Annotated in this window: 56 protein-coding genes and 1 tRNA gene (2 of these 57 only partly in view); 14 read left to right on the top strand and 43 right to left on the bottom strand. The window is 52.1% G+C overall.

Annotated elements, in window-relative coordinates; genetic code table 11:
* From rpsI to zapE, 3 genes are all read right to left on the bottom strand, one after another.
* Window positions 1–383 carry the 5' portion of a 30S ribosomal protein S9 gene (gene rpsI, locus E0E17_RS09070; protein WP_130833586.1) on the bottom strand. Its footprint begins 10 nt before the window's first position, so 383 of the gene's 393 nt are visible here — the first part of the coding sequence; it begins with the start codon at window positions 381–383; the stop codon falls past the left edge of the window.
* Between the two features lie 15 nt (window positions 384–398).
* Window positions 399–827, bottom strand: coding sequence for a 50S ribosomal protein L13 (gene rplM, locus E0E17_RS09065; RefSeq protein WP_130833584.1), 429 nt, complete (start codon window positions 825–827; stop codon window positions 399–401).
* A gap of 240 nt (window positions 828–1067) precedes the next feature.
* Window positions 1068–2195 carry a cell division protein ZapE gene (gene zapE, locus E0E17_RS09060; protein WP_130833582.1) on the bottom strand — a complete coding sequence of 376 codons (1128 nt, stop codon included), beginning with the start codon at window positions 2193–2195 and terminating at the stop codon, window positions 1068–1070.
* Window positions 2196–2427: 232 nt separating this feature from the next.
* On the opposite strand from zapE, the gene zapG reads away from it, so the two are divergent.
* The 3 genes from zapG (at window position 2428) to degS (ending at window position 5473) form a co-directional block, all read left to right on the top strand.
* The gene (zapG, locus tag E0E17_RS09055; RefSeq protein ID WP_130833580.1) at window positions 2428–2829 is read left to right on the top strand and encodes a Z-ring associated protein ZapG; all 402 of its coding nucleotides are present in this window, start codon (window positions 2428–2430) and stop codon (window positions 2827–2829) included.
* A gap of 108 nt (window positions 2830–2937) precedes the next feature.
* On the top strand, window positions 2938–4305 hold the full coding sequence (gene degQ, locus E0E17_RS09050; protein WP_130833578.1) for a serine endoprotease DegQ: 1368 nt from the start codon (window positions 2938–2940) through the stop codon (window positions 4303–4305).
* A 106-nt stretch (window positions 4306–4411) separates the two neighbouring features.
* Window positions 4412–5473, top strand: coding sequence for an outer membrane-stress sensor serine endopeptidase DegS (degS, locus tag E0E17_RS09045; RefSeq protein ID WP_130833576.1), 1062 nt, complete (start codon window positions 4412–4414; stop codon window positions 5471–5473).
* Window positions 5474–5516: 43 nt separating this feature from the next.
* On the opposite strand, the gene epmA is transcribed toward degS, so the two are convergent.
* Complete coding sequence (gene epmA / locus E0E17_RS09040; RefSeq protein WP_130833573.1) at window positions 5517–6494, bottom strand: elongation factor P--(R)-beta-lysine ligase; 978 nt, start codon at window positions 6492–6494, stop codon at window positions 5517–5519.
* Window positions 6495–6658: 164 nt separating this feature from the next.
* Here epmA and E0E17_RS09035 point away from each other — a divergent pair, with 164 nt between their 5' ends.
* Window positions 6659–7183: a lipocalin family protein gene (locus tag E0E17_RS09035; protein WP_130833571.1), complete on the top strand. Its 525-nt coding sequence runs from the start codon at window positions 6659–6661 to the stop codon at window positions 7181–7183.
* 50 nt (window positions 7184–7233) lie between these two features.
* On the opposite strand, the gene E0E17_RS09030 is transcribed toward E0E17_RS09035, so the two are convergent.
* From E0E17_RS09030 to efp, 3 genes are all read right to left on the bottom strand, one after another.
* Window positions 7234–7368 (bottom strand): entericidin A/B family lipoprotein, encoded by a 135-nt coding sequence (locus tag E0E17_RS09030; RefSeq protein ID WP_130833569.1) that lies wholly within the window; start codon window positions 7366–7368, stop codon window positions 7234–7236.
* 144 nt (window positions 7369–7512) lie between these two features.
* The gene (locus E0E17_RS09025; protein ID WP_130833566.1) at window positions 7513–7644 is read right to left on the bottom strand and encodes an entericidin A/B family lipoprotein; all 132 of its coding nucleotides are present in this window, start codon (window positions 7642–7644) and stop codon (window positions 7513–7515) included.
* Between the two features lie 53 nt (window positions 7645–7697).
* A complete protein-coding gene (gene efp, locus E0E17_RS09020) occupies window positions 7698–8264 on the bottom strand; it encodes an elongation factor P (RefSeq protein WP_130833564.1) in 567 nt (188 codons plus the stop codon).
* A gap of 41 nt (window positions 8265–8305) precedes the next feature.
* On the opposite strand from efp, the gene epmB reads away from it, so the two are divergent.
* On the top strand, window positions 8306–9334 hold the full coding sequence (gene epmB / locus E0E17_RS09015) for an EF-P beta-lysylation protein EpmB (RefSeq protein ID WP_130833562.1): 1029 nt from the start codon (window positions 8306–8308) through the stop codon (window positions 9332–9334).
* A gap of 69 nt (window positions 9335–9403) precedes the next feature.
* Here the strand turns inward: epmB and E0E17_RS09010 are convergent, their stop codons facing one another.
* From E0E17_RS09010 to E0E17_RS08995, 4 genes are all read right to left on the bottom strand, one after another.
* The gene (locus tag E0E17_RS09010; RefSeq protein ID WP_130833560.1) at window positions 9404–9751 is read right to left on the bottom strand and encodes a DUF4156 domain-containing protein; all 348 of its coding nucleotides are present in this window, start codon (window positions 9749–9751) and stop codon (window positions 9404–9406) included.
* A gap of 192 nt (window positions 9752–9943) precedes the next feature.
* Complete coding sequence (groL, locus tag E0E17_RS09005; protein ID WP_130833558.1) at window positions 9944–11593, bottom strand: chaperonin GroEL; 1650 nt, start codon at window positions 11591–11593, stop codon at window positions 9944–9946.
* A gap of 46 nt (window positions 11594–11639) precedes the next feature.
* Entirely contained in the window at window positions 11640–11933 is a 294-nt protein-coding gene (locus tag E0E17_RS09000; RefSeq protein ID WP_130833556.1) for a co-chaperone GroES, read from the bottom strand.
* Between the two features lie 203 nt (window positions 11934–12136).
* A complete protein-coding gene (locus E0E17_RS08995) occupies window positions 12137–12595 on the bottom strand; it encodes an FxsA family protein (RefSeq protein WP_130833554.1) in 459 nt (152 codons plus the stop codon).
* A 395-nt stretch (window positions 12596–12990) separates the two neighbouring features.
* Here E0E17_RS08995 and aspA point away from each other — a divergent pair, with 395 nt between their 5' ends.
* The 5 genes from aspA (at window position 12991) to E0E17_RS08970 (ending at window position 17425) form a co-directional block, all read left to right on the top strand.
* Entirely contained in the window at window positions 12991–14427 is a 1437-nt protein-coding gene (gene aspA, locus E0E17_RS08990; RefSeq protein WP_130833551.1) for an aspartate ammonia-lyase, read from the top strand.
* A 157-nt stretch (window positions 14428–14584) separates the two neighbouring features.
* The gene (gene cutA / locus E0E17_RS08985) at window positions 14585–14908 is read left to right on the top strand and encodes a divalent cation tolerance protein CutA (protein ID WP_130833549.1); all 324 of its coding nucleotides are present in this window, start codon (window positions 14585–14587) and stop codon (window positions 14906–14908) included.
* Window positions 14884–16593: a protein-disulfide reductase DsbD gene (locus E0E17_RS08980; RefSeq protein ID WP_130833547.1), complete on the top strand. Its 1710-nt coding sequence runs from the start codon at window positions 14884–14886 to the stop codon at window positions 16591–16593. Before cutA ends, E0E17_RS08980 begins: the two co-directional genes overlap by 25 nt.
* Window positions 16594–16664: 71 nt before the next feature.
* Window positions 16665–17240 carry a division control transcriptional repressor DicD gene (gene dicD, locus E0E17_RS08975; RefSeq protein WP_130833545.1) on the top strand — a complete coding sequence of 192 codons (576 nt, stop codon included), beginning with the start codon at window positions 16665–16667 and terminating at the stop codon, window positions 17238–17240.
* 109 nt (window positions 17241–17349) lie between these two features.
* Window positions 17350–17425 (top strand) — tRNA-Phe (locus tag E0E17_RS08970).
* Between the two features lie 106 nt (window positions 17426–17531).
* Here E0E17_RS08970 and E0E17_RS08965 read toward each other — a convergent pair.
* Window positions 17532–20663 (bottom strand): dermonecrotic toxin domain-containing protein, encoded by a 3132-nt coding sequence (locus tag E0E17_RS08965; protein WP_130833543.1) that lies wholly within the window; start codon window positions 20661–20663, stop codon window positions 17532–17534.
* Window positions 20664–21066: 403 nt separating this feature from the next.
* The gene (locus E0E17_RS08960) at window positions 21067–22512 is read right to left on the bottom strand and encodes an ADP-ribosyltransferase (protein WP_130833541.1); all 1446 of its coding nucleotides are present in this window, start codon (window positions 22510–22512) and stop codon (window positions 21067–21069) included.
* Window positions 22513–22639: 127 nt separating this feature from the next.
* Between E0E17_RS08960 and E0E17_RS20605 the strand changes: the two genes are divergently transcribed.
* Window positions 22640–23337, top strand: a protein-coding gene (locus tag E0E17_RS20605; protein WP_103215986.1) for an IS1-like element IS1A family transposase whose coding sequence is annotated in 2 segments (ribosomal slippage) — window positions 22640–22889 and window positions 22889–23337 — 699 coding nt in all. Because the reading frame shifts where the segments join, the coding sequence is not laid out codon by codon here.
* On the opposite strand, the gene E0E17_RS08950 is transcribed toward E0E17_RS20605, so the two are convergent.
* The 10 genes from E0E17_RS08950 to E0E17_RS08905 all read right to left on the bottom strand — a co-directional run bounded on the left by E0E17_RS08950 (window position 23272) and on the right by E0E17_RS08905 (window position 32054).
* Entirely contained in the window at window positions 23272–25599 is a 2328-nt protein-coding gene (locus E0E17_RS08950; protein WP_130833537.1) for a dermonecrotic toxin domain-containing protein, read from the bottom strand. The genes E0E17_RS20605 and E0E17_RS08950 overlap by 66 nt on opposite strands.
* 847 nt (window positions 25600–26446) lie before the next feature.
* On the bottom strand, window positions 26447–27127 hold the full coding sequence (locus E0E17_RS08945; protein ID WP_130833535.1) for a hypothetical protein: 681 nt from the start codon (window positions 27125–27127) through the stop codon (window positions 26447–26449).
* A gap of 389 nt (window positions 27128–27516) precedes the next feature.
* The gene (locus E0E17_RS08940; RefSeq protein ID WP_130833533.1) at window positions 27517–28029 is read right to left on the bottom strand and encodes a hypothetical protein; all 513 of its coding nucleotides are present in this window, start codon (window positions 28027–28029) and stop codon (window positions 27517–27519) included.
* Window positions 28030–28040: 11 nt separating this feature from the next.
* Window positions 28041–28256, bottom strand: a complete 216-nt coding sequence (locus E0E17_RS08935; RefSeq protein ID WP_130833531.1) for a hypothetical protein — start codon at window positions 28254–28256, stop codon at window positions 28041–28043.
* Window positions 28249–28971 (bottom strand): HrpE/YscL family type III secretion apparatus protein, encoded by a 723-nt coding sequence (locus E0E17_RS08930; protein ID WP_130833529.1) that lies wholly within the window; start codon window positions 28969–28971, stop codon window positions 28249–28251. The genes E0E17_RS08935 and E0E17_RS08930 overlap by 8 nt, the downstream gene beginning before the upstream one ends.
* A complete protein-coding gene (locus E0E17_RS08925) occupies window positions 28937–29503 on the bottom strand; it encodes an OrgA/MxiK family T3SS sorting platform protein (protein WP_130833527.1) in 567 nt (188 codons plus the stop codon). The genes E0E17_RS08930 and E0E17_RS08925 overlap by 35 nt, the downstream gene beginning before the upstream one ends.
* Window positions 29500–30213 (bottom strand): type III secretion system inner membrane ring lipoprotein SctJ, encoded by a 714-nt coding sequence (gene sctJ / locus E0E17_RS08920; protein ID WP_130833525.1) that lies wholly within the window; start codon window positions 30211–30213, stop codon window positions 29500–29502. Before sctJ ends, E0E17_RS08925 begins: the two co-directional genes overlap by 4 nt.
* 2 nt (window positions 30214–30215) lie before the next feature.
* On the bottom strand, window positions 30216–30515 hold the full coding sequence (gene sctI / locus E0E17_RS08915) for a type III secretion system inner rod subunit SctI (RefSeq protein ID WP_272940792.1): 300 nt from the start codon (window positions 30513–30515) through the stop codon (window positions 30216–30218).
* A gap of 59 nt (window positions 30516–30574) precedes the next feature.
* The gene (locus E0E17_RS08910; RefSeq protein ID WP_130833521.1) at window positions 30575–30856 is read right to left on the bottom strand and encodes a type III secretion system needle complex protein; all 282 of its coding nucleotides are present in this window, start codon (window positions 30854–30856) and stop codon (window positions 30575–30577) included.
* Window positions 30849–32054: a PrgH/EprH family type III secretion apparatus protein gene (locus E0E17_RS08905; RefSeq protein WP_130833518.1), complete on the bottom strand. Its 1206-nt coding sequence runs from the start codon at window positions 32052–32054 to the stop codon at window positions 30849–30851. The genes E0E17_RS08910 and E0E17_RS08905 overlap by 8 nt, the downstream gene beginning before the upstream one ends.
* A gap of 360 nt (window positions 32055–32414) precedes the next feature.
* Between E0E17_RS08905 and E0E17_RS08900 the strand changes: the two genes are divergently transcribed.
* From E0E17_RS08900 to E0E17_RS08890, 3 genes are all read left to right on the top strand, one after another.
* Window positions 32415–32894 (top strand): winged helix-turn-helix domain-containing protein, encoded by a 480-nt coding sequence (locus tag E0E17_RS08900; RefSeq protein WP_130833516.1) that lies wholly within the window; start codon window positions 32415–32417, stop codon window positions 32892–32894.
* 214 nt (window positions 32895–33108) lie between these two features.
* On the top strand, window positions 33109–33561 hold the full coding sequence (gspG, locus tag E0E17_RS08895; RefSeq protein WP_130833514.1) for a type II secretion system major pseudopilin GspG: 453 nt from the start codon (window positions 33109–33111) through the stop codon (window positions 33559–33561).
* Window positions 33515–34072: a GspH/FimT family pseudopilin gene (locus E0E17_RS08890; RefSeq protein ID WP_130833512.1), complete on the top strand. Its 558-nt coding sequence runs from the start codon at window positions 33515–33517 to the stop codon at window positions 34070–34072. Before gspG ends, E0E17_RS08890 begins: the two co-directional genes overlap by 47 nt.
* Window positions 34073–34406: 334 nt before the next feature.
* Here E0E17_RS08890 and E0E17_RS08885 read toward each other — a convergent pair whose 3' ends face one another.
* From E0E17_RS08885 to E0E17_RS08790, 20 genes are all read right to left on the bottom strand, one after another.
* Complete coding sequence (locus E0E17_RS08885; RefSeq protein WP_130833510.1) at window positions 34407–35210, bottom strand: winged helix-turn-helix domain-containing protein; 804 nt, start codon at window positions 35208–35210, stop codon at window positions 34407–34409.
* 281 nt (window positions 35211–35491) lie between these two features.
* Complete coding sequence (locus tag E0E17_RS08880; protein ID WP_130833508.1) at window positions 35492–36001, bottom strand: cytochrome b; 510 nt, start codon at window positions 35999–36001, stop codon at window positions 35492–35494.
* Window positions 36002–36253: 252 nt separating this feature from the next.
* Window positions 36254–39193 carry an ATP-binding protein gene (locus E0E17_RS08875; protein ID WP_165446218.1) on the bottom strand — a complete coding sequence of 980 codons (2940 nt, stop codon included), beginning with the start codon at window positions 39191–39193 and terminating at the stop codon, window positions 36254–36256.
* Window positions 39194–39218: 25 nt separating this feature from the next.
* Window positions 39219–39848 carry a response regulator transcription factor gene (locus tag E0E17_RS08870; RefSeq protein WP_130833504.1) on the bottom strand — a complete coding sequence of 210 codons (630 nt, stop codon included), beginning with the start codon at window positions 39846–39848 and terminating at the stop codon, window positions 39219–39221.
* A gap of 1009 nt (window positions 39849–40857) precedes the next feature.
* Complete coding sequence (locus tag E0E17_RS08865; RefSeq protein ID WP_130833502.1) at window positions 40858–41112, bottom strand: acyl carrier protein; 255 nt, start codon at window positions 41110–41112, stop codon at window positions 40858–40860.
* Window positions 41113–41212: 100 nt separating this feature from the next.
* Window positions 41213–44419, bottom strand: a complete 3207-nt coding sequence (locus E0E17_RS08860; RefSeq protein ID WP_130833499.1) for a hypothetical protein — start codon at window positions 44417–44419, stop codon at window positions 41213–41215.
* A 10-nt stretch (window positions 44420–44429) separates the two neighbouring features.
* Complete coding sequence (locus E0E17_RS08855) at window positions 44430–45623, bottom strand: IpaD/SipD/SspD family type III secretion system needle tip protein (protein ID WP_130833497.1); 1194 nt, start codon at window positions 45621–45623, stop codon at window positions 44430–44432.
* A gap of 38 nt (window positions 45624–45661) precedes the next feature.
* Entirely contained in the window at window positions 45662–46765 is a 1104-nt protein-coding gene (locus tag E0E17_RS08850; RefSeq protein ID WP_130833493.1) for an IpaC/SipC family type III secretion system effector, read from the bottom strand.
* A 149-nt stretch (window positions 46766–46914) separates the two neighbouring features.
* Window positions 46915–48717, bottom strand: a complete 1803-nt coding sequence (gene sctE, locus E0E17_RS08845) for a type III secretion system translocon subunit SseC family protein (RefSeq protein WP_130833490.1) — start codon at window positions 48715–48717, stop codon at window positions 46915–46917.
* A 9-nt stretch (window positions 48718–48726) separates the two neighbouring features.
* Window positions 48727–49236 (bottom strand): type III secretion system translocator chaperone SicA, encoded by a 510-nt coding sequence (gene sicA / locus E0E17_RS08840; RefSeq protein ID WP_130833488.1) that lies wholly within the window; start codon window positions 49234–49236, stop codon window positions 48727–48729.
* A 47-nt stretch (window positions 49237–49283) separates the two neighbouring features.
* A complete protein-coding gene (locus E0E17_RS08835) occupies window positions 49284–50384 on the bottom strand; it encodes an EscU/YscU/HrcU family type III secretion system export apparatus switch protein (RefSeq protein ID WP_130833486.1) in 1101 nt (366 codons plus the stop codon).
* A gap of 10 nt (window positions 50385–50394) precedes the next feature.
* The gene (sctT, locus tag E0E17_RS08830) at window positions 50395–51156 is read right to left on the bottom strand and encodes a type III secretion system export apparatus subunit SctT (RefSeq protein WP_130833485.1); all 762 of its coding nucleotides are present in this window, start codon (window positions 51154–51156) and stop codon (window positions 50395–50397) included.
* Window positions 51157–51163: 7 nt separating this feature from the next.
* The gene (locus E0E17_RS08825; RefSeq protein ID WP_130833483.1) at window positions 51164–51421 is read right to left on the bottom strand and encodes an EscS/YscS/HrcS family type III secretion system export apparatus protein; all 258 of its coding nucleotides are present in this window, start codon (window positions 51419–51421) and stop codon (window positions 51164–51166) included.
* Window positions 51422–51438: 17 nt separating this feature from the next.
* On the bottom strand, window positions 51439–52098 hold the full coding sequence (locus E0E17_RS08820) for an EscR/YscR/HrcR family type III secretion system export apparatus protein (protein ID WP_130833481.1): 660 nt from the start codon (window positions 52096–52098) through the stop codon (window positions 51439–51441).
* The gene (gene sctQ / locus E0E17_RS08815) at window positions 52088–53041 is read right to left on the bottom strand and encodes a type III secretion system cytoplasmic ring protein SctQ (protein ID WP_130833479.1); all 954 of its coding nucleotides are present in this window, start codon (window positions 53039–53041) and stop codon (window positions 52088–52090) included. Before sctQ ends, E0E17_RS08820 begins: the two co-directional genes overlap by 11 nt.
* Complete coding sequence (locus E0E17_RS08810; RefSeq protein WP_130833477.1) at window positions 53035–54438, bottom strand: SpaN/EivJ family type III secretion system needle length determinant; 1404 nt, start codon at window positions 54436–54438, stop codon at window positions 53035–53037. Before E0E17_RS08810 ends, sctQ begins: the two co-directional genes overlap by 7 nt.
* A 122-nt stretch (window positions 54439–54560) precedes the next feature.
* Window positions 54561–55013, bottom strand: coding sequence for a SpaM family type III secretion system protein (locus E0E17_RS08805; RefSeq protein WP_130833475.1), 453 nt, complete (start codon window positions 55011–55013; stop codon window positions 54561–54563).
* Entirely contained in the window at window positions 54997–56289 is a 1293-nt protein-coding gene (gene sctN / locus E0E17_RS08800; RefSeq protein WP_130833473.1) for a type III secretion system ATPase SctN, read from the bottom strand. The genes E0E17_RS08805 and sctN overlap by 17 nt, the downstream gene beginning before the upstream one ends.
* Entirely contained in the window at window positions 56289–56693 is a 405-nt protein-coding gene (locus tag E0E17_RS08795; RefSeq protein ID WP_130833471.1) for an InvB/SpaK family type III secretion system chaperone, read from the bottom strand. Before E0E17_RS08795 ends, sctN begins: the two co-directional genes overlap by 1 nt.
* Before the next feature lie 16 nt (window positions 56694–56709).
* Window positions 56710–57328: the end of an EscV/YscV/HrcV family type III secretion system export apparatus protein gene (locus tag E0E17_RS08790; RefSeq protein WP_130833469.1), read on the bottom strand. The gene runs 1427 nt beyond the window's last position; only the last 619 of its 2046 coding nucleotides appear in the window; its start codon lies beyond the right edge, outside the window; it ends in the stop codon at window positions 56710–56712.

The following is a 57328-nucleotide window of genomic DNA, read 5'->3' as shown; positions in this document are numbered from 1 at the left end:
GAGAACTGCGGACGACGGCGTGCTTTACGCAGACCGACTTTCTTACGTTCAACTTCACGCGCATCACGGGTAACGAAGCCCGCTTTACGCAGTTCAGAACGCAGAGACTCGTCGTATTCCATCAGAGCGCGGGTGATACCGTGACGGATCGCACCTGCCTGACCAGAAATACCACCACCTTTAACGGTGATGTACAGGTCAAATTTACCAACCATATCAAGCAGTTCCAGCGGCTGACGCACGACCATACGTGCAGTCTCACGACCGAAATATTGCTCCAGAGAGCGCTGGTTGATTACGATGTTACCGCTACCCGGCTTGATGAAGACGCGTGCGGAGGAGCTTTTGCGGCGACCAGTGCCGTAGTTTTGAGTTTCAGCCATTGCCTGTAATCCCGATTAAATGTCCAGAACTTGCGGTTGCTGTGCCGCATGGTTGTGCTCGTTGCCCGCGTAAACTTTCAGTTTACGGAACATAGCACGGCCCAGCGGGCCCTTCGGCAGCATGCCTTTAACCGCGATTTCAATCACACGCTCAGGACGGCGAGCAATCATCTCTTCAAAGGTCGCCTGTTTGATACCACCGATGTGGCCGGTGTGGTGATAGTAAATCTTGTCGCTACGTTTGTTGCCGGTTACGGCAACTTTGTCAGCGTTCAGAACGATGATGTAGTCACCGGTATCAACGTGCGGAGTATATTCCGCTTTATGCTTACCACGCAGACGACGAGCCAGTTCGGTCGCCAGGCGACCCAGGGTTTTGTCTGTCGCGTCAACAACGTACCAGTCGCGTTTTACGGTTTCCGGTTTAGCTGTAAAAGTTTTCATTGAAAAGCTTACCCAAATTAAGTTACACGTTGGTGAAATCCCAAACGCTTAAGTAAACGGTTGAGGCTCACACGACCATATTGACCAGCAAGCCTACCCACCTCGGATAGGTTACCGGAACACAAAGGTTTCTGGGAACGAAAAGCCTTTGCTGTAACGTGGGGTCGGAGGATTATAGAGAAGTCGCCTGCAAATATCGACCGTTTTTTGCGACATTGCTCTTTTTTCCTCCGCTTTTTTTCACGGCAGATGCGGCAGGCGCAGGTACTCTTCGCTTTGCATCTCCTGCAGACGCGACAGACAGCGCTGGTATTCAAATTTCAGGCGCGTGCCCTGATAAATCTCATACAACGAGGTTTCTGCCGAGACCACCAGTTTGACGTGGCGCTCATAAAATTCATCCACCAGCGCCAGAAAACGTCGTGCCTGATCTTCGGTTTTATAAATCATCACCGGCACGTCAAACAGCAGCACGCTGTGGAAACGACGCGACAGTTCAATGTAGTCGTGCTGACTGCGCCCTTCCCCGCACAGGGTGGTAAAATCGATGGCGAGCACTCCTTCGCGCATGCCGAGCGTCGGCAGCCGACGGTGATTGATCTCCAGCGTGGGCGCCTCGTCGCGCGCGCCGCCGGAAAGCGCCTTAAACATCCGCTCCATCTCCTGCGCGCTTTGCGCATTCAGCGGAAAATTCCACAGATGAGCTGAGGTGAGCGTACGCAGACGATAATCGATACCGGCGTCCACATTCATTACGTCGCAGTGACGTTTGATCTGCTCAATGGCAGGCAGAAAACGGGCGCGCTGCAAGCCGTTACGATAAAGCTCATCGGGAGGAATGTTCGACGTGGCCACCAGCGTAATGCCGCGCTCAAACAGAGCAGCCATCAGTGTGCCCAGCAGCATGGCATCCGTGATATCGGAGACAAAAAACTCATCAAAGCAGAGGATATCAGTCTCCGCCTTAAAGCCATCGGCAATGATCAACAGCGGATCGCTCTCGCCCTGCAGACGCGTCAGCTCCTGGTGCACGCGCAACATAAAGCGATGAAAATGCAGGCGTAACTTACGATCGCCAGGAATTGACTGAAAAAAGAGATCCATCACCCAGGTTTTGCCGCGCCCGACACCGCCCCACATATACAGGCCGCGTACCGGGGGCTGCGCAGCGGGCTTTTCATTACCTATCAGTTTCGCCAGACGGCCAAAAAGCCCGCGGCTCCCCGCAGGCGGGGTCTGTTGACGCCCGGCCAGCGCCTGCTGAATGCGGTCTAAACGGGTAATCGCATCGCGCTGCACGTCATCGGGTTGATAATCGCCTTGCGCCAGCGCCTGCTCATAGCGCGCCAGCGGTGATGAAGTTTGCATGGTTCTCTCGGGTCCCTGAATTTTCCGAATCATCTATCGGTTAACAAAAAAAAGGCCGCTCTACACTAAGCGATGCCGCAGCAGGATTCCACTTCCTTAAGATTAACGGGTATAGTGGAGTCTGTGTCCCGTCATCAGACGTTGTGCTGGTATTGACGGTTAATTACGGGGCGCCGCCTGTTAAAAGTGAAGAAATGCCCTACGGAACAACGGAAATTACACGGGAGTCATTATGACCTGGGAATACGGGCTTATTGGTTTAGTGATTGGCATCATTATCGGCGCGGTCGCCATGCGTTTCGGCAATAAGAAACTGCGCGAGCAGCGCAGCATGCAGTATGAACTGGAAAAATCGAAAGCGGAGCTGGCTGATTACCGCGAAGAGCTGACCAACCATTTTGCGCGCAGCGCTGAATTGCTGGATAACATGGCGCGCGATTACCGCCAGCTTTATCAGCATATGGCGAAAGGCTCTAACGATCTGCTGCCCGATCTGCCGGGTGAGAAGAATCCCTTTACTTATCAGCTGACGGAAGCAGAAGCGGATAACGACCAGGCGCCGGTACAGATACCGCGTGACTACTCAGAAGAGGCTTCCGGCCTGCTGCGTGGTGAACGCCCGGCGCGTGACTGATCTTATTGGGCGCAGCGCTTCTGCGCCCTTTTATTTTTGCGAACCCCAGGCCTGAACAGCTGTCACACACTTTTATCTCCCACATTTTGCAGCGAGAGCGTTGTAGCAATGAAAAAACCATCACGACTGTTAAGCGCATTAGCCTTGAGCATTGGGATGAACCTGGTGCTGGCCCCCGCAGCCATGGCTACGCTGCCGGCGCAAATTCAGGGGCAGCCATTGCCCAGCCTGGCGCCTATGCTGGAAAAAGTCCTGCCGGCTGTGGTCAGTGTGCATGTGGAAGGCACACAAACCGCACAGGCGCAGGACATTCCGGAGCCGCTGAAGCGTTTCTTTGGTCAGCTGCCCGGCGATAATCAGCCGCAACCCTTTGAAGGTCTGGGTTCAGGGGTGATTATCGATGCGGCCAAAGGTTATGTCCTGACCAATAACCATGTGGTGAACGGTGCCGATAAGATCAATGTGCAGTTGGGTGACGGCAGCGAATACGCGGCGAAGCTGATTGGCCATGATGAACAAACCGACATTGCGCTGATTCAGATTGAAGGGGCGAAAAATCTGACGCAGGTAAAAATCGCCGACTCGGATCAGCTGAAGGTGGGCGATTTCGCCGTGGCCATCGGCAACCCCTTTGGTCTGGGGCAAACGGCGACCTCAGGCATTATTTCCGCTCTGGGGCGCAGCGGCCTGAATCTGGAAGGGCTGGAAAACTTTATTCAGACCGATGCCGCCATCAACCGCGGCAACTCCGGCGGTGCGCTGATTAACCTGAACGGCGAGCTGATCGGCATCAATACCGCGATTCTCGCCTCCAGCGGTGGCAACATCGGTATCGGCTTCGCCATTCCGAGCAACATGGCCGTCAACCTTGCGCAGCAGCTGATTAAGTTTGGCGAAGTGAAACGCGGCCAGCTCGGCATTAAAGGCACAGAGATGACCGCCGATATGGCAAAAGCCTTTAATGTGGAAGCGCAGCGCGGCGCCTTCGTTTCTGAAGTGCTGCCGAAATCCGCCGCTGAAAAAGCGGGTATCAAAGCGGGCGATATCATCACCGCCATCAATGATAAGCCGATCAGCAGTTTTGCCGAGTTGCGGGTAAAAATTGGCACTACGCCGCCTGGTGAACAGGTCAAGCTGGGCCTGCTGCGTGAAGGTAAACCGCTGGAGGTGAGCGTGACGCTGGAACAGAGTGCGCAAAGCACCGCCAGCGCTCAGCTGCTCTCTCCTGCCCTGCAGGGCGCGACCCTGAGCGACGGCCAGACCAAAGCGGGCGATAAAGGCGTGAAGGTGGATATCATTGAAAAAGGCACGCCTGCCGAGCAGGTCGGTTTGCAAAAAGATGACGTGATTGTCGGCGTGAACCGTACCCGCGTGCAGAGCCTTGCTGAAATGCGCAAAGTGCTGGAGGGTAAACCGCCGGTGCTGGCGCTGAATGTGGTGCGCGGCGAGGAGAGCATCTATCTGCTGCTGAGGTAAGGGCGCTCGCCTTTACCCTTATCACATAAGGCGGACACAACCGCGTGTTTGTCCGCCTTTCTCATGCTATCCTGCCCTGCGATCTTTCCCGGGTTAAGTTAACACCATGTTTCCTAAACTTTTACGTTCAGTGGTCATGGGCCTGATCGTTGCAGCGATATTGCTTGCGGCGGTACCGACGCTCAGAAAGGGCAGTGAAGCCCTGTACAGTACGAACAGCAGCGAAAACGAAACGCCCTTTAGCTTTAATCAGGGGGTGCGTCGCGCTGTGCCTGCCGTGGTAAACGTCTATAACCGCAGCGCGCACGGCAATAATAACCACGGCATCACCACGCTGGGCTCCGGCGTTATCATGAACGCACGCGGCTATATCCTGACAAACAAGCACGTAATAAATAACGCCGATCAGATTATCGTTGCGTTACAGGATGGGCGTTTCTTTGAGGCGACGCTGGTGGGCTCAGATGCCATGACCGATCTGGCGGTCCTGAAGATCACCGCCTCCAGCCTGCCGGTGATCCCGATTAATCCTGCACGCACCCCGCATATTGGCGATGTGGTGATGGCGATTGGCAACCCCTATAACCTCGGTCAGACAGTTACGCAGGGGATTATCAGCGCCACCGGCCGTATCGGCTTAAGCTCATCCGGACGTCAGAACTTCCTGCAGACGGACGCCTCCATCAACCAGGGCAACTCAGGTGGCGCGTTGATTAACTCGCTGGGCGAACTGATGGGCATTAATACCCTCACCTTTGATAAAAGCAGTGATGGCGAGACGCCTGAAGGGATCGGCTTTGCGATTCCTACCGCATTAGCCAGCAAGATTATGGACAAGCTGATCCGCGACGGTCGCGTGATCCGTGGCTTTATCGGCATTACCGGACGCGAGTTGCCGCCGCTGCATAATCAGGGAGGAAATCTCGATCGCGTTCAGGGCATTATTGTCAGTGATGTCGCGCCTGAGGGGCCGGCGGATAAAGCAGGCATTCAGAAAAACGATGTGCTGATCAGCGTAAACGGTAAACCCGCTATCTCTGCCCAGGAGACCATGGATCAGGTGGCGGAGATCCGACCAGGCTCGGTGATCAATGTCGAGGTGTTGCGTAACGATCAGAAACTTACCTTGCCGGTCACCATCCAGGAATTTCCCCGGAGCGATGGCTGACAACACGGCTGCGTGACAGTGATGGCACGCAGCCGCTTGCGTATCAGCAGCGATCCACCGGGAAAGCGATCACTTCACTCAGCGATTCCGCTTTCAGGGCCAGCATAATCACCCGATCGACCCCCAGCGCCACGCCGGAACAGGCGGGCAGCCCGTGATCCAGCGCCGCCAGCAGATGAGTATCAATCGGATGCTGCGGTAAGCCGCGCGCCGCGCGCCGACGGTTATCCTGCTCAAAGCGCTGACGCTGTTCCCGGCTGTCAGTCAGCTCACGGAAGCCGTTCGCCAGCTCGACCCCTTTGTAATAGACTTCAAAGCGTTCCGCGACGCGGTGATCTTCCGTACTGATTTCCGCCAGAGCCGCCTGGCTGGCCGGAAAGTGATACACAAAGGCCGGTTTTTCCTGACCGATTTTGGGTTCCACGCCCAGCATAAACAGCAACTGCAGCAGGGTATCGCGATCCTCTTCCGCATTAGCCAGCTCGGCTGCGCCAAGTTTGGCTGCCGCCTCGCGCAGCTGCGTTTTGTCAGCGGAGAGCGGATCCAGCTCCAGATGGCGAATAAAAGCCTGCTGATAGGAGAGCGACTCGGCGCTGTCGCACTCCAGCACCTGTTGCAGCAAATCGTCCACTTCATTCATCAGCCGGTACATGTCGTAGTGCGGGCGATACCACTCCAGCATGGTGAATTCAGGATTATGATGGCGGCCCGCTTCTTCATTACGGAAACTGCGGCCCAGCTGATAAATCGGTCCGCTGCCCGCCGCCAGCAGGCGTTTCATATGATATTCGGGGCTGGTCATCAGCCAGAGGTCCAGACCCTGTGAAGCCCCAGGCCCAACAAAACGGGTCTGAAAGGGCACCAGATGGACATCGGTAACAGTTGCCTGACTCATGGCCGGTGTTTCCACCTCCAGCACGCCGCGATCGGCAAAGAAACGGCGGATTTCTGCCATAATGGCCGCACGTTTCAACAAATTGGCAATGGGTGCGCTCGGCTGCCAGCTTGCCGTTTCGCTCATGATGATCACTCCTCAGACAGACAGGGGGTGGCAGTCTACCCGTATTGCGAGGCGCAAACAACGTCACCCACTCGCAACAATGATGTTTGCCGGATGCGCAAGCAGTAACGCAGCGGGCTGCTATCTTTATCTTTATTCATTATTCAATAACTAAGGGAATCCTGATGTCGGTATGGAAAATGGTTGCTGCGGGCCTGAGCGCCCTGCTTTCTGTTTCCTGCTCCACAACACCACCCAAAAACGTCAACGTAGTAGAGGGTTTTGAGGCCGACCGCTATCTTGGTCAGTGGTACGAAATTGCCCGTCTCGACCACCGTTTTGAACGCGGGTTGGATCACGTCACCGCAACCTACAGTAAGCGGGATGATGGCGGCCTGAAAGTCATTAACCGCGGCTGGCAACCGGAAAAAGGTCGCTGGAAAGAGAGTATCGGTAAAGCTTACTTTACCGGCTCGCCACAGCGTGCGGCACTGAAAGTCTCCTTCTTTGGCCCCTTTTATGGCGGCTATAACGTCATTGCGCTGGATGATAACTACCGTTACGCGCTGGTTTGCGGGCCAAACCGCAACTATCTGTGGATTCTGTCACGCACGCCACAGCTGGACGAGGCGGTGAAACAGCAACTGACAGAACAGGCGCGTCAGGCGGGATTCGCGGTAGATAAGCTAATTTGGGTGAATCAGTCGTAACAGGAAAGGAAAAGCCGGTACGAAACAGCGTGGTTTCGCACCGGTTTGAATTACTGCGTGCTGCGCTGAATGGCCTGGCCACCGGCTTCCACATCTTCGCCCACGCCACGCGTGGTGTTACATGCGCTCAACAGCGAGGAGAGAACCAGTACAGAGAAGATGGTGACAATACTTTTCTTTAACATGACAATTTCCTTTTTGGTTGCAGTAAAAGTACAGCGTTTTAAGCATAGACGGTATCCGTGCACCTGCTTAATCAACTGTTCATAAAAAGGAAATTTCTGCCTGAGGAACACACTGCGACTGCCCTGCTCGTTCCGCAGAAAGGTTTAGTTCGCCGCACGCGAGATGGCACCGCCCAGATGCGAAACATCTTCGCCAAAACCACGGAAGGTATTACAGGCACTCAGTGCTGAAGTCATCAGCAACGCAAACGCGATAAAGATAACTCGCTTTTTCATTGTTCATAACCCACACAAAAAAAGGCGCATCCCGGATGCGCCTGATGAAGCTCTTACTTAACGCGTGATACGTATTCGCCTGAGCGCGTATCCACTTTCACCACTTCGCCAATCTGCACGAACAGCGGTACTTTTACCACTGCGCCGGTGCTCAGCGTAGCAGGTTTACCACCGGTACCAGCGGTATCGCCTTTCAGGCCCGGATCGGTTTCAGTGATTTCCGCTTCGATAAAGTTCGGCGGCTGAACGGCAATGGCTTTGTTGTTCCACAGCGTCACGATACATTCAGCGTTATCCTGCAGCCATTTCTGTACATCTTCCAGCACTTTGGCTTCGACCTGATACTGCTCGAAAGTTTCCGGGTGCATGAAATAGAAGAAGTCGCCGTCGTTATAAGAGTACTGCAGCGTCATATCGATAACGTCTGCGCCTTCAGCGGAATCGGTAGATTTGAAGGTTTTCTCAACGCGGCTGCCAGTGAGCAGACGACGCATTTTCACGCGAGCGAAAGCCTGGCCTTTGCCTGGCTTAACAAACTCGCTGGATTCGATGGCATAAGGCTCGCCTTCGAACATGATTTTAAGACCGGAACGGAAATCGTTGCTAGAATATGTCGCCATGAAGGCCCTCTACAAATTGATACTGGTACTTAGCCAAAAAAATGGCACACATTGTAACCCTAAATACCCCGTCCAGAGAAGATTGGTTGCAGCAACTCGCTGATGTCGTCACTGAACCCAATGAATTACTACAACTTTTAGCTCTCGACCAGCATACAGAACTGGCTGCGGGGCGTGACGCACGTCGCCTTTTTGCCCTGCGCGTCCCGCGTGCGTTCATCCGGCGCATGCAAAAAGGCGATGCGCAGGATCCCCTGTTGCTGCAGGTACTGACCAGCCAGCAGGAGTTTATCGACGCGCCAGGTTACAGCACCGATCCGCTCGACGAGCAAACCAGCGTGGTGCCCGGTTTACTTCATAAGTATAGAAACCGTGCGCTGCTGTTGGTCAAAGGCGGTTGCGCGGTGAACTGCCGCTACTGTTTCCGTCGCCATTTTCCTTACCAGGATAATCAGGGCAACAAGCGCAACTGGCAGAGTGCACTGAATTATATTGCCGCCCATCCTGAGCTGGATGAAATTATTTTCTCCGGCGGCGATCCGCTGATGGCAAAAGATCATGAGCTGGACTGGCTGATTAGCGAACTGGAAGCGATTCCTCACCTCAAACGCCTGCGTATCCATAGCCGCCTGCCGGTGGTGATTCCGGCGCGCATTACCGAAGGGCTGTGCCAGCGGCTGGCGCAGTCGCGCCTGCAGGTGTTGATGGTCACCCATATTAACCACGCCCGCGAGATCGATGATGAGCTGCGTCAGGGCATGCTGATGCTGAAACGGGCGGACGTTACTCTGCTTAACCAGAGCGTGCTGCTGCGGGGCGTGAATGACAATGCGCAGACGCTGGCGGCGCTGAGCAATGCGCTGTTTGATGCGGGCATTCTGCCCTATTACCTGCATGTGCTGGATAAGGTGCAGGGCGCGGCGCACTTTTTTGTCGCTGACGACGAGGCGCGGGCGCTGGTGCGCGAGTTGCTGACGCTGGTTTCTGGCTATATGGTGCCAAAACTGGCGCGTGAAATCGGCGGAGAGCCAAGCAAGACGCCGCTGGATTTACAGCTGCGTCAGGAATAAGCGGTGAAGCGCAAAAAAAAGGGGCGAGAATATCGCCCCTTTTTTCGGCTTAATCACGCGCAGCCGAGGTTATGGACATTTATAGACCTGGCCACTCATCTCGCTGTCGAGCGGCGCAAAGGCTGAGAGCAGGTTATGTGTCGGACTGGTGGCACCATAAATCACGTTGCCGCCCATCGCCGCGGCACGGTTACGCAGGTCGTTAGCTGCACCGCGCAATGCGCTGCTTTCGCCACCCGCACCGCTCAGCCAGTTGCTCTGGGAGCCGGTGACATTGCCCAGCAGCTGACATTCACTGCCCGGTTGCTGATCGGCAAAGGTGACGCGCTCGCCACCAGCGCTCAGTTGCGTAGAGCTGCTACAGCCCGTCAGCAGTAACGCACCGACAGCCAGTCCGAGCAAGAGGTTAATCCGCATTATAATCCCCATTTATTATCATCAGAGTCGGGGGGCAAGGTAACAGAAAAATCACGCTTTTTTCTGTACATTCATTGCCCTGAACCCGGTAAGCCGAAATATTGTGCTCTTACTTATACTATTTTCCCCACCAAAAGAAAAACCCCCGACCGTTTCCGATCGGGGGTTTTCTGACAGCAGAGTCGGGGGCGATTACATCATGCCGCCCATACCACCCATGCCGCCCATGCCGCCAGCGCCAGCACCTAAGTCAGGTGCGTCGCCTTTCGGCAGATCAGTGACCATACATTCAGTGGTGATCATCAGACCGGCAACAGAAGCCGCGTACTGCAGCGCAGAACGGGTTACTTTGGTCGGATCCAGGATACCGAATGCGATCATATCGCCATACTCTTCAGTCTGCGCGTTATAACCATAGTTACCTTCGCCCGCTTTCACGGCGTTAGCCACCACAGACGGCTCTTCACCGGCGTTAGCCACGATCTGACGCAGCGGCGCTTCCATTGCGCGCAGCGCAACTTTGATACCCACGTTCTGATCTTCGTTCTGGCCACGCAGATCCTGCAGTTTGGACGCTACGCGTACCAGCGCCACGCCACCACCGGCAACCACGCCTTCTTCTACCGCCGCACGGGTCGCGTGCAGGGCATCTTCAACGCGAGCTTTCTTCTCTTTCATTTCAACTTCAGTGGCTGCACCGACTTTCAGTACGGCGACGCCGCCTGCCAGTTTCGCGACGCGCTCCTGAAGTTTTTCTTTGTCGTAATCAGAAGTCGCTTCTTCGATCTGCTGACGAATCTGAGAGACGCGGCCCTGGATAGCCGTTTCGTCACCTTCGCCATCGATGATGGTGGTGGTGTCTTTGTTGATAACCACGCGTTTCGCCTGGCCCAGGTCTTCCAGCGTCGCTTTCTCCAGCTCCATACCGATCTCTTCAGAGATAACGGTACCGTTGGTCAGGATAGCGATATCCTGCAGCATTGCTTTACGACGATCACCGAAGCCAGGTGCTTTCACTGCAGCCACTTTCACGATGCCGCGCATGGTGTTCACCACCAGGGTCGCCAACGCTTCACCTTCCACATCTTCAGCGATGATCAGCAGCGGTTTGCCTGCTTTCGCTACGGCTTCCAGCACCGGCAGCATTTCGCGGATGTTAGAGATTTTCTTGTCAGCCAGCAGAATGAACGGGCTTTCCAGCTCAACAGCACCGGTTTCCGGTTTGTTGATAAAGTACGGAGAGAGGTAGCCGCGGTCGAACTGCATACCTTCAACAACGTCCAGTTCGTCCTGCAGACCGGTGCCTTCTTCAACGGTGATAACGCCTTCTTTACCCACTTTCTCCATCGCCTGAGCGATCAGGGTACCGACGCTTTCATCGGAGTTAGCAGAAATAGTACCAACCTGCGCAATGGCTTTAGAATCAGAGCACGGAACAGAAAGGGCTTTCAGCTGCTCAACGGCGGCGATAACGGCTTTATCAATACCGCGCTTCAGATCCATCGGGTTCATACCCGCAGCGACGGCTTTCAGGCCTTCGTTAACGATAGACTGAGCCAGTACGGTTGCAGTGGTGGTACCGTCGCCCGCAGCGTCATTCGCTTTCGAGGCGACTTCTTTCACCATCTGTGCGCCCATGTTTTCGAACTTGTCTTCCAGCTCGATTTCACGCGCTACAGAAACACCGTCTTTGGTGATGTTAGGCGCACCAAAAGATTTATCCAGTACCACGTTACGGCCTTTCGGGCCCAGGGTAACTTTCACTGCATCTGCCAGTACGTTTACGCCACGCAGCATTTTTACGCGTGCGTCATTACCGAATTTTACGTCTTTAGCTGCCATTTCAAATATCCCTTAAATTCGTTTCGTTCAGTGAATTACGCGTAAATTACGCTTCAACAATCGCCAGAATGTCACTTTCAGAGATGATCAGAACTTCTTCGTTGTCGATTTTCTCCGTTTTCGCGCCGTAACCTTCGTTGAAAATAACAACATCACCCACTTTCACGTCCAGCGGCTTCACTTCGCCGCTTTCCAGAATGCGGCCATTGCCTACAGCGACTACTTCGCCACGGGTTGATTTGCCCGCCGCTGAGCCGGTCAGAACGATGCCGCCAGCAGACTTAGCTTCTACTTCTTTACGCTTGACGATAACGCGATCGTGCAATGGACGAATTTTCATTTGATAGCTCTCCTTTGAGAAGTCCAATCATTCACTTAGGGTTGAACGCCGGGCTGTAGGGGCTTCCGGCCTCGTGGGCAAGAGATAGGGTCAGGCCCGGGTGCTTTCAAGGGCAAAAAAATAAAAAAATTTTCTTCTGGCTAACAAATGATGCATTTCTCGCCAGTTGGCTGTAAAAAAGGCGGCTCACTGCCGCCTCAGAATTATTCGCGATCCTGCTTGTCATGTTCGATGCGGTTTTGCTCTTTACGCTCGAACTCACCATCCATGGTATAGCCGCTGTCGGGACTCTGCCCCGGACCGCGCCAGACACGCAAATGGGGCAGCAGCTTCAGCGTCAGGTGCTTCTGCACCGGCGGCAGTAACAGCAGTAAACCGATGAAGTCGGTAAAAAAGCCAGGCAGCAGCAGCAGAAAACCCGCCAGGATTAGCGAAACGCTTTTTACCATCTCAGCGGCCGGGCTTTCGTTACGCGCCAGCTTCTCCTGGATAGCAATAAAGTTTTTCATCCCCTGGTTTTTTACCAGCGAAATACCGATGCACGAGGTGAAAATCACCAGCAACATGGTAAGCAATACGCCCAGCACGTGAGCAACCTGGATAAAAATCGTAATTTCAATCCAGGCCAGCAAAAAGAAAATCACTAACGGTAACCAGCGCACCGTATTCTCCTGTCTGTTGGGGCTGCCTCGCCTGAGCCAGGCAGCGAAAGAGGTTCATCGACATGATGATAAAAAAGAGATGGGCCTGCACCTGGCGCTTTTCAACCGCTGCCGGCAATTTTTTGCTCCGCTCCGATTCTGCGACAACTGTCACATAACGTTCACAACGCGGTATCAGCAAATCGTCGTAAAGTGATCTGGATACAGGCTTTTCTAAAACGACAGCATATGATCGTGCTCGCCAGGCTGAAGATGGATAAAATGTCGGTACTGGTATTCCACGACAATATTTTTCACATCACTTGCAAGCGATGCCCAACAGATTTCAATTCGCAGTCAGCGTCACAGCCGCTACCGCCTGAAGGATGATGAGCATCAATAATAAGAAGGTAATCATGGCGAACAACATTCGTATCGAAGAAGATCTGTTAGGTATGCGCGAAGTGCCGGCAGATGCTTACTACGGTGTTCATACTCTGCGCGCGATTGAAAATTTCTACATCAGTAACAGTAAGATCAGCGATATCCCTGAGTTTGTCCGTGGCATGGTGATGGTAAAAAAAGCCGCGGCCCTGGCTAACCGCGAACTGCAAACCATTCCGCGTAATGTGGCTAACGCCATTATTCAGGCCTGCGATGAGGTGCTGAACAACGGTAAATGTATGGATCAGTTCCCGGTAGATGTCTATCAGGGAGGCGCCGGCACCTCCGTTAACATGAATACCAACGAAGTGCTCGCCAATATCGGTCTTGAACTGATGGGCCATCAGAAAGGTGACTATCAGTTCCTTAATCCCAACGATCATGTCAATAAATGCCAGTCCACTAACGACGCCTACCCTACCGGCTTCCGCATCGCCGTTTATACCTCCATTCTGAAACTGGTGGATGCTATTCATCAGTTGGGTGAAGGCTTCCAGCGTAAAGCGGTTGAGTTTGACGCCATTCTGAAAATGGGCCGCACCCAGTTGCAGGACGCCGTGCCGATGACCCTGGGCCAGGAATTCCACGCCTTTAACGTGTTGCTGAATGAAGAGACCCGAAACATACTGCGTACCGCTGAACTGCTGCTGGAAGTCAACCTGGGCGCAACTGCCATCGGTACGCGTCTTAATACGCCGGAAGGCTATCAGCAGCTGGCAGTACAGTGTCTGGCCGAGGTAAGTAATCTGCCGGTGGTGCCTGCTGAAGACCTGATTGAAGCCACCTCCGACTGCGGCGCTTACGTGATGGTGCACTCCTCCCTGAAACGTCTGGCTGTGAAGCTGTCGAAAATCTGTAACGACTTGCGTCTGCTCTCCTCCGGTCCGCGCGCCGGACTCAACGAAATTAACCTGCCGGAACTGCAGGCGGGCTCCTCCATCATGCCGGCAAAAGTCAATCCGGTGGTGCCGGAAGTGGTAAATCAGGTTTGCTTCAAAGTGATCGGTAATGACACCACGGTGACTATGGCCTCTGAAGCGGGTCAGCTTCAGCTGAACGTGATGGAACCAGTTATCGGCCAGGCGATGTTTGAATCCATCACGATTCTTACTAACGCCTGCTACAACCTGCTGGAGAAGTGCGTGAACGGCATTACTGCCAACAAATCGGTATGTGAAGCTTACGTCTTTAACTCTATCGGCATTGTCACCTACCTCAATCCCTACATCGGCCACCACAACGGCGATATCGTCGGCAAGATTTGCGCCGAGACCGGTAAGAGCGTGCGTGAAGTGGTGCTGGAGCGCGGGCTGCTGACCGAAAGCGAACTGGACGACATCTTCTCGGTGCAGAACCTGATGTATCCTACCTACAAAGCCAAACGCTATACCGACGAAAACGAACAGTAAACCTCTCTGCGCCGCGGTTTAAGGCACGCCCCCAACGGGCGTGCTTTTTTCTTTCTGCCGCGGCTGGCGGGAGCGAGACGGGATTCATGTCGATCCCGTCAAGCTTGTCAGCCTCAGGGCGTGTTATCATCAGCCCTTTATGCAGAGGAGAGAGAAGATGCATACCTCACAAGCGGTGATTGTGCTCTGCACGGCGCCGGATCACGCCACCGCCGAGGCGCTGGCTACCCAGGCGCTGGACGCCCGGCTGGCCGCCTGCGTTACGCTGCTGCCGGGTGCCACCTCGTTTTATCTCTGGGAAGGGAAGCGCGAACAGGCCAGTGAGATCCAGATGCTGCTGAAATGCGACCAGTTCCATCAACAAGCGCTTCTTGACCTGTTAAAAGCCGCTCATCCTTACGACGTGCCGGAGCTGCTGGTGCTGCCGGTTCAATCTGGAGACAGTGATTATTTGTCATGGCTGCACGCATCTCTCGCCTGATTATTGTTTTTATCACGCTGTTTGTTGGCCTGCAGGCGCAGGCGGGAATTTTTTCCACCAACAGCAATAAGGGTTTTGTGCCGGTTAACCAGGCTTTCGCTTTTGACTTTGCCCAGCAGGGCAACCAGCTGACCCTCAGCTGGCGTATCAAACCGGGCTATTACCTCTACCGCCAGCAGCTGCGCATCACGCCGCAGCAGGCGCAAATCGCACCGCTCACGCTGCCGCCCGGCCAGCCGCATGAAGATGAGTTCTATGGCAAAAGCGAGATTTATCCGCAGGATCTCACGCTACCTGTGCAGTTGCGCGCTGCCGGACCCGGGTCCACCCTGCAGGTAACCTATCAGGGCTGTGCTGCCGCGGGCTTCTGCTACCCACCAGAAACCCGCAGCGTGCCGTTAAGCCCCGTAGCGGCCAGCAGCGCGCCACCGGCGGCAGCCTCGCCACTGGCGTCGCCTGCGTCCGCCAGTGCACTACCCTTTTCACCACTCTGGGCGCTCCTGATCGGCATCGGCGTCGCCTTTACCCCCTGCGTGTTACCGATGTATCCGCTGATTTCCGGCATTATTCTCGGCGGCTCGCGTAACTATTCTCTGGCTCGCCTGTTCGCCCTGGCGCTGGTGTATGTGCAGGGCATGGCGCTGACCTATACGCTGCTGGGTCTGGTAGTGGCCGCTGCCGGGCTACGCTTTCAGGCGGCGCTGCAGCATCCTTATGTGCTGCTCGGCCTGTCGCTGCTGTTTGTGCTGCTGGCGCTGTCGATGTTTGGTCTCTTCAGCCTGCAACTGCCTGCCAGCCTGCAAACGCGCCTGACCCTGTGGAGCAACCGTCAGCAGGGCGGCTCGCTGCCGGGCGTCTTTCTGATGGGGGCGCTGGCGGGACTGATCTGCTCGCCCTGCACCACCGCGCCGCTCAGTGCTATTTTGCTCTATATCGCCCAGAGCGGTAATCTGCTGGCGGGGGCCGGTACGCTTTATCTCTATGCGCTCGGTATGGGCCTGCCGCTGATCGCAGTCACCCTGTTTGGTAACCGGCTGCTGCCCAAAAGCGGCCCCTGGATGCAGAGTGTGAAAGAAGGTTTTGGCTTCGTTATTCTGGCGCTGCCGGTGTTTCTGCTGGAGCGTGTGCTGGGGGAGCTCTGGGGTTTACGCCTCTGGAGCCTGCTGGGCGTGGCGTTTTTTGCCTGGGCATTTACCCTCAGCCTGCGTGCACCAGGTGGAAAATGGCGGCTGATACAGATGCTGATGCTGGTTGCGGCGTTGATCAGCGCCCGCCCTCTGCAGGACTGGGCCTTTGGCACCGACAATACGCCGCAAGCGGCCGCGCCGCTGCCGTTCAGGTCGATTAGCTCGGCCGCACAGCTGGATGCCGCATTGCAGCAGGCGCAAGGCAGGATCACCCTGGTTGATCTCTATGCCGACTGGTGTGTGGCCTGTAAAGAGTTTGCGAAGTACACCTTCAGCGATCCGGGCGTCAGCCAGGCGCTGAGCCAGCTACAATTGCTGCAGGCTGACGTGACGGCAAACAGCGCGCAGGATAATGCATTATTGCAGCATCTGCAGGTGCTTGGCCTGCCCACCCTGCTCTTCTTTGATGCACAGGGTAACGAGATCCCCGGCTCCCGCATCACCGGTTTTCTGGATGCGGCAGCTTTTCTCAAGCATTTGCAGAAATTCGGCCAGTAAACGACACTGGAGGCTGGATTATTCCCGGGGAGCGTGCTGCTGCCCGGTCTCGCATATCAGAGGAGAGTCACTTGCAACGTGAACAAATACTCGAGCATGCGTTGAATGTGCTTGAACGGCATGGCCTTGCGGCCGCATCGCTTGATCAGCTTGCCGCAGAAACAGGTTTAGACGCCGCGCAGTTACAGCGTTACTGGCCCGATCGCGAGGCGCTGCTGTATGACGCCCTGCACTATCACGGCCAGCAAATCGATACCTGGCGGCGGCAGATTGCGCTCGACACCGCCTTAAGCCACGAACAGAAGCTGCTGGCGCGCTACCACGTTTTAAGCGAGCAGGTAAACAAGGGACGCTTCCCTGGCTGTTTATTTATTGCTGCCTGTAGTTTCTATCCGTTGCCGGAGCAGCCGCTGCATCAGCTGGCGGAGCAGCAGAAAAAGGCCTCCTGGCAATTCACCCATGAACTTTTAGTGGCGCTGGCGCTGGATAATCCCTCGCTGGTGGCGGATCAGATGGAACTGATCCTGGAAGGCTGTCTGAGCAAACTGCTGGTAAAGCGCAACGTGCAGGATGTGGCGACAGCACGACGCCTGGCGGAAGATGTACTGAATATTGCGCTTTGCCGCCAGAACGGCGCGTTAACCTGAACCTTTTTATCGCTTTTGGCTGAAATTCAGGCGATCAGTCACGTTTTGCAGGGTTTTTTCATTAAAGCCGTTGACGACCGGATGCCTTTACGGTTTAATGCGCCCCGTTGCCCGGATAGCTCAGTCGGTAGAGCAGGGGATTGAAAATCCCCGTGTCCTTGGTTCGATTCCGAGTCCGGGCACCACTTCTTTCAAACCCTCGCCTCGGCGGGGGTTTTTGCTTTTCCGCCTGCAGAAACAGGATGTAGCGCTGCGCCACCGTTCAGACGATAAGACCCACCAGAAAAGGGTTTAATTGTTGCTCGCCGGTCGATAGGTATGCAGTTGCTCTGAATCTTTCTCCATCAGCAGCCAGTCATCCAGATAGTAAATCTTTTTATTCGTCGGCACTTTTTCTACCGGCACCTCCTCCAGCACCAGCCGGTGATTTTCTTTATCCAGCGCTTTTACCCGAAACACCGTATTATCTTCAAATAACACTTCCTGCTCATACTGTTTACTGGAGTATTTCATTACTGAGTGCCCGCGCGACTGACCCTCTATCTCTAACAAGATTTGCTTTGTCCCGGCATAGAGCTGGCTGACCACCGGCTGGTGGAGCAAAGCGGCGCTTTTATCTTCCGAGGCGGATAAAAAGGCGGCATTGCTGACATAATCACCCACCTGCAGTTTATTCAGCAGCGCTTCTTTCAGCGAACCGCCATGAAAAACCTTTCCTGTATGCGGCTTGATCTTTTTTAAACCACTGCGGATAAACTGCAGTGCATACTCTGCTTCCCGCTGTAGCCACTTCACACTATAGACTTCCGGGCCCGACAGTTTTTTCTTAACGCAAAACTCCCTGATAGCATTACTGCTGCTGTTAACATATTGCGTAATTGCACTGATCTCTTCCCGGCTTAAGGTCTGTTCCTGTTCGATATAGGTTTCAACAATCGGGAGCCCTCCTCGTTTCAGATTCAGCATAATTTCTTTCACTTCATCTTTCATCGCCAGCGTCATTCCTGAGCGGCTCTGCCGGTCGGGTACCAGCCATAAATCCAGCTTTGAGCTTTTACCCAGCAGCTTTTTCCAGGGGGTTTTTGCCTTAATCTTCAGGCTCAGATTAGCGATATAGCCCTGAGGGTTAGTAATTTTCGTCGGGAAATAGTGGTCAGCATATTTGAAATAAATCTCTTCTGTGCCTTTTTTCCTGAACAACGCCCTTCGGTCATTAAACACCTCCAGCTTATTGTCAATTTCCTCTGCCGGAATAGCGCTGGCGATATTGTCATCCAGGGCCTGTCTGGCTTTTGCACTTATCTGTACGCTACAGGTCACACCGGCAGAAGTTCCCGGCGCGCGTCTGGTGCGACACAGCGAAGGTAAATTTTGTATCTCACGTGCGGAGAAGGGTTTTTCAAACGCCACTTTATGTTCTTCATCAATAAACAGCGGCAACCGCTCAGCGTTTTTATCGCCTAAATAATATTCGTCCGCCTCGCTATCGTAAAAAACCTCATAAAACTGATTTTTTATTTGCACATATTTTTTATCGTTATCCCCGGCACGCAAGCCGCTGAGTAAGCCATTTTCTTCGGGCGGGCCGAGCTGTTCAAATTCCACCGGCGCCGGGATAATTCCTCTCTCCTTCACGCTATTTTCTACTGCCGGATAGACGCGCAAGGGGCGGTTATGCACATTCAGCTCCGGCGGCAGCGCCTCCACGCCCAGTTTATGCGCCAGCAACAGCTGCGTATAATCACTCTCTAAATCCCCGGCTTCCGCTCTGATCACGCCAGCCAGACCGCCTTCCCCTTCGGCGCTGGCCGTCATCCATTCTTCCCCCATATCCAGCGCCCGGCCTGCCACGCCATCCAGTGCAGCCGTGAACAGGAAAGCGGTATAAGTGAAAAACTTACCGGCACCTTGTTTACGTGCCTGCCAGCTTGCCCCGTTCAGCATTTGATCCAGCGCCATCCCCCACGAAACGAGTAGCGTCGCCGGGTTGGGGAAGATCATATTGATGACGTCGAAATAACTGGCCCAGCGTGCGGTACGGATGGCCGCGTGTGAGGTGATTTCATAGGGAAGATCGGCATAATCGCGCTCTTTCTGCCTGTCTGCCAGCTGGATCGCCAGCGATCCCTGCAGCGGCCGGCGATCGGTGGCGATATATTGCAGGTAGGCGTTCGGATCCTTTTGCGTATCGCCCATCGCCTGTAAATACTGGTCCACGCCCCACTTAACGAACCCCTTGATGCGTGCCGCTACCGGAAAGGCGAGCGCGATTTTCTGCCGTTCGGCCGCATCCGCGCAACGGTTGATGAACCAGCTTTGCATATCAAACTCGCTGTGAAAGACCCTGAACGGATTTTCCAGCCGGGGTTCGAAAATATAGACTTTCGGTGAATCAGTGCGGCGCAAAATGACAATATCCGTTGCGGCGTAGCCGCCGATATCAAACAGGTAGCGTTTTACCCGTGACGTTTTATCTTCACGTAATCCCCAGCCCTGATGAAATATTTCCTGATCCTCCGGCTGCAGATTATGAAAATGCCTGGCGGCATTAACAATATAAAACACCAGGTTCTCCATCTCCTGTAACCTGGGTTTGCTCCAGAATTCATCCAGCTTGGTGCGATACACCTGAGAAAAGTCGATTTCCCAAATCGCATCCATGAGCTGTTGCAGCGTGATTCTGACTTCATTATGCACACCAAAATGTGAAGTTTCTGTCGCGCTCTGGTTATAAAGGGCATTCAGCAAACCCATGCTGAATTCATTTTCCCACTGCTGCCGGTTAAAGTTTTTCAACACCAGTTCATCCAGCCGCTCGGAGCGTTCCGGTTTCACATTATGCGCAAAACCGGTAATGGTACGCGGATCCCCTTCCCCCAGGGGAAAAGAGTGCAGCCAGACATGGCTGGCATCCAGAGTCAGGTTAAATTTTTCTGCCATCACGGTTTCAATGGCTGCTTTCGCCAGCGTCAACGGATGAGCGGGATGTCGTTGTTGATAATATTCCTGGAAGTCTTTAATCGCCGTAATATTGGGCTGCAGCTTAAGTACCGGGCGCGTAACAGGCAGAACAGAAGGAATTTTTTCGGTGGCGGAGGGACGGGCGGGCTGAGGGTAAAGCGGAATCTCATTACTGATAATTTCGTTTTCGCTGGCCTGTTCAGCTGCGGCCACCGGGAACAGCAACGGGTCACGCCAGAAGGTCGTTATCCCTGCCTGAAGCGTTTTAAAAAGGGAGAGCTCATCATTATCAGCCTGACTGGCTGATGGAACCGTATCATGTACGGCAAAAATATGTTCGGGTAATACCCTGCCAGGGGCCAGAGCGGACATTTCAGTACCGCAGGGCAGACAGGTCAACACCTGTTGCAGGCTGTTAGTCACTCCGGCGATCACATTGAGACAAGCCCAGGCCAGATCCATTTTTTCTCTGTTGCCTTTATGCCTTCCCGGACAACTTGCTGCCCTGGCCACTTTTTCTGCGAAATCCTTTGCATCATTCTGCCAGGGCTGATGTTCCTGACCCGGTGATATATAAGCATGATAAGGATGGTTTATGGTATTATTGAACATAGAATAAAGCCTCACAATCATCGCTATCAGGCAGGAAAATAATGCTTGAAATCAATAAGCCTTTCCCGGCGGGTTGTTTAATGAAGAAAACAACCCGCTGAGTACAACAACGTTATAATAATTAAAATTATTTTAACCTGTTGTTCATGACTCCCCTACCTTAGCAGGTCGTCTCTGGCTTACTTTCAGAAAGCGATTAACTTTGTGCAATAAAGCTTTACTTTTATATAGTTTTAATACGTAGTGACAGAGCTTAATTTTCTCCTTTGTGATAATAAAAGCCCGGCTCTTTCTGCCTGCTGGCCCATTGGTCGTCCAGGTAATACACTTTGCTGCCTTCAGGCACGCTTTGTGGATCCACTTCCTGCAACGTAATTCTTTTTATCTCTCCCGGTAACTCCGTGACACGAAAAATAGTACCATCGTTAATCAATACTTCATATTCATTCGGCTTAAAGGTGTAAAACATGATGGGATGGCCGGCATCTTTTATTTCAAGTTTCAGCATAATCCCTTCACAACCGGGACTGACATAACGACCGTAAGGAATAAAACCCGCCGCAACCTTTTGATCGGCTGACGTTGAGATAAAGGCCGCATTTGTCACAAAATCGCCGATCCGCAGTTCATCAAGCAGTTTTGTTTTTATAGAACCGCCGTGGTAGACGCTTCCCTGATAAGGGGGAATCTTATTGATAGCGCTTTTTATAAAATCTACAGTTTTCAATACGGACTGCGCATCCTGACTGCTCGCTGCTCCCCTTAACCGCATCTCCGCCATTACCGATTTGATGGTATTACTGCTGGTTTTGCCATATTCTTCCAGCGCTTCGTACTCCTCTGCCGTTAAAGGAAATGAGCGTCCGGCATAATTTTTATAAAGCTCATAACCTTCAAGACTGTGCCCGCCTCTGACCCGGGGTATATCCTCTTCCAGCGTCAGCGTTTTTTTATTACCCCCTGCGCGTTCTATAACGTAGAGATCAAGGTAATTTTTCTCAATTCTACGCAGGATTTTATTAACCAGCGTCTCTTTTTTTAACTTGAGCGTAATTTTCTCCAGATTCTCTTCTGTCAGGGATATTTTTGCCCGAAAGAACTTGTTTTTGTATTTAAAATAGAGTCTGCCGTTATCTTTGTTCTTGTAAAGCGACTTACTGATATCGTACGTATCCAGTTTATTTTCTACCTCTTCGGCAGGTATCGCTTTATCGCTATTCTTTTCAAGCGCTTCCCGCGCGTTAATATCCACCCATAGCTTACAGGCGGAGGCTGGTGAACGTTTGGTCCGGCAGTGGGTATTCAGCAGTTCGCCCTCCTGAACTTTGTAGTTTAATCTGACTTTTTCCACCGCCAGCTTGTTCTTTTTATCTATAATAAAGGAAAGACGTTCAACATGATTCCCGGCAAAATTGTACTCTTTCTTCTCCTTGTTGTAGCTAACTTCGTAAGGTTTATTGTCAACCAAAACATATTTTTTATCTTTTGTCTCCGGGGTTAAACCCCGACACAATCCGTTCTCTTCCGGGGGCCCCAACAGCTCGGTTTCCAGCGCTGCAGGTTTAATATTAACCAGCCTGATTTTATGCTTAAGCGTCTCGGAAAATGCCAGTGGCTGATTATGAATATTTAGCTCCGGCGGAAGCCGCTTTAAACCCATTATTTGTGCCAGCGAAACCTGCCGGTAATCGTCAATCAACAGATCTCGTTCATAAGCGATTGATTCAGAAATATTAATATCTGCAAGTAACTCCGGCTCTATGGTATTTTCGGTGATGCTGCCAACTTACTGATTTAGTGTATGATGGTGTTTTTGAGGTGCTCCAGTGGCTTCTGTTTCTATCAGCTGTCCCTCCTGTTCAGCTACAGACGGGGTGGTGCGTAACGGTAAAAGTACTGCCGGACATCAGCGCTATCTCTGCTCTCACTGCCGTAAAACATGGCAGTTACAGTTCACATACACAGCCTCTCAACCCGGTACGCACCAGAAAATCATTGATATGGCCATGAATGGCGTTGGATGCCGGGCAACCGCCCGCATTATGGGCGTTGGCCTCAACACGATTTTACGTCACTTAAAAAACTCAGGCCGCAGTCGGTAACCTCGCGCATACAGCCGGGCAGTGACGTCATCGTCTGCGCGGAAATGGACGAACAGTGGGGCTACGTCGGGGCTAAATCGCGCCAGCGCTGGCTGTTTTACGCGTATGACAGGCTCCGGAAGACGGTTGTTGCGCACGTATTCGGTGAACGCACTATGGCGACGCTGGGGCGTCTTATGAGCCTGCTGTCACCCTTTGACGTGGTGATATGGATGACGGATGGCTGGCCGCTGTATGAATCCCGCCTGAAGGGAAAGCTGCACGTAATCAGCAAGCGATATACGCAGCGAATTGAGCGGCATAACCTGAATCTGAGGCAGCATCTGGCAAGGCTGGGAAGGAAGTCGCTGTCGTTCTCAAAATCGGTGGAGCTGCATGATAAAGTCATCGGGCATTATCTGAACATAAAACACTATCAATAAGTTGGGACCATTACCGGTATTTTCGACCAGATACTTTTCAATAAAGCCAACCGCTCCTGTGAGCAAAAGCAGCGTCGCGTTGGTAGCTACCCTGGTTGCCGCAGCTTTACGCGCCTGCCAACTGTCCGCGTCGATGATTTTGCTTATTTCAATCCCCAGTTCAATAACGGGCGTTAGCGGGTTAAAAATCACCTTATTACAGGCCTGTAACCAGAGTTCCAGACGTTCCACAATGATCGCGCTTTTTTTCTTGATAATATTTTCTGCATCAGACCAGGCACGCTCTTTTTGCCGTTTAGCCATGGCCTCTGCCAGATCACCCTGTACTGGCTGTTTAGTGAAGCTAAAATCATCAAGAAAATCATTAGGATCGGCCTGAGGATCACCGACTTTCTCTAACCCCTCCTCCAGACCCCAGCGCCGATCGTAAACGGAGAAAGCACGCGCGATTTTCTGCCGCTCCTCCTCACCCGCGCAGCGGTTAATAAACCAGGATTTCATCTCGAACTCGCCGGGGAAAATCATAAACGGGCTATCGCCCCGCGGATCATAGAGATAAATCTTTGGCGAATCGGGATGACGGAAAATAATAATTTCCGTTGCATAATACTCTTTGAACCGTAACAGGTGGCGGCTGACTTCTGGCTGTTTATTCTGCGCTAATCCCCACCCTTTAAAAAATACCGCCTGATCTTCTGGCGTGACCTGATGAAAATGGTGGGCCGCCTGCAGGATAAAATTAATGATATTTTCCAGCTCCTGCACTTTGGGGGTTTTCCAGAATTCCTCCAGCTTTTCGGTATAGCGTTGATAAAAATTCAGGCTACTGATGACGTCCATCAGCTGGGCTGGGGTAATCCCGGCTTCATTATTTTTGCCGAAATGCGACGCCTGGTCAGCGCTTTGCTTATAGACCCCATACAGACCTTTTAATCCGATTTCATTTTCATATTCTTCTGGCAGAAACCCTGTTATTACAAGAGTAACTACTTTTCTCGACCAGGCTGGCTTGCCGACATGCTCAAATCCGGTCAGCGTGTCTGCATTGCTGCCTAAAAGGAACGCATGCAGCCAGGTGTTTTCAGGATCAAGCTCAACGTCAAAGGTCTCTTTGACTGCCTGTTGCAGTAGCGTTGCGGCATACGAAATCATATCGGGCCACTGCTGCTGATAATAGTGCTGGAAAGTGGTGATGGCGCTCAGATTAAAACGGATATCGCTGAGGGTTGTTGCTTCTGTCGCCCGCATGACGCTTTCCCCTGATACCGTGGCAGCGTCGGTTGCCAGCTGCAAAAATTGCGACAGATCCGGTGTGGAAGGATTGCCGCTGATGACACCCGCAGAGACGCCCGGCAACGTCAGGTGATTACGCCAGAGATTGTCCAGCCATGTTACCGGGGCGGAGAACCGGGAGCCCTCCGGCTGCACCGCCTGAGCGCTTTCCGCATGCTGAACAGGCGGCGTCGCCATCACGGGTGGTTGATGATGGGTAAAGGCTGCCTCTGCCTGTTGCTGATTAAGCGAACCTGCAATAACAGCCTGCTTGCGCGCTGCTTTTTCCTGCTTTTGCACGCTTTTTTCCTGCGAACTCAGCGCAATATTTCCCTCATCATCGATGCGGCTTGCCGTCTGCTTCGTCTCTGCCAGACCAGCAATCAGCGACCATATATGGCGCACGTTATAAAACAGCGATAAAAACCAGCGTGTGCCTTTTATTAAACGCGTTTCCGCCTGATTCTCCGTTGCTGCGCTGGCCCCGTAATGCATGGCTAAAAAGAGAATGGCCAGAAAAAAACTGACGGCTCCGGCCCGATCGCCATACTGTGTCTGCTGCAGATAACAGGCGCAGCTCTCTCCCAGCCACTCTTCCATTTTATTTTTTATCGTCAGGGCAAAATCCTGAATAATTTCTGGTTGTAACCAGGATAATGCTGGCAAAGCCAGAGAGAACGCATGGCTGATATCCAGCCCTTGTCGGTAAGCCTGCCGGGCGGCCAGGATCACATTTAATTGATGAAGCGGAAGAGCAAGCCCCAGCTTTTTCAGCAGCGCATCCAGGGTCGCCAGACTGGCAACCTGTGCTTCGGCAAAGGAAATCATCTTCACCGCTTCCAGCAATGCATCTTTACACTGTTGCGACAGCGCGGGCGCAGCAGCTGTTTCCCCGCTTTCCGGCAGGAAATCGATACAGTCATAATAGATATCGTCATCACAGATAACCGGATGGTTATAAGGCGCGAGCGTGTTGATGGCGTCAGGCAAATTAACCTCCTTAAATAAAGCAGGTAAATAGCGCGGCCGCTGCCATTAAACAGATATCCTAAAGACAAGGGACATGAATAAGGGCAGCCCGCAGCGAATAAAGCATTAATTCAAAAAACTATCATTCGCTATTTATTAAAATAGCAATTACAAGTTAACTTACTTGCAGGAAAAAGGCTTTTTAACACCGCTGTGATCGGCTTATTGCGCCTTATTACTTCCTTTCTTTTTTCTTATTAAAATATCACGCGGAGATGGAAATTATTATTGCGCCCTAATGTAAGGTGATTGATGGGCTACGCTGGCAACATGCGCAGCGGCAAGCCATGCTGAAGAGCAGACAGGTCAAGCGTCCGCCTGACTCGCGACAGGAAAAAGCCGCCTGCGCCTGACGGCGTTATTGTTATTTGTCAGGACAGAGCGAGCGTCCTGGCACGACGCTCGCTCTCACCTCAAGATAGTAAGGCGGGTGGATTACCTGATAGGATCTTCATATTCTGTCGCCCGTCGCCACCGCGTAATTATCTTGCCGGGAGCCCCTGATGTGTCTTCTGGCAGGCATCGTCTGGCCTGCTGCCGGCCCGGGTTTCAATACGCGAGTGGACTAACAGATTGCTCCAGATCTGTTTTGGCGTAAGGTTTCTCACAGTAATCTCCCCGGTTGTCAGCCACGACTGACCCGCCTGCGCCGTCACCCGCCCCTTGCCTGACGGGGAGGAGAACGGTAAGACATCCGCTTTATCTGTTGACCAGTTGACGCTGAGGTTGGGGAGCGGGTTGCCCGCGGAGGCAAAGGGAGAGTCTGAGCCCTCCAGCCGGGTAGATAAGGTCAGCATGCCTGGACGGGTTAAGCAGGTGAACACCGCCTGAAATCCCCGGGTTCAGGCTCTTCAACGGTGGTAAGCGTTCCCGCCAGCTGGCCGGAACGGCTGACGGTGCGCAGGATGAGCTTGAGTTTTTTCGCCAGACCGCGTACCGGTCGATCGTAAAGAGTGTTAATACGCCACTGGATCACCGCCTCACTCTGGCCATCCGCAGGCAGCCGCTGCGGCGTAATTGCCAGTTGCGTTCTGAAGCACTGGTAATCGTAACTGGCAACCTTCACCAGCATCAGGCTCAACGCTTCACCGGGCCGCTTTGCGGCAAGCCGGGCCCCGCTCCGGGAAGCCAGGCTGGCGTAGCGTGTCTGCTCAGGGTTATTATTTTTTCGTTCGCTACGCACGGACTGCGTATCCTGCCCGGAATAAGGAAGAGAGATGACGTCGCCCGCCCCGGCGTGTTCAAAACTCTCCCGAGACGGGAAGAGATAGTGATTCAGCAACCAGAGTTGATCAGGCGTCAGCGACTCACGTTGGGCAACCGTACTGACATTTTCCCCTTGCGCCAGGGTGTAGACTTTTTTGCGCATCGCCAGCTCTTCTTCTATATGCAGGCTGGCCTTTGCTACCGGCGTTACCGTCGTCAGAAGAGGAATACTGGCCTGCAGTATCACCTGTAGCCAGGTCATTGCACGATAATATTTAATCATTTTCTTCCCGGGCATTTATTTTTTAAAAGACGCATTTAAATTCCCGGAATACCTTATTCAGGCTGACATGCGGCAGATGGAAAAGAAGCTGGCTGATGCCTGAGAAATAAACCGCGCCTGCGCGGTAAAAATAATGACAATCCTGAGCTACTACCTGAAATAAAGGCATTCCCTGCCGTGATGTTATCCTTAATAATGAGTAACTTTATGATTACATAATTATCGGATGATAATCTGACGCAAAGAAAAAAATCAGATTCCCTCGCTGAATAAGCGCAAATTTTGGTTACGCCTCAGATGAGATTAAATTTTTCGGCCTACTTAAGCGGGCGTATGGAGAGGAAATCATGTGGTTATCAGATCACGCTGAGTGTGATCTGATGGTAGATTTATGATGCGCAGTGCAGATAGTGATTTACGGCACGCTGCCAGAGCCGCGCATCCGCAGTGCGCGCTTTACCTCGGGGCATAAAATCAGCCGGGTAGCGCGGAGGCCCGAGCGCCGTCACCTGACGACAGACCTGAGCCCGCGCAGGTGCCTCTTGCAACCTCTCTCCCAGCTGCTGCCAGAGCCTTTCCCGCTGCCTCTCATTCAGCTTGTCCAGCGCGTCACGCAGCAGCGCCTGATGTTGTTGACGTGCAGCGTCACTGTCTGCCTGTGCCGCATCGTACCAACTGTAGCTGCCCGCCTGGGCATACAGCGTAACGGCGCGATCATAATTTTGCTGACGCACACAGGCGTTCATCATGTCATAAATCAGTGCGGGCGAGAGAGTGGCATCCGCGCTACGACAAGCTGCCGTCTTTGACGCCGCAATGGCGGAAAACGGCTGCGTCGTACAGCCAGCGGTCAGTAAAAGCGCGGTGCCGAGGGTAATAACCGCGAAGGTTCTGCTTAACATAACAATAAGGGTTACCATTCCGGTTGATTATCGGTATCAATGCCGTCCGACAATATCAATCCTTTTAAATAGTCATGAAAAACGATTTGGGTATACCAGTTACCGATATCGCTTGTTTTCGTCTTCTGCACTCTGTCTGCCAGCCCGACAGTGGCATCATTTGTTTGACTGCTTTGTGCACTGGCTTCGGCTGCTTTTGCCGCTGCCGTTGAAATAGCATTAATCACTGGAGTTTCCTTCTTCGGCTAATGGGGTATCAGGTAACGGACATAACCTGTCCAGGCGCTGGGTCAGCGCCTCTTTCAGTTGTGACAGATAGTCAGCGGTGAGTTGCTGGCTGGCAGCCGACAACGCTTTACGCTGCAGCAGCGTTTCACAGTATTCCTGCGCGATCTCTTCCGGGGCGAACTCGGCCAGGCTGTCGCGATACTTCATGACGCAGCGCATTTCAGCATGATATTCATAACGTAACGGGCGCTTACTGGCTGCACTCAACGCAGCCGCCATACGACCAACCTCTTGTCGCCAGGCTTCAGGCAGCAATAAGATCAGTGTCTGATCCTCTTCCTCGCCGGGAAGTTGCTGCGTCCAGCCAGAGAGCAGCTGAGGCAGAATGGCGGCGTCGTACAATACCTTTGTCAGCAACGCCATCAGCTCGTTTTGCAATTCGCGCTGCAGCCTTTGCCGCAGCGCCTCATTACGCGTTCCCGCTTCCGCCAGGCGCTCCGCCGCGCTGAGGAAACCAGCGCTGAACCCCTGACGCCAGCCTGCAGCGCGCAACTGGTCAGCTTCACGCTCTGCGTGCGCAATGATTTTCTTCGCCTGCTGCCGGGCGTTTGTTATCAGGGCTTCTGCCCGTCGGTGCTGATGGCATGCAGCCCGGCTAATCAGGACCCCTTCTTCTGCCTCAGACAGTAAAGGATGATGCATTTCGTTGTGCATGCTGGATAGCCAGTTTCAGAGTTAACAGATCTACAGCCGGGACGGATCGGGCGTCCCGTTGCAGGGATTTTTGCGCCGGGAAGAGCAGCGCTAAACAGGGGCGTAATGGCGCGGCAATCTGCTGTTCAAAGCCTGAAAGTTCATACGTCATGCGTGCGCTCAGCTCCTCGCGCCCTATGATCGCTTCCTGCAACAGGCTGCAGGAAGGCAGCAGATCCAGCGTCATAAACTGGCGCACTGTTGCAGGCAAACGACCATACAAGCCCTGACGCATCAGCGTTGCACGGTAGCGCTGACAGCAGAGTAAAAAAGCCGCCTGCGCCAAATGGGGCCAGTGCCGAATAAAAAAACGCGTTAAGCCCTGCTCCTGTGGCACCGCTTTCGGCTCAGGAAGCTGAAACTTGCTTCGCAACACCTCATTGATCACGCTGCGGCAGCGTCCCTGGCGGAACATCGCCGGGATCGTAATCTGCTGCGGATGGATCCAGGCCACCGGATCAAACAGGATCCGATCAAGCGGTGCGATCTTCATTGTTCCGCCTTCCGTCGCTTCAGCCAGAACCAGGTGCCCAGCGCCGCCGCACTCAGCAGTGAAATCAGCAGCAGTAACAGAGCGGAAAGTGACCCGGAACGCTGTATCTGCTGCGCAGGCAGCGGGTGAATCTCTTCTGCGGGCGTCAGCACCACGGAAATATCCTCATAAGCAACGTCATGAAAACTGTTCTTCAGGAAACGTTTGATGTTGCCGATCAGCAGTGACTCCGCTTTTTTGCCCGGCTGATATTTCACCAGGGCGGAGAGATGCGGCGCGCTGACCTTGCCGTTGCCCTCAATCTGATTCAGGTCATAGCTGACGTGCACGCTGGCAGAAATCACGTCATCCAGCGTTTTCAGCGATTGTTCCAGTCGCTGCTCAATCGCTGAGTAGAGACGTGCTTTTTCCGCCACCGGTGAACTCACCAGCGAATCAGCCGGAAACATCTGGGCGATCTCTACCCGTGGCTTTGATGGCAAAGACCAGCTATTCATAAGATCAACCGCGGCAGGAAAATCCTCTTTTGCTACCAGAATGCGATAGCCAGTTTTTCCGGCATCCTGTTTGCTGGCATCAATATTATTACGCTGCAACAGGGCCATTATTTCATTGGCCTGCGTCTGATTGAGCTCTGTTAATAGCTCCTGCTGACGGCAGCCGACGAGGAGAAACAGCATTAAGGGGAAAATAAGTTTCAACCGTTTCATGTTCAGGCACGCAGTAAGGTTTCAACAGCGGAAGTGGCTTTACGCGTTAAGGTCGAAATAAGCGAAACTTTAATATTATAATCGGAAGTCGCCAGCTGGATTTTAAATAATTTCTCCGGGTCGGAGGTTACAGAGGGATACTGTATTGCTTCCATCACCGCCTCTTTTTCCATGCCCGTGACGACAGTGCTTTTTGCCAGCGCCTGTAACATGCGGGCATCCAGGGTTTCCGTTTCCCCTGAGGAAAATTCATTATCTGTGGTATTCAATAAGGAAACAGCAAATGAACGTGATAATTCCATATCTCTTTTCTCTGTTTCAGAGAGTAAGCGAGCCGTCAGCCCGCTTACTGCATAATATTTTAGCGGAAGTTGGAAATAATCGCAGCGTCCACATCTTTATAAACTTTTACCGTGTTCGATTGCGCGTTACGGTAAAGAGTATACGCCGACAATGCCGCCTGATAATTGGCCAGCAGAGTCGGGTTAGAGGGATCGTTCTGCATAAGGTCCAGGGCTTTTCTCATTTTGTCATTTAAATCTGCAACGCCAATATCAAAACCCACTGAAATGCGCGACAGAAATGCATCAAAACTCAGGTTAGGAAGCACTGGTTCTACGGGTTTAGTATTATTATCAGCCATTTTTTACATTTTCCTTATAAAGAGGTTGGGCAAAAAACCAGTGACCTGGTTTGAGTTTAATGTATCCTTTGTCGCCATATTTAAACGACTTGTCTTTCAGCGGATTGTCCTGCAGCTCAATGGCGAAACTGACATAATTGTTACCCCAGCGCTGATAAAATGCCGTCACAAATTTCTTTAATCCCTCCAGTTCAGCATCATTCAGTTCGCCGTGAATAAGATAGGTCACACTGTCTTTTTCACTGCTTTTATTAAAATATTGTGCGATTTTACTTAAGCCGCTTTCGGCATCCGCCGCCACCTGTCTGTCTTTGACGGTGGAAAAAACAATATTTTTTGCCCAGGGAAGTTGTTCCAGTAACGCAGCGCGCAACGTGGCCTCCTCCTGCGCCGTTAACTGCCCCCGCTCCTGGCTTAACCACAACACAGGGCGATACGGACGGGAAAAGTCAACCCGATGGAATTTCACCGCCTGCCAGTGCTGTGTTAACCATTGTGCGATTCTGTCTGCTTCCTCAGCGCTGTTAACCACTTTTACCTTGCCTGGCGGCGGAAATTTAATGAATGTCTGGCGCGTCCAGTTCAGGGCCTCTTGTCCGGAAACCACCACATAGGTGATTTTATCCCGGCCGGGAGCAATAAAATAATCGCCCGCGCCCTTCCCCATCAGCGCAGAAATTTCATTAACCTGCCGCTGCGGACTGTTCAGGAAATACCAGCCTCCGGCAGCGGCGCTGGCGACAAGCAGAGCCGATAACATCAGCGGCCAGAAGTAGCCGTTTTTGCGTAGCCTGAGCGGTCTGGCTGGCATTTCCATGACCTGATAGTCCAGTACGCTTTTATCCCAACAGGTATCGTGATGGCGTATGGCGAAGACGAGGTTTCCCACTTCTGTCACCTGTTGCAAAGCCACTGTTTTCTCCACCGCCTCTGACTCGCTCAGTTCGCGGATCAGAACAGAATCACGATTATCTGCTGGCGGGATAAGTTCAAAATTATTATTGTCACCCGCCCCAGGAATATAAATCACGTTATCAGGCAGGACGCTACTCTGCTGCTGTAAGACAATGTCATTGTCCGCTGAGAAAACAAATAACGTGGGTGCATTTAAGGTATATTCACACCCGCGCAGTACGCCATTTAATAAACGTACGACGAGAGTAGCAGAGGAAGCGTGAAGAAGAGTCTCATTATTCATTTTTTATATTCATAATTGCTCGCGCAAGTCTAAACAGTAAACCCATGCGATGTTCGCCTCTGGACAATGGTGAGCAATTTAAGCAATCCGGTAAAAAGAAACATGACGGAAAAATGACGGGTTCGCAGCGGGCTGACAGTATGATCCATGCGCAGTGAAATGGCGTTAAACCATTAAAAGAAAAGCTTTATTTAGTCGTTTCCCGCCATTGTTTTATCAACAGAGGACAAATGCTTTAAGAAACTTCCTACAACAAAGAGGGAAAAGCCTGTCTCCTTGCCGTACCGGGTAGAGGCTATACTCGCGCCGCCATCCGGAAAATAGCCTGATAACCCGCAGGTAAAACAGAGGAAATTTATTATGTTTTGTGCGGAGCAGTGTATTCAGCAATCGACATCTCACGTGATTCCGTATCTGGACAGGTTAACGCTCCATTGCAACGCAAATAAAATTTACTTTCACGCGACAAAACAAACTGTTTCTTTAAGTCAGGCGCAAAAACGCCTCTTTTACTGTTTACTGACCGGCGTCAATCGCAAACGCCAGATTATCAATGTGGTCTGGTATGAGAATCATCAGCGCGTTACAGATAATAATTATCACCAGCTTCTGTTTCAGACCCGCGCGCTGTTACAACGCCATGATCTGCCCGCTCAGTTGATTATTACCCTGCCTAATTACGGTTTGCTGCTGAATGAAGAGATGCTCAAAACCCTGGGACCGGCGCAAGAGCATGAACAACCGCCGGGCCGCCAGGCGGACGACTCACTCTGGCTACGGCTGATGTACCAGGGACGTCGCCTGTTCCGTTCAGCTTTTCATTCCGGAGAAGAGAAATAAAACCGTGGCGGCTCCGGCGCAGCTGCTACGCGCCCGCTTTTCCCGGCGCTAAGGAAACGGGTAAAGGATGCCTTCGCCAGCCAGATCGCTGTAGTCCTGGCGCTGTTTGAACCCTTGCGAGTGAGCAGCATAACCAGCGTAGTGCTGTTCAAGATTCTGGCCATCCTGTAGCCCATTCTGCAACTCAATGACAGGTTAACCCCCTGAGGATTTTATGAAGAAACCCGTTGCCCCCCAACGCCAGCACGGCTTTACTCTGCTGAAGATTATGATGATTGTTGTCATGCTGGCGGGGCTGACCAGCCTGATCATACCCGACCTGATGAGGAATAACGATCGCACCGATCGCCAGAAAACGGTGCGCAAGATTGTGCCGCCGGAAAACGCGCTGGAGCTCTACCGTCTGGATAACAGCCGCAATCCTGCCACTGAGCAGGAATTGCAGACGCGGGTGGAAAAACCGGAGATGGCACCGCTGCCGCGCAGTTATCACAGCGATGGTTATCTTCGCCGCCTGCCGGACGATCCCCGGAGTTCTCCCTACCGCCTGGTCGCATCAAACCGACACGGCTCGCCGGATATTTTCTTCCCCGGCCCGGCTCGCCTGCCGGATACCGAAGATGATAGCGACAACCGGACGCTGGATAATCATGCACATGGGAAATAAGCCGTTCAGTCAGTGTGTGACGCAGCTGGAAGTGTTGCTGGTACTGGTGGGGCTGATCGCTACGCTGATGATGGTCACCCGGGCCGATCCGGTTAACGTTCCGCAGGAGGAGGAGCGCTTGCTGAGCAGTCTGCGCTGGGCGGCGCAACAGGCGGTACTGGAGGGCACCCTGTACGCCGTGCAGCTTGATCGCTACGGCTGGACCCTTGTCAGACAGACCTGTGCGCCGGACCAGCGCGGCCAGAGTCCGAACTGGCCGGACTACGTCTGGCGTCCGGTGGCCTTCGGTCATCACAGTTTTCCTGCCGGGATCACCCTGGAGCTGATGGTGGCGAATCAGCCGCAGCCGCTGCCCGCCAGCGACGCGGAAGCGGCAGACAGCGAGCCGCAGATCTTCCTGTTGCCCGGGGGTGAGGTCACGCCTTTTGCGCTCTGGTTACGCGCGTCTGAGCCAACCGGCCGCTATCTTGGCTGGCGCGATGGTCAGATAATGCTGCTGACCTCACGATGATAAAGTGTCTGGCTATGATGCAGCTGGCTCAGCCCGGCAGCCTGTGGCAAAAACTAAACTTTTTATGCTGGCAGAGAAAACTCAAAGGATAAAATACAGTCCGTTGTGGACTGTATTTTATTGCCAGCTTAAAACCACGTCCTGCGGGCGTGGTCATCAATAAGTTTTTGGCTCTGCCTTATCGTCTCTGGATTTGAATCTTACGGAACAGGCAGAGACTTCTTTTTAAGGTTTTTAGTGCACCCCTATGGGGTACAATCAAAGCCGCCTTCTATGAAGGCGAATTTTTACTATCAGGGTGAAATGGCGCGGGAAGCTGATAACTCTGCTGCGTTTACTTAAACAGTTCTTCTTTCACTTTAAGTGAAAAAAGATTCTGGCTGTCAAAGGGTAACTTTTTCGGGCTGCGCAGGTTTTTCAGCTCAGGCTTTATATAAATAAGCAATCTGATAATTGCCAGACGAAGAGATTCACAATCGGAATCAAAAACCCCGGTTAATACGGCACTCTCTCGTTTCAGTAAAATATGTTTTACAGAATCGATCAATTCCAGGCGGATAATGCATTGTCCTTCCCGCGCACATTGCGTGCCAACGATATAATAATCGCCAGGCGTGCGCTCCAGCAAATCTAATACGCTCTGGTAATCCTCACAATGGCGGGTAAAAAATGATGGCATAATATTAATGCCTTTTTCATTTACCATATAGAGTTTTTCGCACAACTGATCGTGTATTTTTAACGCCAGTTCCCGGTCATGTAAAACAAAGGGGAACAGCGCAACACGCAAAGGATCGCTACCCTTCTCATGCGGACTGCTTTCATTACTCAGGGTAGTTTGCAGCGGATAAATAAAGCAGTACCCCTTTCCGTAAACCGTTTCGATGAATTTCACCTGTTCATTTTCGCCCAGGCGCTTACGTAACATATAGAGGCAGCGTGTCAAAGATTCATCCGACACAATACCGCCATGCCAGATTTTATTGATGATGGTTTCCTTGGTGACAACGTCGCCAGCATTTTCAAGTAATAATCGCAACACGCCGGTTTCTTTTGGCGGGATTTTCACCATGCGCCCTTTTTTGGTCAATCGGTTGTTTTCACTAAAAAAGTAATCACCAAATTTATATCCAGACATTGTTATTGTCCAAATTAACTTAACGTAGAAGGGCGCATGCTATTGGCCTCAGTTGCAGGAAATGATTAACTTTATTTAATTAAAAAGAGTAATCAAAGTGTAACTGGCGACCATATGCTGCATATTTTATTGCTGCGTAAAACTATTATAAATACCGCTGACACTTTTACTTGCAAAAAATCATCTTTTATATATATGCACCATGACGTTTATTTATTAGCTCATTAAATGGCGCACTAAAAAAGCGTCAGGGGTTCACGCTAAGGCTGTTATTGCCGATGTCAAAATCGCATTCTGGATAATATCTTATTGCCAGATAAATGATGTTTAAACACAGCGGAAATATGTATAAAAACCAGAAATGCCAGCATTGTACAGCAGAAGGAATGATATTGACGAAACAGCGCGGTCAGCGCAACCTGATGGAGAGGTTGAGGAATGTAAAATAAATTAAAGACATTAATGTCGCGATCCATCATTAACACACCGCTAACCAGAACCATGGCGATACTCAGATAGAGCATGATATGAATAAAATGTGCCATATAGAAAGAAAAGGTTTTAGGTTTACTCTCTTCCGGCTTGCCATGCCTGAACATAAAATAAAGCCTGGCAATAAAGAAAGGAATAAAAATCGTGGTCGTTGACACGTTAATAAAACCGATCAGCGATTTTATTTGTGGCGACACCTTAAATAAAGCCACGTAAAAGCCGCTGAGCGTTGCCCATATAATCACCAGAGCAGAAAGCCAGTGCAGAAATACTTGCGGGCAAGTATATTTCATTCTCATGGAAAAACCTTTTAACCAGTATCAACTTATTAACGCGCGTTAAATCTGGCGTAATAAACGTCAGCCGACAGCGCTTGTCGCTGGTTATTTTATATATTTTATTACGTTTTCTCAGACGGCCGTTTCCCGCTTTGTTGTAGGAATTTTCTTAAACCCCTCCTCTTCACCAGCAAAAGAACAGGCGTATTCCCGCCTGCTGCTCGCGCCGGACAGAAAGGTCGCCCCCGCCGCCTGGCCAGTAGCCTGTTCTGATTAACTGGCGCTTAATTTTTTCTGGTTTTCATTCAACGCCGCGCGGATTTGCGCGTGAAACTGTACCAGGCTTTCTGCCAGCACCCCGGTCGCTTCTTCCAGGTGCTGCGCTGCCGTGTTGCTCGCGTTGCATCTGGCTTCAAGTTGCTCACAGCTATGGAATAACATGCTGGCGTCGATCATTCTGGCTGCGCCTTTGATTTTATGCGCCAGCTCGGCCAGGCTCACCACATCATGATTGCGCTGGAGTTGACTCAGCAACTCGCGCTCTTTTTGCGTGTTTTCCAGCAATCCCTCAAGCAGCTGTGCGTTGATTGCTGGCGTGCCGCCCGTGAGCGTTTCGATATTGCGCAGCAGCGAGGTGGGTGCGCCTGCGTCAGGCCGCACAGCTGGCAGGAGCGGGGAACAGGCTTCAGCACTGTTCAACCATTTTGCCAGATTGCCCAGAGTGCTCGGCTTAAACAGGCAACCATCCATGCCTGCAGCCAGACAGCGCTCCTGCACTTCCGGCTGCGCATTGGCCGTAAAGCCCAGCAGCAGGCAGCGCGGAAGGCCCAGCGCGCTTTCCTGCTCGCGAATATGACGTGCCAGCGTATAACCATCCATGCCAGGCATATTGCTGTCGATAACCACAGCGTCGAAACAGCGCTGTGCCAGCCAGATTGCCAGCCCCGCATCGCCATCCCCGGCTTCGGTGACCTGATGTCCCAGATAGTGTAATTGTTGTCGCATCAGCAAGCGATTCGGCTGATAATCATCGACCACCAGGATGTTCATTCCGCCCCCACGCGGCATCTCATCCACCTGTTGCTGGCCGGAGCAAGGCACCACGGCGTCACTGCAGGGCAGACGCAATGAGACAGTGGCACTGGTGCCCTGCCCTGGCTCGCTGCTCAACTGCAGCGTCCCCTGCATCATTTCGCACAGGGTACGGCAGATGACCAGCCCGAGGCCGGTGCCCTGACGTGCGGTCTGCTGCGCAAAATCGAGCTGACTGAAGGGTTGAAACAGGCGCGTCAGTTCTTCCCGGGTCATGCCCGGGCCGCTGTCCTTAATCACCAGGGTTACCGCAGCTTCATTCGAAGCCGTAAGCGCATGGTGTAAAGTAACGCGCACCTCACCCTGCGGCGTAAATTTCATGGCGTTACTGAGAAGATTGGACACAATCTGCTTATAACGCAGCGGATCGATCATTACCCCTCTTTCCTGACCGCCAGTCACATCAAGGCTGAGGGTTAAGCCCTTTTGCGCCGCGACGCCGGAAAAAATGCGTATCACGGATTGCGTCAGCGCCACCAGTTCGGCGGGTTGCGTATGAAGCGTCATATGGCCCGATTCAATACGTGCGATATCCAGAATATCCCCCACCAGATCGACCAGGCCGTTGGCGGCATCAAAGGCAACATCAAGCAGCTGTAGCGGCTGTTTTTCCCGCTGCTGGTTTTTGATAGCCAGTTCAAGTATGCCAATAATTGCATTAAGCGGCGTGCGGATCTCATGGCTCATGGTAGAGAGAAAAGAGGATTTGGCCCGGCTGGCGGCTTCGGCGCGATCGCGCGCTTCGCTTAGCTGCTCAAGCAGTTGCTGCCGCTCAGTGACATCCAGCCAGCCGCTGTAAACCCCGGCAATGCGCCCTTCGCGATTGTAATAGGGCACCATCCAGTGAAATACGGTGCGTTGTTGCGGCAGGTGTTTATACGTTAACACCCGATCACACATCAGCGCTTTTCCTTTCTCCATCACCTGCATAGCATCCTGACGAATCGCCTGTAGCAGCGATTCGCAAAGCGGCACGGCGCTGATGTCTTTGTATAACACCTCCTCCTTCGCCACCCCCAGCTCCTGTAAATAACGGCTGTTACAGGCGATCAGCTTACCTGTAAGATCGCGCACATAAATCGGTGCCGGCATGCCATCCATCATCGCGTGCATAAATGCCAGATGTTCGCTCAGCGCCTGCTGCGCCCGTTCACGCTGCCGGATCTGGTGACGCAAGCGTAACCCCCAGCCCAGCGATACCAGCACGATAGCCAGGGAAAGCACCGAGAACTGCAGAATCAGGCTGCGCCAGGTACGCCATACTTTTTCCCCTGCGACCATTTCCTGCGCATTCCAGCTGTTCTCCAGCCGCTGAAAATCTTCTGCGGGTAAGCTGCGCAAGACTTTATTCAGGATGGCGATCAGTTCCGGCTGCTGTGGCAGAGCAGCAAAGGCCAGGGTCGCAGGCGGAATATCCAGCGTACCGGCAATGCGCAAGGTTTTTCGCTCATAGCGCTGCATCTGATAGCGGGCATTAATCCGGGGGGCAATGGCACCCTGTACCTGACCTGCAACCAGCAGTTTGACCGCATCGGCGAGGCTGCTCTTTTCCACCAGCTGAATTTGCGGATACTGTGCCGCAATCCTGCGATTGGCCGGGCTGTTTTTTCCTGCCGCCACTTTTGCATTCTGCAACGCCGTCAGCGTGAGCGGAGCCTGTAAGGAATAGGGTGTCAGTAATACATAGTCACTGCGGATCCATGGCTGTGAATAAACCAGCCCCTGAATGCTGTCCGGCATCAGCGCGCCAATCATATCCACCTCGCCCGCCAGCAGCATCTGATGCATTTTTTCCGGATTATCGTCGCATTGCACAATGAAATGGATACCGGTACGCAGACGAATAAGGGTCAGCAGATCGGCAGCAATGCCACGGAAATTTTCATTATTATCAATAAAGGAGACCGGGACATAAGAGCTGCTCATGGCAACCCGCACCTGTGGATGACGTTTAATCCAGGCCTGTTCTGCGGGCGTAAAGTGAAGCGGCTCAGTGAGGGGATCTGCCGAAGGTTGCGCCACCATCTGTGGAAGAGGCTGGCGGGTTAAGACAGAAGCGTCGGCAGCCAGCCCCATTGATTGCCCGATCAGGCAGAGCCACAGGCACATAATTCGCGCCATGAAAATAGTCGGGGATATCCGCATATCAGGTCACAATAGAGTGTCTTTTTGCCAGTTCAATAAGTTCCACCAGATTGTGGGCATTCAGCTTTTTCAGCAGGCGCGTTTTGTACGTGCTGATGGTTTTATTGCTTAACAGCAGATCGTCTGCGATCTGTTTGTTCGCCCAGCCCGAGGCCAGACGCTGCAGGACTATCATCTCCCGACCGGAAAGTCTGGCCAGTCGGCCCGCTTCTGTCTGACTGCCGGGCGCGCGTCCAAACATCATGCTGGTGATTTCCGCCGGAAAATAGATGCGTCCGGCACGTACTGCCGCAATTGCTTCCTCCAGTTCGCTGAGATCTTTGCTTTTCGCCACAAAGCCGACAGCGCCCGCCTGCGCACAGCGTGCCGCGTAGTGCTCTACTGACTGAGAAGAGAGAACAAGGATTTTTATCGGGAGATGCATGGCGGTTAAACGGCTGATGACTTCCAGTCCCCCCATAACAGGAATGCCGATATCCAGAATGACCAGCTGTGGTTGATGGCTTTTTACAAGGCTTAATGCTTCGGCGCCTTCGCCCGTTTCCGCAACGACCTGAATACCATTACGCTCCAGGACTATTTTTACCGCCAGCCTGACAACAGGATGATCGTCAACGATTATGGCTTTCATATTATGTTTCCCCTGTGGTGTAACAAAAAACTCCATAATTCAGTAGATGGTCAGAATCAGCCATCGGCAATAGAGATCACTCCCTACTCTCTGGTTACAGATAAACGTCATTTCTGCGTAAATCTGAAATTGTTTTTATATTAACAGGGCGCTGTTCCGCGCCGGGCACTTACCATTCCGACTCCCCTGTTCTGATATAACCTTTTAAAATATAAGGTGTTATTTGAGGGAGCCTGGCTGACCGCTCATGCTCAGATTAATAAGCGCAGCAACAGAAGATAGAGTTATTATTTTGTGAAAGATTTATAAAATATAAGTAAAAAAGAATACCCTGAATTCAGGGTTATCGCACTCATAGTCATGGTGCAGAAGCCAGTGCCACAATAAGCGCGGCCAGCATACGGAAATACCGCAATTCTGATCAGGTATCGCCCGGAGTAACAGATCCAGAGAGATACACTTTTGTTGCCTGTTCTTTCTGTTACCGCAGATACTATATTAATTTTCGTCGAAAAAAAAGAGGGGGAGGCTCGCCACAGTCAGAATCTCATCATTTAAAATGTTTATTTACAATAATTACCACCAGCTTTACATCATTACAGGTGTTAAAGGATTAACTGCCTCTTTCTGAGGGTTTTTACCTGCCAGAAACCGACGCTGCCATAAAAGAAATATTCTTCCTGCCCGGACGGAAGCGCTGGAAAATAAAATATTGCTATTATTCAAGCAAATAATCAGCAATGTCGTAGCTGAGAAAACGGTTGCGTTGTTACAGGAATATTAAAAGCAGGAGCTGAAAAGCGAACGGGATGAAAGTGAAGACAATAAAAGGTTAAGGCGCGCCCTGTCTGACTGCGTGCTGAGTGCTTTTCTTTAAAGGTCGGGGACCCTTCGGCTGCTGGCCTGCGCCGTGAAAGAAGGTACACACCGGGTGAGAAAAGGTGTCACTTCTTCGCTGCCCGTGCCGGGCGTAAAACAGAAACAGATCCGCAGCAGGAGAGTCCCTTTATTATTCACCACCGACCGTCTGAGATCGCCTGATTATGGCGTATAAGTCGGCGACGGTATTCATTTTTTCCATCATCTTTTCATCAAAGATAAAATTAAACTTATTTTCTACGGCCATGGCAATATCCAGCAGCGCTACGGAATCGGCCAGTAGATCTGCCACCAGATGTTTTTCTGGCGTAATGTCTGCAATATCACACCCCAGACAATCGACCAGTAATTGATTGATTTCATATTGAATATGTTCTGCTGCCATGACAGGAAAAACCTTTTTGCTGAAAAAGATGATAAAGCCAGCCCCTGCTGCCAGCTGAAGTGAGCAACAGAGACTGACTTAAACAGAAGTTGTAAATTTATTATTCAGGTAACGTTGCCGCTGTTACCTTGCCATCAGTTAAATTGTTCTCATTTGCAGACTGGTTGGTGGAAATAAGTTGCCGGGGATTTTGATAAAACGTTTTTACAGGCGGCCGCCCGATCTCGCGTAAAAATTGCCGGTCTGGCGTGGTCTGTGGTTTGCCTGAAACAGTACGCCCTTTGCGGTTTACCTCCTGCTTATTGTCGTCAGTAGCGAGCTTTCTTTGCGTACCCGGCGACTTAGCCCAGTGTTTCGGTTGTACGTAGGATTTGGGCAGACGTGCCTGCTGATCGGTTATCGACGTCGCGGAGCCAATGGAGCCGACGAAGCCCGGAGAGACCTTAACTTCAGCCCACTTTCTGACAGGATCATTACTGTTTCGATAGCCAGGCTGTGAGTTGCCTGATCCCGTCCCGGTCTGAACCCGGCCCGGATAAACCGGCGGGTTTGCCGTCTGCGTATGGGTAGTCACTTTTTCCGGACTGCTGGTTCCGTCAGTTTGCATAGCGGTGCTGAGCGGCTGGCCTGGGCTGTCAGTTTGCATACTGGTGCTGAGCGGCTGGCCTGGACTGTCAGTTTGCATAGCGGTGCTGAGCGGCTGGCCTGGGCTGTCAGTTTGCATACCGGTGCTGAGCGGCTGGCCTGGGCTGTCAGTTTGCATAGCGGTGCTGAGCGGCTGGCCTGGGCTGTCAGTTTGCATACCGGTGCTGAGCGGCTGGCCTGGGCTGTCAGTTTGCATAGCGGTGCTGAGCGGCTGGCCTGGTCTGTCAGTTTGCATAGCGGTGTCGATGCTGAGCGGCCACCCGATGCTGTTATGTGCTCTGTCGGTACGGGCTCTTGATATCTGGGCTGCTCCGTCAGTGCGCATAGCGCCACGGTTTCCGTTTCCGTTTCCGTTTTTGTTAACGTTAAAGATATCCTGCAAAGATTCAGACCATTTCGCCCTACCTTTCGCAGCAGGGCCGCCCCTCTCCGGTGTGCCGAGAGCGATATCCGACGTAGCTTGCGTTTGCGCTACATTATTATTTTTACCTTGTAAAAACTGATAAAAACGTTGTGGATCAAAGCGAAGTTCCGGTTCTTTCAGTGATGGTTGAATATTATTTTCAAGGTCCCCCCCTGCCAGGCGGGAGGTTGCCGCCTGCCTGACGCCATCAAAAGAAGCTGTCCGAGCGCTTACCTTCTGATTTTTTTGCGTCTCCATGGTTTCTGGCTGCTGCGGTACCTCTGGCAACCTGATTTTGGGTCTGGGTATTAACCGAAATAACTCGCCCTGGCCACTCATCTCGCGCAGAACAGGGCCGTCAGTTTGCGTACCCCGAGGTTTTATCCCATGCAGAGCGTCAGTTTGCGTGCCCCGAAGGTTTATCCCATGCAGGTTGCCAGTACCAGTTTGGATGCCCCGAGGGTTCATCTCATGCAGCGCGTCAGTTTGCGTACCCCGATGGTTCATCCCATGCAGAGCGTCAGTTTGCGTACCCCGTGGGTTTATTCCATGCAGGTCGCCAGCACCATTTTGGGTGCCCCGAGAGTTCATCCCATGCAAAGCGTCAGTTTGCGTACCCTGGCTGTTCATCCCATGCAGGTCGTGAGCATCAGTTTGCGTACCCTGGCTGTTCATCCCATGCAGAGCGTCAGTTTGCGTACCCTGGCTGTTCATCCCATGCAGGTCGGGAACATCAGTTTGCGTACCCCGAGGGTTCAACCCATGCAGAGCGTCAGCACCAGTTTGGGTGCCCCGAGAGTTCATCCCATGCAGAGCATCAATTTGCGTACCCTGGCTGTTCATCCCATACAGGTCGGGAGCGTCAGTTTGCGTACCCTGGCTGTTCATCCCATGCAGGTCGGAAATATCAGTTTGCGTACCCCGATGGTTCATCCCATGCAGAGCGTCAGTTTGCGTACCCCGGTTGTTCATCCCATGCAGGTCAGGAGCATCAGTTTGCGTACCCTGGCTGTTCATCCCATGCAGGTCGGGAGCAGCAATCTGCGTATATTTACTGATTATCTCATCCAGGCCGGGAACATCAGTGAGCATGCCTTCGCTGAAGGTTCGTAACCGCGCGCTTGCCGGTATAAAAATATCCTGTTCTCCGCTCCGATTTTTTGCCGTACGGTTATCCTGCGGGTAAGAATTGGATCTTTTAAATATTTCTCTGGCGGATTTGCTTATCCTGCGATTCGTTGTCTGTGACGACTGATCGTTAACATGAATGCTGTTATCAAACGTTCTGTTATCAATATTGATATGATAAACGGCACCGCCATTCCCTTTATCACCACCCGCAGGCGGCTGAGGCGTGGCAGATTCTGGCTGATACGGTGCAGCAAAAGGATCCGGTCTTCTGGTCTCAGGGCGATCAGGCTTATCGGGCTGCGCCTTATTGCTCTCGTCGGGCGTCTGGTCAGCTTTTATCTCAGCGCTCTCTTTTATCAGTGAAAGCATCTGAATGCAGAGTTTGATGCACAACACTAAATCCCGGAAAGCTGTGGTCGGGCTTTGCCGCCATGCTTTGTTCATTGCATCCAGTCTTTTACAAGCCTCGGTAAATATATCATCAGCCGTTAATCCTTCCGTAGAAACGCAATCACGTTCCAGCATCTGAAGAACTTCGCCTTTGATTGAGGAAACAATATGATCCGGGCAGGCTGCTGAATATCGGGCGATAGTGTCAAAGAGCTTCTCGCACTTTTTATGCTCTTTGAGTTTTTTACTACAGCTACCCACCGGAGAATCATCACCCAGGCCAAATTTCAGCACCAGCTCAGCAAGTTCCTTTACTGGTTCCTTCAGAACGTCCAGTTCTCCTGTTCCGGATAACATCAGAAAAACATTTAACAGGTTTTTTTTGGCCCAGCTTGTATCAGGAGCATTTTTCAGACATTCAAAAATATGATTCCCTTTGCTTTCATCATCCAGCAAAGTGCAAAAGATAAGGCACCCATTATTAAGCTGATGCTGAAGAAAGTCTGCTTCACTGAGCGGTTTATCTGCCGTTTTAGATAATCTCTCTGAGATCCGGGAGTGTACTTCAGCTTCACAATTGTCAAATACCTGACGCAGTTCTTTAGTGCCGGTGAATAAATTCGCTCCGTTGTTCTTTGCGCCTGAAACATTCTCTGACAGAATTGAACCTTTATGGGGAGCATCATTTCCATAACAAGGCATTTGAGTAATACCGGGGAGAGCGCTTATACCTGCCATTATTTTCTCCTTACTGTGTTAAAAATGACTTGTCACACTCAGCCAGGGCAGTAATGGTGCTACTTAATACTTTCACCAGGTTGTCAAATACAGCATTTGCCGTAGTAAACTTTTGCGTAATAATCTGCAGAAAGTTTTGATACTTATCCAGTTGCGTATCGTAACCGGTGGCCCATGCCTGATATTGCTGCGGATCCACTGTTCTGTCTGCTCCGGTACCAAAAACCAGTTCGATGGAAGTTTTAATTTCCTGCAGCGGACTGACATCAATAGTGCAGCACCAGTTACCGTTTTTATCCTGTTTCACATTATAAGTAGATAACCCCATCTCACTGGCCCAATTTTCTGCCTGTTTATGGGTGATCGCGCTACCATCCGGGTTTTTATAATCTGGCGAGGGAAAGAGGATTGCCTGAGGTGGTATCTCTCCGTCTTGAATACTATACTTACTCATAAAACCGCTTATCAGCGCGTGCATCCTTTTACCTTCAATGATCAGGTTGCCATTTTTACCGGGTTTGATATATTCAGCCATCATGCTTTTAATATTAGCCACACTTTCATAGAACTGACTAAATTGTCCCATGATAAATTCATAAGAACGCATATAGCTGTTATCAATATTATTAATAGCGTCGCGCAACTGGCTACAAAAATCCCAGCTGGAGATAACCTCCTGGTTCGCTTTTTCATGCTCCTTATTACGCTCCGACATCTGCTTTATATTTTCCAGATTCTTAACACTCTGTTGCTGACGCGTACCCAGCGTGACCGGATCCTTTGCGCGTTCCCTGTTGAGCAACCTGATAAACTTTTGCTGCTCTGCGGGGGTTAAACCCTCCACGACCTGTTCATTGTTAATAATAGCGATAAACTTCTGCCGTTCCCCGGCGCTGAGTGTTTTTCCTGGTGGCTGTATGACCAGTTTGCCAGGGTCCAGCGCCGTGAGGCTTAATCGGGCCTCATGCTGCAGGTGAGCTAAAGCCGCGTTCTTGCCTGCTTTATTCTGAGTGAAATATTTCTCCGCTCTGTCAGCAAAGATTTTATTGTGGTTTCGCTCAGCATATTTCCGCACCGGCTGCTCTTCAGGCTGGTCAGATAACGCCTCAGCCGCTGCGGCCGCACCGTTATTAACAGATAAATTCCCGGCGCCCGCCTGACGTGGCTCTAATGATAATAATAACCCACCCATAATCTTCCCCATTACACCTGCCCCTGATGGGGCAGGAAAATTGTCTTTTATCAGTAGTGTATATTCTGCGCTACGGCGTTTGCCGCATCGTTATTGGCGTTACTCATATCACGCATCTGTTGCAGCAGCATCAGCAGAAGCTCCTTATCCTGGTCTGCTGCTTTTGATTTCTGCGAGGAATGCTCACTGAAAATGCGCGCACTCGATTCCGCCATCCTCTGGGTCGCTTGTGCTTCTGAATATTCTGTATGGAAAGGGGAGCCGGCTACCGCGCCAAGGCTGTGCGCGGTATTGTTCATCGCATGGCCCCAGGTCAACTGGCGATCCCCTGCCAGGAGCATGGTTTGCTGGCGGAATCCCTGTTCATCAATATACTCGCCCAGTTCGTTAATGGATCTACTCAGCACCCGGCGATCATGCTGTTGACGGAGTTCGTTCTCATTCACCAGTTGTCGGGTATTAGCCGGGACTGCACCAGGCTGTGCCGATGCGGTGGCTGGCATCTCTGGCGTATCGACGCTCGTCGTCCGGGAGGTTGTAGCATGTGCAGGCTGCGTCGTGGCTTTCACACTGGTTTTCACACCCGTACCGGTAGCATTTTCGCTGACGCGTGTTTGCGGATGAATATTGCGCGCATGTTCCAGCTGATTTTGCTGAGCGCGCGCGTGTTGAATATTTCTGCCGTGCACCTTAAAGGCTTGCTGTTTATTGCCAACACCTTTCAGGCTTTTCCCGGTGCCTGCCGCTGTCATTCCGACAGTGGCAACGCTTTCTGTAATCGCCCTGTCACGTTGTACCTGGCCCGAATATTTTATCGCTGAAGCCTCAGCTTTGGTCTGGCCAAAACTGAGTTTTAAATCCATCGAACTCCAGTTTTTTTCAGCTTTTGCCTGCTCATAGGCTGAATCGACCAGGGCTACAAAGACCTTGCTTTTTCTGCTCAGGGTGCTGCCCAACATCGCATTATCAGGCTGGTTTCTTTGCAGGTCATCCAGCATCTCTTCAGCATTTTGCTTAAGCGCTTCAGTATCGGCATTCATGGCAGGAGCGGGCAATGCGGGCACGCCCAGCGTTGTAACCCCGTCCATCGCATTTTTGGTTTGCAACTGGCTTATCAATGCAAAGGTCGCAGCTGTAGCGACACCTTTATTCATTTGATTAACCGGGCCAGCACTAATATCCTTTTTAAAAGCGGAATTATTGACTATCTCTGCCGGCAAAGCAGAAACGCGTGAATGCAGACTGATTCCAGATGATATATCCATAGAATGACCTCTGATTTAAATTTTGAACGAAATAACTGTCAGGCTGACATGTTTTTTAATACAAAGCGGCCAGCGCGTTGCTCTTGCAACAGCACCTCTGAGACATATTTAGTTAATTCTGTGAATACATTACTCTCGCGTTTAAAATGTTTTATAATCAGATCAAGGTTATCTTTATTAATATTGATTGCAGCTTCATTTATCTTCATCTCCGCAAGCGCCAGTGAGGCTTCCGCCTGTAAATTGCCAGACACAATATTACCGGTGGCCTGCACACCCGTGGAGGAGAGATGAGTTAACAGCCTTAGTTTTTCCAGCCACAGCAAGGTGGCCTGCAAAGTAGCAGGATCTTTGGCCAGTTTTTCCGAGAGAATGCTTTTTACCTGGCCGAGCGCTTTGCTCATCTGCTTAGCGGCATTTTTTATAATCGCGGGCAGTAATTTTTTAAAGGTTTGCTGTAATTGCTGTTTGATTGATTGCCCAAGAAACTCAGCCAGCGCTTTATCCATGCTTTTTATTACGAATTTCGCGGCCGATTTTGCCAGCATTGCTACGGCCACCATGATGGCGACTGCCGCCACCGCCGTGACCACGGCATGCACGGTGTCCATAATATTACTGCCGGTCGCTTTATCGATGGCGCTGATTAACAAACCTAACGGCGTATAATCGAAAATGGCTTTTACCGCATCGCCAATAATATTCATCAGCGGATTAAGCACATATTTCATGATGGGTTCCATCATCATGCCGGTGAGCGATTGTCCGGTCACCGCTTCGGTAATGCCATCCGCGGCCAGCAGGCCGATACCGACAGCCATTACCCCGATGCCCGCACCGCCAAAAATCGAGGTGATCGCGCCAACGACCATGGCCAGCCCGCCAAGGATTTTCCCCAGGCAACCGGTAATTTTATTGGCCTCTTCTGCACGACGCAGCTTTTCCTGATACTCCTCCGATTTTTTCAGCATCTCATTCTGACGGCTTTTTTGCACTCGGCTGGAGGTTTCCAGATCGGCCTGCAGTTTTTTAACTGACTTGTCACCCAGTAACTGAATAAGCTGCGCAATAATCAATGCCGTGGTCGCCGTCGCTGACTTCTCAGAAATTTTCAGCGGCGCGTTGAACAGATTTGAGACTAAGGCATCATTAAATTTCTGAATCTGGCCTTGCTGGGTTAATAAGGCGTAATTATCCTGTGCCGTCTGAGACGCACTCTGTGCCTGATCAGCCGCTACACGCGCCTGCTGCGTGCTTTTCTTCGCCTCGGTAAAAGCGGCTTGTGCCTGCCTGAGCTTCTCCTGCGTCTGCGCATAACGGGGATCATCAGATTGCAGGCCGTCCAGTTCTCCCTGCGCCGCTTCTACCGCTGCCTGCGCCGCCGCTTCATACTGCTCGGCCGCTTTTAACTGCTCCTTTGCCTGCTGAAAGGCCGCTTCGGCGTTTTCTGCCGCATTGAAAGCCTGACTGATTTGCGTAGCCATGCCGATCAGGTAATTATATTGCGCCTGTGCCGTTAAGCCTGCATTGCGTAAATTCGCCAGCAGCTTATCAAGCTGAATGGCGCCACTTAATCTCAGCAAATTGAAAACAAAAAAGGCCAGGCTAGGCATCTCTTCTGTATTCCCCACTGGCGCGGTAATTGCTGGCCAGTTGCCTGTTTCTCCCGGTGTCTGAAAATTTTTTTGTGCTTCTCTCACCAGAGCAGCTCGTTCCTCCGGTGAGAGAATAGACTTCGCTTGCGCAGCCTTAAGCAACGGTTGCATTTCCGAGGGGGTATTGCTGGTCAACAGACTGGTTGTGGTAAAAAACCGATCTATTCTGGCATCAGCGGTCGGCATAGTTTCTCCTTATTCATCATGATTCTCACTCTCTGCAATATCATTTTCTTTAATATTCTTTCTTATGGTTTCCAGGTAACTCCTTGCCTTATTCACCAGGGAATCGTCAGTGCAGCGTTTGCAAATCAGATCAAAACACTGCATTGCCTTTGCCAGATTTCCCATCATAATCTGACACTGCCCGCTATAAAATACAGAAGTGAAATCCGTGCTGGACAATACGTACGCCAGTGAATAAAAGTCACAGGCCTTCTGGTAATTCTTTTTTAACTGATTGACGGCACCCAGCCCGAGAAAATAATCAGGATTATTCAGATCATACATACACAGAAAGCTGAAAAAGCGCTCTGCATCATCCAGCCGTCCCTGATGATAAAATTTATAGGCGTGAGCATAGACGTTATTCAACATTTCATCAGGAACCTGATGAATATCTTTTAAATTCTTACCCTGATTTACCGCAGAAAGAAGTAGCTCGCTTAATTCATCGTTGCTGTACGAAAAAGTTTTATCATTCATATCTGTTACCTTATATTTACTATCATCTCATGAATGACAGTTTGAGTTTAATCCTGGCGTTCATGAGAAACTTCTTCGGAACGCTCATCTTGTTGCTGACCATGGGAAATTTCTTTGCTCCAGGCTTTTTCCACCTCTTCAAGCCAGAGCAGCAGGCGCAGCACCTCCTCCAGTTCGTCGAATTGCACAAAGGAGTAGCGCTCATGGGTCTTATAAATTTTCCGTGCCAGCCGAATATCTTCTACCACCGGGACGCCGCACTTCTCCGCCCAGGCGCGCACCGCCAGCGCACGCTGGTTACTCTCTTTCACCGAGATAAAGGGAATGAGACAAATTTCGGGGTTTTGAAAGATACCGATAGCAATATGCGTCGGGTTAGCAATAATAACTTTTGAATTTTCAATATCCGATTTCAGCTGTTCGGACAGCAGTTCCTGATGCATCGAGCGACGTTTTGATTTTATTTCTGGATTCCCCTCCTGTTCTCTGTGTTCAAGTTTGACCTCCCGCTTATCCATCTTCAGATCTTTAATGTGCAGTAAATACTCTGCCACCATGTCCAGCAGCAGAATTACCAGCAGACAAACAAAGCAGAGCATAATCAGCGTATGGAAGAGATCGGCCCAGATGATTAAAAGCTGCCGGGGCGAAGCGTGCAGTTGCGAGAGAAGCAAACCTTTTTTTTGCTCCCAGAAAATTTTACCGGCAACAATAAAACTGCATAAATAGAGACAGCATTTTACAATATCTTTTAATGCCCGCAGGCTGAAAAGTTTCTTTACACCATTCACCGGGTTCAGCGCAGCAAAATTGATTTTCAGCGCTTTGGTGGCTAAGCGGAACCCTGTTTGCAGTAAACTCGGCAACGCCGAGGCCAAAATACATAACAGGATCACCGGCAGCAGCAACTGCAATGCGCCAATAAACACAGCCCGGGCATATTCCTGCGGTGCCAGCGTAAAACCTGATGAAATAATTTTAATCATATCAGGCGCGAACCCGCTGAAAAGGGAAGAGTGAAGAATAAACTCGCCGCCGGTTAAGATCAGGCAGGTGGTAATTAAATCCTTACTTTTAAAACTCTGTCCTTTTAATCCTGCATCTTTAAGTTTCTTCGGCGTTGGCTTTTCAGTTTTATTGGTTGACATCTTTTTTCAGCTAATGATTAATCCAGCGGGCGAGTGAATCAGGCAACAACTGTAGCTGGCGCAGCTCATGAGGTATAACGGGTGAAAAATAGAGAACAAGAAGTAAAAATGCGATGCTGCTTTTCAGCGTTAAGGCCATTGCAAATGCGTTCATCTGCGGCGCATAGCGCGACAGTAACCCCAGCAGTATCTCCGTCAGTAAAAACGTGCTGATCACCGGGCTGGCAAGCATCAGCCCTTTTGCTATCAGAGAGGCCAGAAATGTCAGCGCAGGCGCAAGCGCTGGCAGGGACATGCTCAGCGGCGGCCAGAGCTGGAAACTACGCTGAAAGACCTCCAGCATCAGCGTCAGTCCACCACTCTCCAGCACCACGACGGCAGCAAAGAGATTAAACAGGTTAGCCAGTTCCGAACTGTCGATGCCTGTCAGCGGACTGATGCTGCTGCTCAGCGTCGCACCGCGCTGGTTATCAATAATGCTGCCCATGGCGTGGAGTATCCACAGGGGCAGAGTGAGGGCGCATCCCAGCATCAGGCCTATCAGCGTCTCTTTCGCCAGCAGGCCGATATAGTGCAACGTACCGATAGACAGCAGGCCATCCATTTTTTCCGGCCATAATGCCAGGCCCACCATGATGACGACAGGTAAACGTGCCGCGCCAAAGATCACGGAATTATTCAGGAACGGCAGCAGAATAAAGGCGGGCATGACCCGCGCGCCAGCGAGTAACGCAGCCAGCAGCCCGTTATGAAGATCAATAAAGAGTTTCATCAGGCTATCAGCGTTTAAACGCTATCCTCAGCACTTCACGCGCATATTCAAGTAATACATCGCCATACCAGCCCGACAGCAAAAACAGTGTTAACACCACGCTGATTAATTTAATGCCAAAGGGCAGCGTCTGCTCCTGTAATTGCGTGACGGTCTGAAATAAGCCTACCAGTAATCCCACCACTGTCGCCACCGCAACAGGACCCGCCGAGAGAAGCAAAATAAGGTAGAGCGCCTTATTCGCCGCAAAGGTAATATCATGCATGGTAAATACCCCTGGGGTTAACTGGCCAGATCGAGATACTGGTTAATTAATCCTTTTGATAACAGCGTCCAGCCATCCATGACTACGAACAGAATAAGTTTGACCGGAACGGAAATAGTAATCGGGCTCATCATCATCATTCCTAATGCCAGCAGCACACTGGAGATCAAAAGATCAATCACCACAAAAGGCAGATAAAGATAAAAGCCGATTTTAAAGGCGCTTTTGATTTCACTTAATGCATAGGCAGGCAGCAACGCGGTTATTGACGCGGGTTGCTCCTCCTCAGCGGTGTTCTCATCAGCCTCGTCACGTTGCGTCTGCGCCTGTTGAAAAAATTTCGTCAACTCCGGATCGGAATATTTTTCTAAATAACGGCGGTAGCTGTCAAAGCCGCTGTCAAAAAAGCGGCTTACCGATTCCACATTATGCAAATCAACCTGCTGTTGCTGATAATTCTGATAGCCCTCTTTTACCACCGGGGTCATCACAAACATTGCCAGTAATAAGGCGACACCATTCAGGGTGATATTGGAGGGAATTTGTTGTAATCCCAACGCGTTCCTGACCATCACAAAAACAATAGAGAATTTGATATAGCAGGTGCCGCAGGCGATCAAAAAAGGCAATAAGGTGCTGAACGCCAGTAATGCAATAAGGGAAATATCATTTTCCATTACCGGCCTCATGACAGATCGAGGTAATTTCCACGCCCATACGATCTTCAACCCAGACCAGTTCCCCCTTCGCCAGCGCCACGCCATTAGCCCGTACGGTAATGTTTTTTTCCGCCTGCGGTAAGCAGGTCAGACAGGCTCCCTGCCAGAGCTGCTCCAGTTCGGCCACGGTGACGTTGCGCTCTTCAAGGGTAAAGGTGAGGCGCACCGGAATTTTATCGCGCGCAGAAAGCGACGTATCCTGCCACTCGTCTTCTTCGCTCATCTCCTCAGGGAAATCTCTCTCATCTTCGGTATAAAATTCATCTTCCCGGTACTCTTCCAGCATGTACTGCCCCTCCCTTTGGTGATAGAAACCCATTTTTTTACCCTTCACAGTGACGATGCTGGCCTGATGACGAATAACCAGCAGATCGCCACACGCTATTTTTTTCATCGTTGCCAGCGAAAGCGTTGAATACCCCAGTTCAAAGTGCAACGAAACGGGTAAGTCATGCAGATCGCGTGCGCCGGCAACCCGCTCAGACGGCATTGTTTCTGCGCTCTCCAGCAACCAGACCGTGCCCTGCGCGGTCGCCAGGGCTGGCCATGACTTACCGGCAAAGCAGGCGTGATCCAGCCTGCCGTTGCTGATCAGGGTCTGATAACCCAGTTCAGGCAGGCCGCTGTCGAAAGGCCGGGCACTATGGATAAACAATGTTTCAAGCTGGTCGGCGCGAAAAAACTGCGGCGCCAGCTGTGCCGCGTCCGGCATCACCTTGCTGATCCATTCGTATAAATCGATTGCACCTTTCCAGCCGCTGTCGGTACGAAAGGCCAGCAGCAGCGCCTCACCAGGCGGACATCCCTCAATAATCTGCGCGCCCTGCTCCTGCCACGCTTTGATCTGGCCTTTCCAGCGGATCTGTTGCTGGCTTAGCTGACGTAAATGATCGGCTAACATACATCGTCCTCATCTTCCTGCTGCGGTCGGGACGCGGATTGTCTGTCCCGATCGCTTTCATCCGCCAGTTGCCACCCTGCCCCCTCCTGCTGCGCAAGCGCCGCGGCAATACGTTCCCTGACCACGGGATCGGAAGGCTGCAACACCAACTGCTCACGGCGATCGCTGATTTCCACATGCCCCTTTCCCCATGAACGGAAGCTGTAAATCATTTTCAAACCCGACGGCGGAGCAGCCTGCTGTTGCCCCTGCACGTTCGGGTTGCGTGACTGCGGCGCGTTGTCTGGCTCTGGTTCCGCCGACTCGCCAGCATTGGGAAATGCCTGTTCAGGCAACCGCATAACCGGTAGCGCCACAGGTTCTTCCGGACGTATATCAGCCGCCACGGCGCGCTTTTTCCCGGCCTGCGCCAGCGCCTCATATCGGGTGTCTGGCGCACCAGCTGTTTGCGCGATCTGCCGGTCCGGGATAGTGACACTCCTGGTAAGAGACGCCTGTGGTGCGGCGTGATAAGCGCGTGCCGCCACAGACTGTGGTTTTTCGTCGCTCGCCGCCGGTGCGCCAGACCTCTCAGGCAACCCTTTTCTTTCCCCTGTCCATGGCGTTGTGACTGCAGCCAACAAGGTGGCAACCGGGTTTAGCTTTTCCCCGCTGCGCGGCAGCGCGTTCTGTGGAAGTGTTGCGGCAAAGCATTTTTGCAGCAGCGTACGGACCGGGTGACGCGCGTCCGGACGCGCCGCGTGCGCGGGCCCAGATACGGACTCTGCGTTTTGCGCAGGCATGGGATGCGTTTTTGGTGCTATGCGCGTCGCAGGCAGTAATTGGTTTTTTTCTGCCCATAGCGTCGTTAGCAGCAGCGAGCAGGATTTCGCAGCTTTCACCATTGACTGTACGCCAGCATGGGCATGTCCCTGTAAACGCGTCGTTGCGCGTGATAACGTCGTCACCGGCGCGTTGCCAGTAAGCCGTGACGGCAGTGCTGAGAGAACCTGTGGCAGCGTAAACCGTCGCGCGACTCCCGCCGTAAGTAGTGATGCCGTGGGGGCAGCATCGGGTGACGGGGACGCTTCCACTGGCTGCGATACCGCGCCGACAGTAGCGGGCACCGGGGAGGCTTCCACTGGCTGCGATACCGCGCCGACAGCAGCGGGCACCGGGGTCGCTTCCACTGGCTGCGATACCGCGCCGACAGCAGCGGGCACCGGAGAGGCTTCCACTGGCTGCGATACCGCGCCGACAGCAGCGGGCACCAGAGAGGCTTCCACTGGCTGCGATACCGCGCCGACAGCAGCGGGCACCGGGGAGGCTTCCACTGACTGCGATAACGCACCGACAGCAGCCCGTAGCGAAGACGAGACGACCAGCGGCAATGGATCCTGTTGTAGCACAACCGGCATTACCGCCTCCTGTCCATCAGGCAATCTCTTTAATTTGCGCTTCATTTCCAGCCGGACAGACAGCGGTACAACAGGCGTGACCTCCTCCCCCGCGTTGCCCGTCAAATATGCATAGTCTGCTTTTACCGCTTCCACGTCTGTTTCTCCTCCATGTCGCTTTCCTCCGTCAGGAGGCGTTTTAACTCGCGTACTCGCTTTTCCTGTCGACAGACATGCTGATATTTATTCCTCTGCCGTAACAGTTGTTGCCACTGCTGACGCGCGGCGGCACGCCGCTGCTGACACTCCCCGATATCGGCCTGTAACTGCACGATATTCGCTTCGCTATCTTTAAGACGGCGCCGTAGTGCTGCCTGCTTGCGCTGCTGATTAAAGAGTTCTGTCCGGTTGGTATAGCCCGTGGCGTACAACCCTTTAATCCCCTTTTCCAGCGCCTGGCAGAGCTGCTCCTGTTCGCGAACCTGCTGCTGCAGCCGGCGTAAGGTCTCCTCTTCACGGGCGATACCGCGCTGCTGCCGCTCCGTTGCCAGCGCGTTATGCTGCAGCAGGCGGGAAAAACTATGCAGCAAGCTCACGTAACGACCTCAACATGCTGTCAAAAGAGGTGGATTCCGCTGTCTGCTGACATAACCAGCGTGACAGCTCAGCCTGTTTATTAAAGGCCCGGTCGTTCTCTGCATTCTGACCCGGCTGGTATTCCCCCAGTTCCAGCAGTAGCTGCATCTCTTCCAGGGTTGCCAGCATGCGCCGGACCTCCCGGCTGAGCTGCTGATGTTCCTGGCTGCACACCTGATTGCTGATACGGCTGATGCTGCGTAAGACATCAATCGCCGGATAGTGATTTTTCGCGGCCAGCTTGCGGCTGAGGTAGATATGCCCATCCAGAATCGATCGGATCTCATCTGCCAGCGGATCCTCCTCCTCTTCGCTTTCCAGCAGAATGGTATAAAAAGCGGTAATACTGCCGCGGCGGGTACAGCCCGGCCGTTCCAGGATTTTCGGCAGCGCTTCAAACACCGATGCGGGAAACCCCCGCCGGGCGGGAAACTCCCCGGCAGCCAGCGCCACATCGCGCAACGCACGGGCGTAACGGGTAACCGAATCGAAAAACAGCACCACTTTTTTCCCCTGGTCGCGGAAATATTCCGCCACCGTGGTCGCCACCAGGGCGGCATTACAGCGATCCAGCGCGGAATAATCGGAGGTGGCGGAAACCACAATGCACTGCTGCTGACGTGCGGAGTGGCGCAGCGCCGAAACGAATTCGGTCACTTCCCGGCCGCGCTCGCCAATCAGGGCGATAACGAAAATATCCGCATCCGCATTAGCAATCAGCATATGCATCAGGGTGGTTTTACCGCAGCCTGCCGCCGCGAAGATGCCCAGACGCTGGCCCACGCCGCAGGTCAGCAGTCCGTCAATAGCGCGAATGCCGGTGACAAACGGCTGCCCGATAGCGATGCGCTGGTGCCACTCCGGCGGCCTGCTGTCAATGGCGCGCAGTTCCTGCTCAGCTGTCGGGCTACTCGCTGCCAGACGCTGGACAATATTGCCGGTCGCATCCAGTACGCTTCCCGCCAGATCGGGGCGCAGCACAATATTCAGCCCATGCCCGGCAGGTGCGATCACCGCCTCACGCGACAGTCCTTTCGCGCTGCCAGTCAGGCTCAGTAAGGCGACATCCCGGTTAAATCCCAGCACCTGAGCCCGGGCAATGGTCTGTTTTTCCCGCCGGCTGGCGTAAATATGACAAATCTCCCCCACTGTCACACCGGGCAGCCTGGCTTCAATGATGGGACCGGCCAGGCGTAACGGATGTGCCTGCGAGCGGAGCAGTGCGCGTTGTTTCATCAGCGAAGCACATCCAGAAATTGGTTTAACCGCTCAAAAAAAGTTTCCAGCGCAATGGCGAAATCTTTGCTGTCGCGCAAATAGTCAGGCTTGACCAGCCCTTTCAGCACCAGATGACCTTCAAACAGGGTCAGCTGCAATTGTTCAGTAATGGAAAAGGCGCACTCTTCCATCAGTAACGGCAATAAATCTGCCGATTTTTGTTGCACGACCAGGCTATTGTCTTCGTATATTTTGGCCCATAGCCAGACATCACTGTTATTTTTACTGATGAGTATGCTGGGCATATCGGCGCATTCCAGTTCGATGGTGGAATGGCCATCAAAATTATTCAGCAACGCTTCATCACAGCCACTTTCACGCAGCGCTCCACGCAATAAGGCGGCGATATCAATGTCATCCATACCCAGGCTCCTTCAATTAAATGGTTCTTATTACTTCAAGTGAGACGCTTTCACTGATTTCACCATAAGAAAGCACCTCAAGGTTTTTAAAACGGGCGGATAAAAATATTTTTACGAAACGCCTGATATCCACCGAGGTTAAAACAGCGAGATCGCGACTGGCCATGGTCAGGCTATCCATCGCCAGGGAAAAACGATCCATCAGTTCATCAGCGACAGCGGGTTCCAGATTAAGAAACGCGCCTGATGAGGTATTGCGAATACCGTTACGCAGTTGCTCTTCAAATTCAGCCGACAGCATAATGACGCGTAACAGGTTATTTACCGCAAACTTGTGAGAGATATAGCGCGCTAATACGCCGCGTACATGCTCCACCAGGGTTATCACATCTTTTTCACGCGGTGCCCAGACCGCCAGCGCCTCAATAATCAGTTTTAAATTACGCACGGAGATACGTTCGCCGACCAGGCGCTGAATGACTTCGCAAATACGCTGAATAGTGGCGTGACGTAATACTTCTTTAATCAGATCCGGATACTTTCCTTCCAGTTTATCCAGCATATTTTTGGTTTCCTGCACGCCGAAAAACTCATTAACATGCAGCACCAGTAATGCAGAAAGAAAGCTGTAGAGA

The sequence above is a fragment of the [Erwinia] mediterraneensis genome, assembly GCF_900604315.1.
Classification (GTDB): Bacteria; Pseudomonadota; Gammaproteobacteria; order Enterobacterales; family Enterobacteriaceae; genus Pantoea; species Pantoea mediterraneensis_A.
This window is presented reverse-complemented; position numbering and strand designations above follow the sequence as displayed.

Bases quoted from the DNA above. Each gene is read 5' to 3' on its own strand.
- E0E17_RS08930 (WP_130833529.1), bottom strand. From the start codon at position 28,971: ATGCACAACGAAATGCATCATCCTTTACTGTCTGAGGCAGAAGAAGGG.
- E0E17_RS08835 (WP_130833486.1), bottom strand. From the start codon at position 50,384: ATGTCAACCAATAAAACTGAAAAGCCAACGCCGAAGAAACTTAAAGAT.
- E0E17_RS08860 (WP_130833499.1), bottom strand. From the start codon at position 44,419: ATGGCAGGTATAAGCGCTCTCCCCGGTATTACTCAAATGCCTTGTTAT.
- groL (WP_130833558.1), bottom strand. From the start codon at position 11,593: ATGGCAGCTAAAGACGTAAAATTCGGTAATGACGCACGCGTAAAAATG.
- efp (WP_130833564.1), bottom strand. From the start codon at position 8,264: ATGGCGACATATTCTAGCAACGATTTCCGTTCCGGTCTTAAAATCATG.
- E0E17_RS09035 (WP_130833571.1), top strand. From the start codon at position 6,659: ATGTCGGTATGGAAAATGGTTGCTGCGGGCCTGAGCGCCCTGCTTTCT.
- sctI (WP_272940792.1), bottom strand. From the start codon at position 30,515: ATGGAATTATCACGTTCATTTGCTGTTTCCTTATTGAATACCACAGAT.
- degQ (WP_130833578.1), top strand. From the start codon at position 2,938: ATGAAAAAACCATCACGACTGTTAAGCGCATTAGCCTTGAGCATTGGG.
- E0E17_RS08870 (WP_130833504.1), bottom strand. From the start codon at position 39,848: ATGAAAGCCATAATCGTTGACGATCATCCTGTTGTCAGGCTGGCGGTA.
- sctN (WP_130833473.1), bottom strand. From the start codon at position 56,289: ATGAAACAACGCGCACTGCTCCGCTCGCAGGCACATCCGTTACGCCTG.
- E0E17_RS08965 (WP_130833543.1), bottom strand. From the start codon at position 20,663: ATGGATCTGGCCTGGGCTTGTCTCAATGTGATCGCCGGAGTGACTAAC.
- sctT (WP_130833485.1), bottom strand. From the start codon at position 51,156: ATGAAACTCTTTATTGATCTTCATAACGGGCTGCTGGCTGCGTTACTC.
- degS (WP_130833576.1), top strand. From the start codon at position 4,412: ATGTTTCCTAAACTTTTACGTTCAGTGGTCATGGGCCTGATCGTTGCA.
- sctQ (WP_130833479.1), bottom strand. From the start codon at position 53,041: ATGTTAGCCGATCATTTACGTCAGCTAAGCCAGCAACAGATCCGCTGG.
- E0E17_RS09025 (WP_130833566.1), bottom strand. From the start codon at position 7,644: ATGAAAAAGCGAGTTATCTTTATCGCGTTTGCGTTGCTGATGACTTCA.
- epmA (WP_130833573.1), bottom strand. From the start codon at position 6,494: ATGAGCGAAACGGCAAGCTGGCAGCCGAGCGCACCCATTGCCAATTTG.
- sctJ (WP_130833525.1), bottom strand. From the start codon at position 30,213: ATGAAACGGTTGAAACTTATTTTCCCCTTAATGCTGTTTCTCCTCGTC.
- E0E17_RS08810 (WP_130833477.1), bottom strand. From the start codon at position 54,438: ATGCCGGTTGTGCTACAACAGGATCCATTGCCGCTGGTCGTCTCGTCT.
- E0E17_RS09000 (WP_130833556.1), bottom strand. From the start codon at position 11,933: ATGAAAATTCGTCCATTGCACGATCGCGTTATCGTCAAGCGTAAAGAA.
- sicA (WP_130833488.1), bottom strand. From the start codon at position 49,236: ATGAATGATAAAACTTTTTCGTACAGCAACGATGAATTAAGCGAGCTA.
- E0E17_RS08910 (WP_130833521.1), bottom strand. From the start codon at position 30,856: ATGGCTGATAATAATACTAAACCCGTAGAACCAGTGCTTCCTAACCTG.
- rplM (WP_130833584.1), bottom strand. From the start codon at position 827: ATGAAAACTTTTACAGCTAAACCGGAAACCGTAAAACGCGACTGGTAC.
- E0E17_RS08795 (WP_130833471.1), bottom strand. From the start codon at position 56,693: ATGGATGACATTGATATCGCCGCCTTATTGCGTGGAGCGCTGCGTGAA.
- E0E17_RS08905 (WP_130833518.1), bottom strand. From the start codon at position 32,054: ATGAATAATGAGACTCTTCTTCACGCTTCCTCTGCTACTCTCGTCGTA.
- E0E17_RS08980 (WP_130833547.1), top strand. From the start codon at position 14,884: ATGGCTGCACGCATCTCTCGCCTGATTATTGTTTTTATCACGCTGTTT.
- E0E17_RS09030 (WP_130833569.1), bottom strand. From the start codon at position 7,368: ATGTTAAAGAAAAGTATTGTCACCATCTTCTCTGTACTGGTTCTCTCC.
- E0E17_RS08820 (WP_130833481.1), bottom strand. From the start codon at position 52,098: ATGGAAAATGATATTTCCCTTATTGCATTACTGGCGTTCAGCACCTTA.
- E0E17_RS08890 (WP_130833512.1), top strand. From the start codon at position 33,515: ATGATAGCGACAACCGGACGCTGGATAATCATGCACATGGGAAATAAG.
- aspA (WP_130833551.1), top strand. From the start codon at position 12,991: ATGGCGAACAACATTCGTATCGAAGAAGATCTGTTAGGTATGCGCGAA.
- E0E17_RS08880 (WP_130833508.1), bottom strand. From the start codon at position 36,001: ATGAGAATGAAATATACTTGCCCGCAAGTATTTCTGCACTGGCTTTCT.
- sctE (WP_130833490.1), bottom strand. From the start codon at position 48,717: ATGCCGACCGCTGATGCCAGAATAGATCGGTTTTTTACCACAACCAGT.
- E0E17_RS08850 (WP_130833493.1), bottom strand. From the start codon at position 46,765: ATGAATAAAGGTGTCGCTACAGCTGCGACCTTTGCATTGATAAGCCAG.
- E0E17_RS09010 (WP_130833560.1), bottom strand. From the start codon at position 9,751: ATGCGGATTAACCTCTTGCTCGGACTGGCTGTCGGTGCGTTACTGCTG.
- E0E17_RS08875 (WP_165446218.1), bottom strand. From the start codon at position 39,193: ATGGCGCGAATTATGTGCCTGTGGCTCTGCCTGATCGGGCAATCAATG.
- E0E17_RS08945 (WP_130833535.1), bottom strand. From the start codon at position 27,127: ATGATTAAATATTATCGTGCAATGACCTGGCTACAGGTGATACTGCAG.
- cutA (WP_130833549.1), top strand. From the start codon at position 14,585: ATGCATACCTCACAAGCGGTGATTGTGCTCTGCACGGCGCCGGATCAC.
- E0E17_RS08885 (WP_130833510.1), bottom strand. From the start codon at position 35,210: ATGTCTGGATATAAATTTGGTGATTACTTTTTTAGTGAAAACAACCGA.
- E0E17_RS08940 (WP_130833533.1), bottom strand. From the start codon at position 28,029: ATGTTAAGCAGAACCTTCGCGGTTATTACCCTCGGCACCGCGCTTTTA.
- E0E17_RS08855 (WP_130833497.1), bottom strand. From the start codon at position 45,623: ATGGGGAAGATTATGGGTGGGTTATTATTATCATTAGAGCCACGTCAG.
- gspG (WP_130833514.1), top strand. From the start codon at position 33,109: ATGAAGAAACCCGTTGCCCCCCAACGCCAGCACGGCTTTACTCTGCTG.
- E0E17_RS08900 (WP_130833516.1), top strand. From the start codon at position 32,415: ATGTTTTGTGCGGAGCAGTGTATTCAGCAATCGACATCTCACGTGATT.
- E0E17_RS08925 (WP_130833527.1), bottom strand. From the start codon at position 29,503: ATGAAGATCGCACCGCTTGATCGGATCCTGTTTGATCCGGTGGCCTGG.
- epmB (WP_130833562.1), top strand. From the start codon at position 8,306: ATGGCACACATTGTAACCCTAAATACCCCGTCCAGAGAAGATTGGTTG.
- zapE (WP_130833582.1), bottom strand. From the start codon at position 2,195: ATGCAAACTTCATCACCGCTGGCGCGCTATGAGCAGGCGCTGGCGCAA.
- zapG (WP_130833580.1), top strand. From the start codon at position 2,428: ATGACCTGGGAATACGGGCTTATTGGTTTAGTGATTGGCATCATTATC.
- E0E17_RS08825 (WP_130833483.1), bottom strand. From the start codon at position 51,421: ATGCATGATATTACCTTTGCGGCGAATAAGGCGCTCTACCTTATTTTG.
- E0E17_RS08865 (WP_130833502.1), bottom strand. From the start codon at position 41,112: ATGGCAGCAGAACATATTCAATATGAAATCAATCAATTACTGGTCGAT.